Here is a 54,965-nt window from a genome sequence, read left to right on the forward strand (position 1 = left end):
CGCACGGCACCGCGGCGCCGGGGGCGACCCAGGAGGCGGGCTGGCACGGCGAGTTCGCGGGCGACCCGTTCGCGGGCGACACGCACGCGCACGCCCCGCACCCCGGCCCCGAGGACGGCGCGGCCCACACCGAGGCCCCCGCCGACGGCCGGGACGCCGCCGAGGCCCCCGCCGGGACGGCGCCGGACGACACCGAGCCGGTGTCCGCCGCACCCGTGACCGCCGAGCCCGAGCCGTCCGCGGAACCGGCGGTCGCCGAGCCCGGGTCCGTCGAACCGGCGGTCGCGGAGCCCGGGCCCGCCGAGGCGGTGGCCGAGCCCGAACCGGCCGCGGCCGAGGGCGAGTTCACGGCCGCCGCTGAGGCCGCCGGGGCGCCCGCCCCCGCCGAGACCCCGCAGGACGCTCCCGAGGCCGCTGACGCCCCCGTGGAGCCCCTTCCCGACCCCGGTCCCGCCGAGGCCGAGCCCCCCGGACCGGCCGCCGAGCAGTTCCCGAGCCACAGCGAGCATCCGCTCGCCTCCTACGTGCTCCACGTCAACGGCGCCGACCGTCCCGTCACCGACGTGTGGATCGGCGAGTCGCTGCTCTACGTCCTGCGGGAGCGGCTCGGCCTCGCCGGGGCCAAGGACGGCTGCTCGCAGGGCGAGTGCGGGGCCTGCTCGGTCCAGGTCGACGGGCGGCTCGTCGCCTCCTGCCTGGTGCCCGCCGCCACCGCCGCGGGCAGCGAGGTCCGCACCGTCGAGGGCCTGGCCACCGACGGCCGGCCCTCCGACGTCCAGCGGGCGCTCGCCGAGTGCGGGGCGGTGCAGTGCGGCTTCTGCGTACCCGGGCTCGCGATGACCGTGCACGACCTCCTCGAGGGCAACCACTCCCCGACCGACCAGGAGACCCGCCAGGCGATCTCCGGCAACCTCTGCCGCTGCTCCGGCTACCGGGGGGTCCTCGACGCGGTCCGTGAGGTCGTCGCGGCGCGCGAGGCCGCCGAGGCGGCGGGGGCGGCGGAGGACGGTGGCCCCGACGACGCCCACCAGGACCCGGCCCGCATCCCGCACCAGGCGGGACCACACGGCACCACCGGCAGCGGGAGCGTCAACGGAAGCGGTAGCGGAAGGGCATCGGCATGACCGGAATCGCGGACGGCGCGGGCGCCGTCACCGCCACCCCCGCCGCCGGTACGCCCGTCCAGCCCCCGGCCGGGATGGGCCTCGGCGTGTCCCTGCAGCCCGCCGACTCGGCGGCCAAGGCCTCGGGCACCTTCCCGTACGCGGCCGACCTGTGGGCCGAGGGGCTGCTGTGGGCCGCCGTGCTGCGCTCCCCGCACCCGCACGCCCGCATCGTCTCCATCGACACCGCGCAGGCGGCCGAGATGCCGGGCGTACGGGCCGTGGTGACCCATGCCGACGTGCCCGGCGACGCCTCCCACGGCCGCCGGGTCGCCGACCGCCCGGTCTTCGCGAAGGACCTGGTCCGCCACCACGGCGAGCCGATCGCCGCGGTCGCCGCCGACCACCCCGACACGGCCCGGCTGGCGGCCGCCGCCATCGCCGTCGAGTACGAGGTGCTGGAGCCGGTCACCGACCCCGAGCAGGCGTTCTCCGCCGAGCCGCTGCACCCCGACGGCAATCTGGTCCGCCATATCCCGCTGTCCTTCGGTGACCCCGAGGTGGTCGGCGAGGTCATCGTCGAGGGGCTGTACCGCATCGGCCGCCAGGACCCGGCGCCCATCGGCGCCGAGGCCGGTCTGGCGGTGCCGCGCCCCGACGGCGGCGTGGAGATCTACACCGCCTCCACCGATCCGCACGCCGACCGGGACCTGGCCGCCGCCTGCTTCGGCCTGGAGCCGGAGCGGGTGAAGGTCGTCGTCACCGGTGTGCCGGGCGCCATGGGCGAGCGCGAGGACCCGGGGATGCAACTGCCGCTCGGGCTGCTGGCGCTGCGCACCGGCCATCCGGTGAAGCTCGCCGCGACCCGCGAGGAGTCCTTCCTCGGCCACGCCCACCGCCACCCCACCCTGCTGCGCTACCGCCACCACGCGGACGCCCAGGGCAAGCTGGTCAAGGTCGAGGCGCAGATCCTGCTGGACGCCGGCGCCTACGCGGACTCCTCGGCGGACACGCTGGCCGCCGCCGTCTCCTTCGCCTGCGGCCCCTACGTCGTCCCGCACGCCTTCATCGAGGGCTGGGCGGTGCGCACCAACAACCCGCCCTCCGGCCATGTCCGGGGCGAGGGCGCGATGCAGGTATGCGCCGCGTACGAGGGCCAGATGGACAAGCTGGCGGCCAAGCTCGGACTCGACCCCGCCGAGATCCGGATGCGCAATGTGATGGCGACCGGCGATCTGCTGCCCACCGGACAGACCGTCACCTGCCCGGCCCCGGTCGCCGAACTGCTGCAGGCCGTAAGGGACGCCCCGCTGCCCCCGCTCCCCGAGGACGATCCCGAGGAGGAGTGGCTGCTGCCCGGCGGCCTGGAGGGCGCGGGCGACCCGGCCGCGGTGCGGCGCGGGGTCGGCTACGCGCTGGGCATGGTCCATATGCTCGGTGCCGAGGGGGCCGACGAGGTCTCCACCGCGACCGTCAAGGTCACCGGCCCGGTGGCCACCGTGATCTGCGCGGCCGTGGAGACCGGGCAGGGCTTCACCACCCTGGCCCGCCAGATCGTCCAGGACGTCCTCGGCATCGAGGAGGTCCACGTGGCGCCCATCGACACCGACCAGCCCCCGGCCGGGCCCGCCTCGCGCGGCCGCCACACCTGGGTCTCGGGGGGTGCGGTCGAGCGCGCCGCGAAGATGGTCCGCACCCAGCTGTTGCAGCCCCTCGCGCACAAGTTCGGCATGTCGACCGAGCTGCTCACCATCGCCGACGGCAAGATCACCTCGTATGACGGGGTGCTCAGCACCACCGTCGAGGAGGCGCTGGAGGGCAAGGAGCTGTGGGCCACCGCCCAGTGCCGTCCGCACCCCACCGAGCCGCTGGACGAGACCGGCCAGGGGGACGCCTTCGTCGGGCTCGCCTACTGCGCGGTGCGTGCCGTGGTGGACGTGGACATCGAGATCGGCGCGGTGCGGGTGGTCGACATGACGGTGGCCCAGGACGTGGGCCGGGTGCTCAACCCGCGTCAGCTCAGGGCCCGTATCGAGGCGGGCATCGCCCAGGGCATCGGCGCGGCGCTCACCGAGAACCTGCGCACCTCGCGCGGTGTGGTCCGGCACCCCGACCTGACCGGCTACGCCCTGCCGACCGCCCTGGACGTGCCCGACATCCGCATCGTCAAACTGGTCGAGGAACGGGACGTGGTGGCCCCGTTCGGCGCCAAGGCGGCCAGCGCGGTGCCGGTGGTCACCTCTCCGGCGGCGGTGGCGGCGGCGGTCCGCGCGGCCACCGGCCGCCCGGTCAACCGCCTGCCGATCCGCCCCCAGGCGGCGGTCGTCAACCGCGCCTAGGTCTGTCGCCGAGGGAGTGTCCGGCCGCGAGCGGCGTCCGGCGCGGGGGCACCTCCCGCACCTCCCGGCGGTAGCCGGGGGAGCGCCGCACGGCGGAGCGCCGCTCTCGTGCGGGGCGTACTGGGTGTTCGTGGGTGATGTGGCAATGCGGCGAGGTGCCGTGCCCGTGCGCCCGCCGCGCTCGTGCGGGGCGTACTGGGTGTACGTGGGCGGTGTGGCAGCGCGGCGAGGTGCCGTGCCCGTGCGCCCGCCGCGCTCGTGCGGGGCGTACTGGGTGTACGTGGGCGGTGTGGCAGCGCGGCGAGGTGCCGTGCCGGGCCCGGGAGCGGGGCGCTCCCCGTTGACGACAGGCCCTGCTCCACCGGCGGGCGGACCCGGGGCCGTGCCGACCGCGGGCCGCCACCGGGGCCGACCGCGGCAGCCACCGGGGCCGCCACCGGGGCCGGGCGGGGTGGCCCCGAGAGGTCCCGCCCGGCCCCGCCGCGTCGTCAGGCGTCGGCCTCGTCGAGCGCCGCCGCCACGACCGGGCCGATGTGGGCCACGTGCTCCTGGCGCATCATGTGGTGGTGCTGTGCGCGCACGTGGTGGACCCGCACCGTGCCGTCCAGATACGGCTGCCACGATTCGGGGGTGTGCGCCGGACGCGGGAAGCCGGGGGTCTCGTACTCCGCCGCGAACAGCAGCAGATCGCCGGTGAACCGGTCCGGGCGGAACTTCTTCGTCAGCTCGATGTCGCTGCGCATGATGTCCAGCAGCGGGAACGTGACCTGGCCCGCGAGCAGCCGCGCGGGCAGACCGGACTCGCGGACGAGGTCGGCCGCCAGTTCATCGGCGTCCCGCTCCGGCAGCCCGGCGGTCTCGCCGGGCACCTCCCGCTCCCCGGCCCACGGGATGATGATGTCGCCGCCCCGCAGGCTCTCCAGCAGCATGCCCAGCCATTCGCGCTTGCTGTAGTCGGGCAGCCCGAACTCCCACTGGTTGTCGGGATAGGCGTCGAGGATCGACAGCACGCCGACCCGCTCGCCCGCGCCCTGCAGCTGGGTCGCCATCGCGTACGCCACCAGACCGCCGAAGGACCAGCCGAGGAGGTGGTACGGGCCCTCGGGCTGGACCGCGCGGATCTGCCGCAGATAGTCGGCGGCCATTTCCTCCACGCTGGCGGGCAGGATCTCGTCCTCCTGGAGCCCGCGCGACTGGAGGGCGTAGACCGGGCGTTCGGGGTGGAGGTGGCGCAGCAGACCGGTGTAGAGCCAGCCGAGGCCGCCGCCGGGGTGGACGCAGAACAGCGGGGTGAGCCGCCCCTGGGCGCGCAGCGGCAGCAGCGGGTCCAGGCCGTGCTCCACCGCACGGTCCCCGGCCGCCCGGTCCTCGTCGAGGCGCTCGGCGAGCCGGGCGACGGTCGACGCCTCGAAGAGGGTACGGACCTCCAGGGAAACGCCGAGCGCGGCGCGGACCTTGGAGACGAGCTGGGCCGCGAGCATCGAGTGGCCGCCGAGTTCGAAGAAGCCGTCGTCGATGCCGACCGTGGACAGGCCGAGCACCTCGGCGAACAGCCCGCACAGGGCCCGCTCGCGTGCGGTGCGCGGTGCGCGCGAGGCGGCGGCGCCGGTGAGGTCGGGGGCGGGCAGGGCCCGGCGGTTGACCTTGCCGGTCTCGGTGAGCGGCAGGTCGTCCAGGATCACGGCGGCGGCCGGGACCATGTGGTCGGGCAGCCGGCGGGCCACCGCGCGGCGGACTCCGGCGGAATCCAGGGCCTCGCCGCCGTCGGCGCCCCGCGCGTCGTCCGGGACGACGTAGGCGACGAGCTGCTTGTCCCCGGGCCGGGTCTCGCGTGCGACGACCACCGCCCGTTCCACGCCGGGGAGCGACCGCACCGCCTCCTCGACCTCGCCCAGCTCGATCCGGAAGCCACGGATCTTGACCTGGTCGTCGGCGCGGCCGAGGTACTCCAGCTCTCCGTCGGCGGTCCACCGGGCCAGGTCGCCGGTGCGGTACATCCGGTCGCCGGGGGCGCCGAACGGGTCGGCGACGAATCGTTCCGCCGTCAGGCCCGGACGGTTCAGGTAGCCGCGGGCGAGGCCGGGCCCCGACACGTACATCTCACCGGTGGTCCCCGGCACGGCCGGGCGCAGCGCCCCGTCCAGCACATGGACCCGCAGGTCCGGGATGCCGGTGCCGACGACGCTCCCGGGCAGGGTCGCGGCGGCCTCGCGGTCCAGCGCGCGGTAGGTGACGTGCACGGTGGTCTCGGTGATCCCGTACATGTTGACCAGGACCGGGGCGGTGTCGGGGTGCCGCTCGTACCAGTCCTCCAGGCGCCGCAGGTCCAGCGCCTCGCCGCCGAAGACGACGGCGCGCAGGGCGGTGAGCCGCGCTCCGGTCCCGGGGTCCTCCCGGTCCGCGTGGATCAGCTGCTGGAAGGCGGAGGGGGTCTGGCTGAGCACGGTGACCCGCTCGTCCGCCAGGAGGCGCAGGAACGCGTCGGGGGAGCGGCTGATCGCGTGCGGGACGACCACCAGACGGCCACCGTGCAGCAGCGGGCCCCAGATCTCCCAGACCGAGAAGTCGAAGGCGTAGGAGTGGAACATGGTCCACACGTCGTCGGCGCGGAACCGGAACCAGCCGTCGGTGGCGCCGAAGAGCCGGATCACGCACCGGTGGGTGACGACGACGCCCTTGGGGGTGCCGGTGGAGCCGGAGGTGAAGATGGTGTAGGCGGGGTGCTCGGGGGACAGGGGCGCGGTGCGCCGCTCGTCGGTGGGGTCGTCCTCGGGCTGTCCGGCGAGGGCGGCGAGAGTGTCCGGATCGTCCAGCAGCAGCCGGGCGGGCGCCGTGCGCGCCAGGGTCCCGGCCAGGTCGCGGGTGGTGATGACGGCGGCGGGACCGGCCTGCTGGAGCATCAGCTCCAGGCGCTCACGCGGGTAGCCGGGGTCCAGGGGGAGGTATCCGGCCCCGGACTTGAGCACGGCGAGCACGGCGACGATCAGGTCGGCCGACCGGGGGAGGGCGAGGGCGACGAGCCGTTCGGGGCCCGCGCCCCGGGCTATCAGCAGATGCGCCAGGCGGTTCGCGGAGCGGTTCAGCTCGGCGTAGGTGAGGGAGGTCTCGCCGTCGCTCACCGCCACCGCCGAGGGGGTGCGGGCGGCCTGGGCGGCGAACAGGTCGGGGAGGGTGGCGGCCGGGAGGTCCGGGGCCACGGGCGTGCGCGGGGCCGCGCCCCCGTACGCACGCCTGTCCCCGGCCCCGTTCTCGGCCGCGTTCCCGGCCCTGTTCTCAGCCCCGTACGCGCTCCCGTTCCCCGCCCCGTACGTGCTCCCGTTCCCTGCCCCGTACGCGCTCCCGTTCGCGGTCCCCTCCGTGCTCCGGTGGCCGCTCCAGGCCAGCACCCGCGCCCGTTCCTCGGCGGTCAGCAGCTCGATGCCGCCGACCGTGCGCTCGGGGTCCGAGGCGTCGGCGAACGCGTGCACCAGTCCCAGGAAGCGGGCCCGGTGGGCGGCCAGGTCCTCGTCGCTGTAGAGGTCCGCGTTGGCGTTGAGGTCGATGCGGATGCCCGTGCCGTCGGACCGGTCGTAGGCCATGATCGACAGGTCCTCGACCAGCCCGTTCGAGATGTTGTGGGCGGTGACGCGATGTCCGGCGAAGTCGAAATCGTATTCGAAGGACATGATGTTGACGTGGGGCCCCAGGAAACTGTTGCCCCCATCGGGGAGATGCAGATCCCGCACCATGTCGATACGGCGGTAGCGCTGATGCCGCAGCGCCTTCCGCATCTCCTTCGAAGCCTGCCGGATGAGATCCCGCACCCGCATATGCGGACTGACGTCGAGACGCAGCGGGGCGACATTGGCGAACATGCCGGGGTGCGCCCGCATCGCGGCGTCGGTACGGGCCGATACCGGGAGGGTGAGGATGATGTCCCGCTTCCCGGTCATCCGGTGCAGATAAGCCGCGGTCGCCGCGATCATCAGGGCGGACCAGTGGGTGCCCGCCTTTCGCGCGGCAGCGCGCAGCCCGGTCGCTTCCTCCTCCGTCAGATACGCGGTCTCACGCCGGAAGTCGCGCAGATTCTTGCTTGGACGTCCGGAAAGCCGAGCTGGTTCCGGGCAATCCCCGAACCGCTGCATCCAATACTCTCTGTCCCTGGTGAAATCTTCCGACGCGCGGTATTTCTCATCCCATTCGAGCATCTCCCGCAAAGAGCCGCGCCCGATTCCCGGCGCCGCCTCGCACGGATCCCGGTCGGCCCCCGACGCGTACGCCGTGTAGAGCTCCGCCACCCGCCGGGCGGTGAGCGCCGCCCCCGCGGCGTCCGTCACGATGTGGTGCGGTGCCTGGTACCAGGCGAACCGCTCCGGACCCAGGCGGAACAGGGCGAAGGCGAACAGCGGGGCGCGGGTGAGATCGGTCGGCCGGGTCATCTCCTCCCGCATCCACCGCTCGGCCGCCCCCCGGGGGTCCGCCTCGCCGCTGACGTCGAAAAACGGCAACTCCCATGCGGTAACCGGCTCCAGAACCTGCCACGGCACCCCGCCGTCCTCACCGAAACGCGTGTTGTACGGCTCGGTTTCGGCGACTGCCCGGCGGAGCGCCGATTCGAACAGCTCCCGATCGATCGGGCCATGGATTTCCAGGTACTCGCCCACCCGGAAGCGGGTGCTCTCCGGTGTCATTTGCTGGCCGAGCCAGATTTCACTCTGACTGGTCGACAGCGGGAGGCGGATACCCCTGGCATCGGACTGCAAGATTCCCCCATATGGGACAGGAAAGGTGGTCGAAACAAAAATGCCTGGCTGCCGCGGAGGGATGGTCGCAGGCGCCACTTCGACTTTAAGAGAGGAACCGCGCGGGGTGGCGGGCGTACCAGGGCAGTTGGCGCGATCTTAACTGGTGGCCCGGAAATCTTCACAAGTTGCGGAGGATTCGAAACCGTTTGGTGGCGACTCGGTGGCGACCGCGTGAAAGAGTCATTCCGGCGCGCCCGATAAACGAACTCTGTCGCTTTTCCGGTAGTGATTTCAGTGATCCGGGTCCGAGCATGCGCCTCACGCCGCCGCGTGTCCAGAGGGCGTCCGGGGGTTCACCGGAGGGCGTCCGGGGGTTCACCGGGCCGCAAACGCGACGCGCGGGCGCCGAAGGAGGCGCCCGCGCGGGGTGTGTGGAGGCCGTGGCGGGAATCGAACCCACGTAACTCGATTTGCAGTCGAGCCCCTGAACCACTCGGGCACACGGCCGGTGTCGTGCTGTGTCCTCGACGATAGGGCGGGGGCGGGGCGGGGACAACGGATCGGCGGTGGCCGCCATACGACTGACACACCGCGTTCATGGTCGCCGGGCGCGCCCGCCCGCGCCGCCCGGCGGCACCGCCCGCGACCGGGGTGCCGCGCCCCGGTTCACGGTTGGGCGGGGTGGTGCGCCAGGAAGTCCTCGACCGCCGGACGGAAGAGGTCCGGCTCGTCGACCCACGGGTAGTGGCCCGCCCCGCGCAGCGGTCGCACCCGCCCGTCCGGGAAGGACTCGGCGACCAGCTCACCGGCCCGCATCCCGGTCACCGCGTCCCGGTCGCCGGTGATCACCAGCACCGGGCACGGCACCTCGCGCAGCCGGGCCAGCACCGCGCGCCGCCCCGCCTCGTCGACGCCCTGCCAGAAACCGGCCCGCGCCACCGGCCCCAGCTGCTCGCCCTCGCTCTCGGCGTGGGCCCGCTGGGGCTCGTCCCAGCGGCCGTACGCCATGGGGGCGGCCCGCAGCAGCAGCCGGCGCACCTCGGCGGGGTCGGTGGTGTCGGGGAGCAGCCGCACCGCCGCGTACGCATCCTGCCACCAGGGTTCGCCGGAGCGGGATTCGAAGATCTCCCAGGCGTCCTCGGGGAGTTCGCCCTGGAGCCGGGCGCCGGGGCAGACCAGGATCAGCAGGCTGAGCCGCTCGGGGTGGGCGGCCGCGTACGCCTGGGCGGTCGCGGCGGCCGCGTCATGGGCGAGCAGCGCGAAGCGGTCGAGGCCCAGATGGCGGCGGAGCGCCTCGAGGTCCTCGGCGAGTCCCGGGAAGGCGTAGCCGGAGGCGTCGGCGGCGGGCGGGGAGTCCCCGGTGCCGCGGCTGTCGGGGATGACGAGCGTGTGACGGGCGTTCAGCCCGCCGAGGTCGCCCAGGTACGCGGCGTCCCGCCCCGGCCCGCCCGCCAGGCAGATCAGCGGCGGTCCCGCGGAGCCGTCCCGGGCCGGAAGGACGCGGTAGGCCAGCTCGGTTTCGTCGTACGAGGTGTAGTGCGGCATGGGGTCAGCTTGCCCCAGCATCGCCGCCCCGACCGTGCTTGACCGTGTGGCGTCATGCACCGGACCGGGCGGGGCGTGCGGGCACGTCGGGACGGGTGATGCCGAAGCGCTGCTTGGGGTGATCTTGGGCTGCCCCAAATCGTGCTTATGGATGTCGTTCTATGATGCGAGTGTGTTCGATTCCCGGCACATCAAGACGTTCCACGAGGTGGTCCGCTCCGGCTCCTACTCCGGGGCCGCCCGCGCCCTCGGCTACACCCAGCCGGCCATCACCCAGCAGATGAAGGCGCTGGAGCGGGCCGTCGGCAGTCCGCTGTTCATCCGGGTCGGCCGGGGGATGCGGCTCACCGAGGCGGGGGAGACCCTGGCCCGCCACGCCGACACCATCCTGACGAGCATCTCCACCGCCCAGCAGCAGATGAACGCCATCACCCGGCTGCGTTCGGGCCGGGTGCGGGTCTGTGCCTTCCCCAGCGCCAACGCGACCCTCATCCCCGAGGCCATGGCCCGGCTCGCCGCCACCCATCCGGGGGTGCGGGTGGAGCTGCTGGAGGGCGAACCGCCGGAGTCGCTGGGGCGGGTGGTGCGCGGGGAGTGCGACATCACCCTCGCCTTCACCTATCCCGGGCTGCGCGAGGAGACCCCCGCCGAGCTGGTGGAGATCCCGCTGCTGGAGGACCAGCTGACGGTGTTGCTGCCGACCGGGCATCCGCTGGCCAGGCGGCGGGCGGTCAAGCTGGCCGAGCTGAGCGAGGAACGCTGGATCGCGGGGTGCCTGCGGTGCCGCGCCAACTTCCTGCACGAATGCGCCGAGCAGGGCTTCGCCCCGGACATCGCCTTCACCACCGACGACAACCTGGTGGTGCAGAGCATGGTCGCGGCGGGGCTCGGCGTGGCGATGATGCCGGGGCTGGTGCTCTCGTTCCTGTGCCACCAGAAGGTCACCGGGCGCGCCCTGGACCCCGCCTCGCGCCGCCATGTCTCGGCGTACGTGCTGCGCGAACACCTGGAGATCCCCGCCACCGCGCGGGTGCTGGAGGAGCTGAGGACGGTGGCCGGGAACCGGGTCGGCTGCTGAGCGGCTCGGGCAGCGAGATGCTGACCGACTCGGTGCGGATGCTGAGCGCCTTGCTGCGGAGGTTGAGCCCCTTGGCGCGGATGCTGACCGCCTGATGGGGATGCTGGGCGAGTCGGTGCGGTTGCTGGGGGGACCGGTGCGGTTGCTGAGCGGATTGGTTTGGACGCTGGGCGAGCCGGTGCGGTTGCTGGGCGAGTCGGTGCGGTTGCTGAGCGAGTCGGTGCGGTTGCTGAGCGAGCCGGGTCGGACGCTGAGCGGATCGGTGCGGATGCTGGGCCCGGGCGCCGCTCAGCCATAAGCGGGGCTTGGGGACCGCTCAACAACCTGTCGTTGGACGTGATGGAGTGGGCGGCAGGACCCTGCGGCTATGACCACCCCGACCGCGTATCCGTCCTCCCGCCTCCTCACCGCACGCCTCAGCGCGTTCGTCGACGATGTCCGCGAGGCCGTCGGACGGGGGCTGGCGCCCGATGTGACCGCCTATCTGGTGGGCGAACGGCTCGCGCCCCACCTCGGCGCCGCCGATCTGCTCACCCCCGAGCAGCGCGAGGGCGATCCCGACCACTACCGCCAGCACATCCTGCACGCCGAACCCGACGGCAGCTTCTCGATCGTCGCCCTGGTGTGGCTGCCCGGCCAGCGCACGGCGATCCATGACCATGTGTCCTGGTGTGTGACCGGGGTCCACGAGGGCGAGGAGCACGAGCGCCGCTACCGCCTCGTCCCGGACGGGCCGGGCTCGCGGCTGATCGCGGTGGAGGACGTGGTCAACCCGCGCGGTGCGGTGTGCGGGTTCGCGCCGCCCGGAGATATCCACAGGGTGTGGAACGCCTGCGGGACAAAGGCGATCTCCCTCCACATCTACGGCGCGGACATCGCCCGCCTGGGCAGCAGCGTCCGGCGGGTCTACGAGCTGCCGACGGCGGACGGCCGGTGACGCTGACCGCGGCGCGCGGGCGGGCGAGGCAAGCGAGGAAGTCGAGACAGGCGAGGCAGGCGACCGGTTGGCGGCCACCCGCCACGGCGTACGGGCTGGGGCTGGCCGCGGCCGGGGTCGCGGCGGCCTGGACCGTCCACCGGCTGTTCCCCGCCGTGCCCCTGCTGACCGCCGCCGTGGTGCTGGGCATCGTCGCCGCACACCTGCCGGGGGCGCGCGGACTCGTTCGGGGCGTCTGCCGCGCCGGGCTCTCCTTCGCCGGGAAGCGGCTGATGCGCCTGGGCATCGTGCTGCTCGGGCTCAAGCTCAGCCTGGACGACGTGCTGGGCCTCGGCTGGGCCACCGTGGCGATGGTCCTGGGCGTGGTCGCGGCCACCTTCTGCGGCACCTGGTGGCTCGGCCGCCGGATGGGGCTGTGCGGTGACCAGCCGCTGCTCATCGCCACGGGCTACTCGATCTGCGGGGCGTCCGCGATCGGCGCGGTGAGCGAGGTGTCGGACAGCGACGAACGCGACGTGGCCACCTCCGTCGCGCTGGTGACGCTGTGCGGCACGCTCGCGATAGCCGTCCTGCCGCTGCTCCAGCACCCCTTGGGGCTCGACGACGCGGCGTTCGGCCGGTGGGTGGGGGCGAGCGTGCATGACGTGGGCCAGGTCGTGGCGACCGCGCAGACCGCCGGGCCGACCGCGCTGGGCGACGCGGTGCTGGTCAAGCTGGTACGGGTGGCCCTGCTCGCCCCGCTGGTCGCGGCGCTCGCGACCGCCGTTAGGGTGCGGGCCAAAGGGACGCGGGCCACGGGGACGGAGGCCGACGGATCAGAGGCCGAAGGGGCGCGGGCCACGGAGCCCAGGGCTGAGGGGACGCGGGCCACGGAGCCCCGGGTCGTGGGGGCGCGGGCCGAGGGGGCGCGGGCCACGGAGCCCCGGGCCGTGGGGGCGCGGGCCGAGGGGGCGACGCGGCGGCGGCCCCCGCTGGTGCCGCTGTTCGTCCTCGGCTTTCTCGCGATGACCGCCCTGCGCAGTACGGGGATCCTGGCCACCGCCGCGCTCGACGCCGCCGCCACGGCCCAGGAACTCCTCCTCGCCGCCGCGCTCTTCGGCCTCGGCAGCGCCGTCCACCTCCCCTCCCTCTCCCGCACCGGGGCCCGGGTCGCCGCGCTGGGGCTGTGCGCATGGGTGGTGATCGCGGGCGCCTCGTACGGCGGCGTTCTGCTCACCACGTAGTGGTTCAGGGCACGGGGGCCCGGGGCGTGGGGGCCTCGCGGCGCGGGGTCTTGTGGCGTGGGGCTGTAGGTTGCCCGGTCTTACGAGGCGGGGTTGCGCGGGGCGGATCTTGTGGTGCGGGGGCGCAGGGGGGCTCGCGGCGCGGGGTGTCGCGGCGCGAGGTTGTGGGTTGCGGGATTCTCCGGCACAGAGCTGTAGGTTGCCGGGCCTTGCGGCGCGTTGTACGCCGCCGGGTCTTGCGGTGCGGGCCGCGCGCCGCCGGGCCATATGTCGCCAGGGCTTGCGGTGCGGGGCTGTACGTTGCGCAGCCGCCGGGCCGTACGCCGCCGGGTCTCGCGGTGCGGCGCCGCACCCCGCGAAGCCGCACCCCGCGGCGTCGCGCCCCGCGAAGTCGCACGCCGCACCCCGCGAAGCCGCACCCCGCGCCCCCGCGTCGGACAGCCTTACGCGGCCGGGCCCCACGGCACGGGCCGCCCGCCGCCCGCCGCATGCCGTACGCCGCACGCCGCACGCCGCGCACGAGACGGGCCCCTGGGCGTGCCTAGGGCCAACGGCCGAGCGCGGTTCCGCCCCGCGACAGGTGTGAACCCGATGGACGCCTCTTACCCTGTCGCCATGACCGCTCTCGACCCCCGTGACGCCGACGCCGCCGTCACGGACACCCCGGCGACGTCCCCCGCGCCCCCCGACGACGACACCGTCCTGGGGCGCCGCTATCGCGCCCTCACCCTCGGCATCGTCACCGTCGTCTCCCTCATCGCCTTCGAGGCGAGCGCGGTCAACACCGCGATGCCGGTCGCGGCCCGCGCGCTGGACGGGGTCGAGCTCTACGCGTACGCCTTCTCCGCCTACTTCACCGCGAGCCTGTTCGCGATGGCGCTGTCGGGGGAGTGGTGTGACCGCAAGGGGCCGTCGGCACCGCTGTTCACCGGGATCGCGGCGTTCGGCGCCGGGCTGCTGGTGTCCGGTTCCGCGCAGCGGATGTGGCTGTTCGTGGGCGGGCGCGCGGTGCAGGGCATCGGTGGCGGGCTGGTGATCGTCGCGCTGTACGTCGTGGTCGGCCGCGCCTATCCGCGGCGGCTGCAACCCGCCGTCCTGGCCTCCTTCTCCGCCGCCTGGGTGCTGCCGGTCATCGTCGGCCCGCTCGCGGCCGGGACCGTCACCGAACAGGTGGGCTGGCGCTGGGTGTTCCTGGCCATACCGGTGCTGGTGCTGCCGCCGCTCGTGGTGATGCTCCCCGCGCTGCGCGCGCTGCCCCCGGGCGAGCGTTCCGCGGGCATGGACCGCCGCCGCATCCTGCTGGCGCTCGCCGTCGCGGCCGGCGCCGGGCTGCTCCAGTACGCGGGCCAGGACCTCACCTGGCTCTCCCTCGTCCCGGCCGCCGCCGGGCTGGCCCTGCTCGTCCCGTGCGTCCTGCGGCTGCTCCCCGAGGGCACCTTCCGCGCCGCCCGCGGGCTGCCGTCGGTGATCCTGCTGCGCGGGGTGGCGGCGGGCGCCTTCCTGGGGGCGGAGAGCTTCGTCCCGCTGATGCTGGTGACCCAGCGCGGCCTGTCCGCGACCGCCGCCGGTCTCTCCCTCACCGGCGGCGGGCTCACCTGGGCCCTGGGCTCCTGGACCCAGAGCCGCCCCCGCCTGGAGCCGCACCGCGAACGGCTGATGGGCCTCGGCATGCTGCTCATCGCCGTGTCCATCGCCGCGGTGCCCCTGGTCCTCGCCGACTCCGTCCCGGTCTGGAGCGTGGCCGTGGCCTGGGTGCTCGGCGGCTACGGGATGGGGCTGACCATCTCCAGCGCGAGCGTGCTGCTGCTGAAGCTCTCCCGCCCGGAGGACGCGGGCAGCAACTCCGCCTCCCTCCAGGTCTCGGACGCGCTCGGCAACATCACCCTGGTCGGCCTCAGCGGTGTCCTCTTCGTCGCCTTCGGCGGCGGCTCGATCACCGAGACCGGCGCCACGGCCTCCCACCACCCGGCCGCCTTCGGCGCGGTCTACGCGGCGATGGCGGCGATGGCGCTGGTGGGGGCGTGGGTGACGACGCGGTTGCGGTCCGACATCCGTTAGCACCACGTGGTACCACCCGGTACCATCGCCTCATGGCAGCGCTGAATCTACGCTTCACGGACGAGGAACTCGACGCCTTGCGCAAGCGCGCGGAGGCGGAGGGCCGGAGCATGCAGTCGTTCGCCCACGACGCGGTGATCGCTGCGATCAACGAGCACTCCCGGCTGTTCGACGAGGCCGCCGCCCATGTATTGCGGGTGAGTGAAGAGCTCAACCGGAGGCTCGCCTGATGCACTACCTCACCCTCCCCGAGCTGCTGAACCTCGCCGAACGCCTCGGGGAGAGCGACGTGCGCGACTACGGGCTGCTGGAGTCCGCTCTGGCCCGTCCGCAGGCGAGCGTGTTCGGCCAGGACGCCTACCCGGACGTGTGGCAGAAGGCGGCGGCGTTGATGGAGTCGCTGGCTCGCAACCACGCGCTGGTGGACGGCAACAAGCGGCTCTCCTGGTACGCGACCTGGGTGTTCCTCCACATCAACGGGCACCCATTGAACGCGGCCTTCGACGTCGACGAGGCCGAGCGCTTCGTGCTGAGCGTCTGCCAGGGCGAACTGGACGTGCCGAAGATCGCGGAAGGGCTGACCCGGTTCACCAACGGAATGTGAGTCTGATCCCACCCTCGGGTGGTACCCGTCCGTACCCCCGAAGCGTGAGGACGGCACCGGTAGGCTGACGCGGTTCCCGATCGACCTCGCCGAGCAGCCCGACGGAGACCGTGAGTACTACTGCCGCCTCCACCAGCCATCACCTCTCGCCCGCCTTCCCCGGGCGGGCCCCCTGGGGTACCGCGAGCAAGCTGCGCGCCTGGCAGCAGGGCGCGTTGGACAAGTACATCCAGGAGCAGCCGCGGGACTTCCTCGCGGTCGCGACCCCCGGCGCCGGGAAGACCACCTTCGCGTTGACCCTCGCCTCCTGGCTGCTGCACCACCACGTCGTCCAGCAGGTGACGGTGGTCGCGCCGACCGAGCACCTGAAGAAGCAGTGGGCGGAGGCCGCCGCCCGGGTCGGCATCAAGCTGGACCCGGAGTACAGCGCGGGTCCGCTGGGCCGGGAGTACCACGGCGTCGCCGTGACCTACGCGGGCGTCGGTGTCCGGCCCATGCTGCACCGCAACCGGATCGAGCAGCGCAAGACGCTCGTCATCCTCGACGAGATCCACCACGCTGGTGACTCCCGCTCCTGGGGCGAGGCGTGTCTGGAGGCGTTCGAACCGGCGACCCGGCGGCTCGCGCTCACCGGCACCCCGTTCCGCTCCGACACCAACCCCATCCCCTTCGTCACCTACGAAGAGGGCAACGACGGCATCCGGCGCTCCTCCGCCGACTACACCTACGGCTACGGCAACGCGCTCGCCGACGGTGTGGTGCGCCCCGTCATCTTCCTCTCCTACAGCGGCAACATGCGCTGGCGCACCAAGGCGGGCGACGAGATCGCGGCGCGGCTCGGCGAGCCGATGACCAAGGACGCCGTCTCCCAGGCGTGGCGCACCGCGCTCGATCCGCGCGGCGACTGGATGCCGAACGTGCTGCGCGCCGCCGACCAGCGGCTGACCGAGGTCCGCAAGGGCATCCCGGACGCCGGCGCCCTGGTCATCGCCTCCGACCAGGACTCCGCCCGTGCCTACGCCAAGCTGATCCGCGAGATCACCGGCACCAAGGCGACGCTGGTCCTCTCCGACGAGGCCGCGGCCTCCCAGCGGATCGAGGACTTCAGCCACTCCGACGACCGCTGGATGGTCGCGGTCCGCATGGTGTCGGAGGGGGTGGACGTGCCCCGGCTGGCGGTCGGGGTGTACGCGACCACCATCTCCACACCGCTCTTCTTCGCCCAGGCCGTGGGCCGTTTCGTACGGTCGAGGCGGCGCGGCGAGACCGCGTCCGTCTTCCTGCCCACCATCCCGATGCTGCTCGGCTTCGCCAATGAGATGGAGGTCGAGCGCGACCACGTCCTGGACAAGCCGAAGAAGGACGGCGAGGAGGAGAACCCGTACGCGGAGGAGGAGAAACTCCTCGAGGAGGCCGAGAAGCAGCAGGACGAGGACACCGGCGAACAGGACCAGCTGCCCTTCGAAGCGCTGGAGTCGGACGCGGTCTTCGACCGGGTGCTGTACGACGGCGCCGAGTTCGGTATGCAGGCGCATCCGGGCAGCGACGAGGAGCAGGACTACCTCGGCATCCCGGGGCTCCTCGAACCCGATCAGGTGCAGATGCTGCTCCAGCGGCGGCAGGCCAAGCAGATCGCGCACAGCCGCAAGAAGCCGGACGCGGAGGCGGATCTGCTGGAGCTCCCGGCGGAGCGGCGGCCGGTGGTCACCCACAAGGAGCTGCTGGAGCTGCGCAAACAGCTCAATTCGCTGGTCGGCGCGTACGTCCACCAGAGCGGTAAACCGCATGGCGTGATCCACACCGAGCTGCGCCGGGTCTGCGGCGGGCCGCCGAGCGCGGAGGCGACGGCGGGGCAGATCCGCGAGCGGATCAAAAAGGTCCAGGAGTGGGCGACGCGGATGCGCTGAACCGGGCGCGCCGAACCGCGCACGCCGAGGACGGGAACCGGGCACGCCGAACCGGGCACGCCGAGGACGGGAAGCGGGCGCGGGGCGATCGGCCCCGCGCAACCCCCTTTCGAAAACTTCATCAACCGGTCGCATGCCCGTGCCCCGAAACGGGGCGAAACCGGGTGATTCGGGATGCCCTGCCGCGGTTCCCGTTGGCAGCTCCGCTCGGATTCTGGACGGACCCTTCCGCAAAACGGACCGGCTCGCTAGCGTTCGGGCACGCACACGCCCCGTGGCAGCGCCGCCGCGGAGCGCAGCCGGTGCGTAACCACCGCGACCGGCGGCCTCTTCGCGCGCCGTCGTCGGGACCGGCGGGCACCTCACGAAGAGCCGCCACTCATCACCGAGGAGGGGGCGTCGTGACCGCGGAGACCTCTCAGACGCTCGACCGGGGACTGCGCGTCCTCAAACTGCTCGCCGACACCGACCACGGGCTGACCGTGACCGAGCTGTCCAACAAGCTCGGCGTCAACCGCACCGTGGTCTACCGGCTGCTGGCCACCCTCGAGCAGCACTCCCTCGTCCGCCGGGACATCGGCGGACGGGCGCGCGTCGGGCTCGGGGTGCTGCAACTCGGCCGCCAGGTGCATCCGCTGGTACGGGAGGCGGCGCTGCCCGCGCTGCGCTCCCTCGCCGAGGACGTCGGCGCGACCGCCCACCTCACCCTGGTCGACGGCACCGAGGCCCTCGCCGTCGCGGTCGTCGAGCCGACCTGGACCGACTACCACGTCGCCTACCGGGCCGGTTTCCGGCATCCGCTCGACCGGGGCGCCGCCGGCCGCGCGATCCTCGCCGCCCGCGCCGGTCGCCCCGACGACCCCGGGTACGCCCTCACCCACGGCGAACTGGAGGCGGGCGCGAGCGGCGCGGCCGCCCCGCTCGTCGGGGTGACGGGGATCGAGGGCAGCGTCGGCGTCGTGATGCTCTGCGACGCGGTGCCGGAGCGGGTCGGCCCGCGGGTGGTCGACGCGGCCCGGGAGGTCGCGGACGCCCTGCGCTGAGCGCACGCCGCGGAAGCGGGGCACCCGGGGCGTGTGGCGTGTGGCGTGTGGCGCGGGGCGTGTGGCGCGGGGCGCCCGCACGGTCAGGGTGAGGCGCGTTCGGGGCACGGTGGCGGGCCCCGGGCGTGGCGCCCCGGGGGACGGGGGACGGCGCCCCGGGGGACCGGGGGACCGGGGGACCGGGGTATGGGGCCCTCGGGTATGGCGCCCCGTGGGGCCGGGGTGGCGCCTCGTGCGTCCCGGCGGTCAACTAGATTCGCACCATGCCTGCCGTCTCCCCCCGCGCCCGCCTCCTCGCGCTCTGCTCCGCGCCCGTGCTCGCCCTGCTCGCGGTGGCCGCCTTCGCGCCGCTGCCGTTCACCGTGGCCCAGCCCGGTTCGACCGTGAACGTCCTCGGCGCCGACCGGGGCAAGCAGGTGATCAGCGTTTCGGGGGCCGGTACCCGCAAGACCACCGGACAGCTGCGGATGACGACGATCGTGGCGACCGGCCCGGACGCCACCGTGCGGCTGAAGGACGTGATCAGCGGCTGGTTCGCCACCGACCGCGCCGTCATGCCGCGCGACTCGGTCTACGTCGGCGGCACCACCAAGGAGATCGAGCGGCACAACATCAAGGAGATGGAGAAGTCCCAGTCCTCGGCCACCAGCGCCGCGCTCGGCTACCTCCACCGCTCCCCGCGCGACGTCAAGGTCACCTTGCGCCTCGCCGACATCGGCGGTCCGAGCGCCGGGCTGCTTTTCTCCCTCGGCATCGTCGACAAACTGGACGGCGACGGCCGCGGCGGCGATCTCACCGGCGGCCGGACGATCGCGGGCACCGGCACCATCGACGCCAAGGGCAAGGTCGGGGCCGTGGGCGGGGTCCCGTTGAAGACGCAGGCCGCCAAGCGGGACGGCGCCACGGTCTTCCTGGTGCCGAAGGCCGAATGCGCGGACGCCACGGCCGAACTGCCCAAGGGGCTGCGGCTGATCCCCGTCACCACCCTCAAGGGTGCGGTGTCGGCTCTGCGGGCGCTGCGGTCGGGCGGATCGGTCCCGCACTGCTGAGCGGCGCCGCCGCGCCCTTGTCCGGCGTCACTCCCTTGCCTACTGCCGCCCTCGTCCATACCGCGCCAGGCGGGGAAGACCAGCGGGCTGAGCGCGGTGAGGAAGTAGACCCCGCGCGTCACCAGGAAGGCGGCGGTCAGCCCCATCCCCTCCACCAGGAGACGATCACCAGCAGGGTCGCGCAGAAGGACACGGACCCGGCCTTGGCCGCGCTGCCCGTGGTCTCCAGGACGAACCACGGGACGGGATCAGGTGAGGGAATTGCCCGCGATGGAGACGGTGTTCGCGGCGAGGACGAGTAAGAGCGGTCTTCGGTCACCGCCGTCCGCCCGGCGCTCTCTGTCTCCGGCGTCGTCGGAACCCACGTCAGTGGTCGAAACGGGCGGTCAGACCCGACTGCGGCAGCCGCGGAGTGGCCAGCCGCAGCCCGACCTCCACCAGCGTCCAGCCGAGCCGGGTCCGCAGCACCCGGGCGCGGGCGGGGCGGCTGCGGCGGTGGGGCGCCCGGTGCGCCCGATACGCTGGGTGTGCCCGGTGTGCCTCATCTGCCTCGTCGCGCAGGCGCTCGGCGCGTATGCGATGGAGCAACAGGTGGATGTCGTCGCCGTGCATGTGTGTGGTCCCCCCAGGGATCGGTCAGTCTTCGTCGCGCGGGAAGGCGTGCAGATGCACGCGGTACGGGGCGGAACCCTCGGTGTCCGGATCCACCGCCTTCTCGCGATAGCTCTCGATCAGTTCGTGAACCTTGTCGCGCATTTCGCGGGCGAGTTCTGGAGTGAGCCGCAGGTGGAAGTCGCTCATGTCCCAGGCGCCCCGCCAATCCTCGGACCAGCCGTGCAGGGTGCCCAGCCAGGTGGACATCTGCTCGGTGTGCAGGGTGGCCACTTCGTGCAGCACGGCGCTCGCCGCCCCCCGTACGGCCGGGTCGGGGTCGGCCAGGAAACGGTCGGAGCCCATCCGGTGACCCCTGTGCACCGCCTTCCACCACCGCTCCCGCCCCTTGCCCCGCTCCGGGTCGTCCTCGACGAAGCCATGGGTGGCCAGCTGCCGCAGGTGGTAGCTGGTGGCACCGCTCGACTCGCCCAATCGGGCGGCCAGTTGGGACGCGGTGGCCGGTCCGTACTCGCGCAACGCGCCGAGCAGGCGCATCCGCAGCGGATGCGCGAGTCCGCGCAGGGAGCGTGGGTCGAGCACCCGGACATCGTCGGACGCAGGCTGTTCGTTTTCTGCCATGGGCGGCAGCCTAAGCATGCAAAGAAATACTTGCAATACTTTCTTTGCAGCGGAATCTTTGGATCCGGTAGCTCCGGTAGCTCCGGTAGCTCCGGTGGCTCCGGTATCTCCGGTAGCTCCGGTGGCTCCGGTAGCTCCTAGCTCCGGTGGCTCCGGTTTCAGCGGCTCTTCCGGATCCGCGTGCTCAGTCCCGCGCCGCCTGCCGCACCAGCGGGATGATCCGCAGGGGGACCGCGTTCTCCATCACGATCGTCGTCGAGGCCCGGACGATCCCCTCGAACCCCACGACCAGGTCGATCACCCGCTGCAGATCGGCGTTGGAGCGGGCGACCAGTCGGCAGAGCATGTCGCCGTGGCCGGTGGTGGTGTGCAGCTCCAGCACCTCGGGGACGGTCGTCAGATGCGCCCGTACGTCCTGCCCCTGCCCCTGCTTGATCTCCAGCGTCGCGAACGCGGTGACCGGATAGCCGAGGGCCGCCGGGTCCACGTCGGGGCCGAAACCCCGGATCACCCCCTGCGCCCGCAGCCGGTCCAGCCGCGCCTGCGCCGTGCCGCGGGCGACGCCGAGGCGGCGCGACGCCTCCAGCACCCCGATCCGCGGCTCCTCGGCGAGCAGCTCGATCAGGCGGGCGTCGAGTCCGTCGATTCCCATGAGGTCTCCCTCTCCGCTGTGACGGTGGTCACTCTGCACAGAATGTGCTGCTGGACCAGCAAACAGCTATACAGGATGTCCAGCAGTTTCGGGAACTATTGCGCACCTTGAGTCGTGGCGGGACGCTTCGAAGTATGACTGAGACGACAGAGATGCTGCAGCAGGGGGACGCACGGCACGCCGACCCGTTCCCCGTGAAGGGGATGGACGCGGTCGTCTTCGCCGTCGGCAACGCCAAGCAGGCCGCGCACTACTACGCCACCGCGTTCGGCATGACGCTCGTCGCCTACTCCGGCCCGGAGAACGGCAGCCGGGAGACGGCCAGTTACGTCCTCGTCTCGGGCGGCGCCCGCTTCGTGTTCACCTCCGTGATCAAACCGGTGAGCGCCTGGGGCCGCTTCCTGTCCGAGCACGTCGCGGAGCACGGCGACGGGGTGATCGACCTTGCGGTGGAGGTGCCGGACGCGCGGGCCGCGTACGCGTACGCCGTCGAGCACGGCGCCACCGGGATCGAGGAGCCGCACGAGGTCAAGGACGAGCACGGCACGGTGGTGCTCGCCTCCATCCGCACCTACGGCGACACCCGTCACACCCTCGTCGAGCGCACCGGCTACGACGGCCCGTACCTGCCCGGCTACGCCGAGGCCGAGCCGATCGTCGAGCCGCCGGCGCGCAGGAACTTCCAGGCGATCGACCACTGCGTCGGCAATGTGGAGCTCGGCCGGATGGACGAGTGGGTGCGCTTCTACAACGAGGTCATGGGCTTCACCAACATGAAGGAGTTCGTGGGCGACGACATCGCCACCGAGTACTCCGCGCTGATGTCGAAGGTGGTGGCGGACGGCACCCGCAAGGTGAAGTTCCCGCTCAACGAGCCCGCCGTCGGCAAGAAGAAGTCGCAGATCGACGAGTACCTGGAGTTCTACGGCGGCCCCGGCGTCCAGCACATCGCGCTCGCCACCAACGACATCGTCGCCACGGTGCGGGCGATGCGCGCGGCCGGGGTGCGGTTCCTGGACACCCCGGACTCGTACTACGACACGCTGGGGGAGTGGGTCGGCGACACCCGCGTCCCGCTGGAGACCCTCCGTGAGCTGAAGATCCTCGCCGACCGGGACGAGGACGGCTATCTGCTCCAGATCTTCACCAAGCCGGTCCAGGACCGGCCGACCGTCTTCTTCGAACTCATCGAGCGGCACGGCTCGATGGGCTTCGGCAAGGGCAACTTCAAGGCGCTGTTCGAGGCGATCGAGCGCGAGCAGGCCAAACGCGGCAACCTCTGAACACGAGCGGTGGGCGGGCCCTGGGGCCCGCCCATTCGCCGTACCGCGCCCGCCGCTCCGCCGCTCCGCCGCGCTGCCTCTTCGCCCCTGCCCCCGTCCGGCCCTCGGGGGCGCAATGCGCCGCTCCTACCAGAAAAAGCGAACACCCGAATGGGAGCGCTTTCCCACCGTCTACACTCACGGCGATCCGTCCACTCCAACACGGCGTGTTCGTATGGGGAGTTGTTGAGTATCAATGCACACGGAAAAGTACGCCGCGGGCCGTCTGACCAGGCGTAGGTTCACCCTCGGCGGAGGAGGCGCCGCGGCCGGCGCGCTGGGCGCCTTCGCCGCCCGCGCGGGGGCCGCCACCGTGGCCGGGGGCCGGTTCGATCTGTCGGTGCCCTCCGCCCAGCTGATCCGCGAGAAGACCCCGCACAACTCCACCGTGCTGCAGTCGTTCGCGTTCGACGACGTCAACGGGCACATCTACACCGTTCAGCTGATGCAGGGCGGTATCCAGCTCAGCGGGGAATCCGCCCCCGTTTCCGGCGCCGACCGCGCCGCCCACGGCGATCTGTGCGTCACCAAGCTGTCCCTCGCCGGCGTCGAGCTGGGCTCCATGTACCTCCTGGGGTTCGGGCACGGCGTCGCCATGGGCTGTGAGCCGATCGGCGCCACCGCCTGTCTGTGGACCGAGTCGGACGCCAACCCCGACTCCGGCTACGGCCGCGCCATCAGCCGGTTCAGGTTCGCGGACGGCGCGGTGCTCTCCTCCGCGTCGTCCTCGCTGGTCAAGCACCGCCCTGTGGCGGGCTCCACCAGCAACCAGCCCGCCGTCGACATGCTCAACCGCCGGCTGCTGCTGCGCTACCGCCTCGGCGGCGAGGTCCGCTACCGGCTGATGAGCCTGTCCGGGGTCAGCGCGGGCGACTACACCGCGGTGTACGACGACATACCCCAGACCGGCGTCGAGGACGGCGAGGTCTTCCAGGGCTTCACGGTCCTCGGCGACTACCTGTACCAGCTGACCGGCACCGCCTACACCGACGAGGACGGCGCCAACCCGCCCTCCGGCCACGGCAACACCTACGTCTCCTGCGTCGATCTGCGCACCGGCGAACTCGTCCAGCGCTCCCGCACCGAGGCCGCCTACTCGCTCGGCTACCGCGAGCCCGAGGGCATGGCCGTCCAGCTGTCCAGCCCCCGCCGACTGTGCATGGGCTTCGCCTCGGGCGCCGCCGGAGACCGTAAGGCCAGCATCTACTACAAGGCGCAGTGACCCTGGGCAGGGCGCGGTGCGCCTCGGCAGGGCGTGGTGCCCGTGGGCAGGGCGTGGTGCGCCTGGGCAGGGCGTGGTGTCCCTGGGCAGGGCGCGGTGCGCTTGGGCAGGGGGAGCAGTAACCCCGGGCAGGTGGCAGTAACCCGGGTAGGGCGCGGTGACCCCGGGTGCCCAGCCACGGCGCGGGGACCCCGAACACCCAGCTACGGAGCGGTGACCCGGGCACCCGGGCCGGTTGCCCGGTCGCGGTGATCCGGGCACCCGGGGGTGGGTCGCCCCGGGCACCCGGGGTGGGTCGCAGTGACCCGGGCAGCCGGGGTGGGTTGTGGTGACCCGGGCACCCGGACAGCGCGGATGGTCCCTGGGCACCCCGGTGCCCAGGGCATCCCGGCGCCCCTGGGGCACCCCGGTACTCCCTGGGCACCTTGGTGCCCAGTGCATCCCGGTGCTCCCGGGCCATCCCGGCGCCCCCCAGGGGACCCGCCACCCCCGAAGCACCCCGGCGCCCCGGGCCTCCGGCCCCCTGCGCCTCCGGCCCCCGGCACCCCACGCCCCCGGCACCCCAGGCCCCCGACACCCCGGGCACGGCTCTGCCGCTCCGCGGCTCCCGCGGGGGCGTGGCACTCATCGCCCGCAACCCGTCCGCGTCGGTGATCTTCCCCGCGCGCTCCCCGGGTGCGAGTCTGGATCCATGACGGACCTCATCGAGCTGCTGCGGGAGGGCCTCCCCGCGGAGGCGGTGCTGACCGACCCGGACGTGACCGGGGCCTACGCACACGACATGGCGAGCTTCTGCGAGGCGGGGGCGCCCGCCGTGGTCGTCCTCCCGCGCACCGTCGAGCAGGTGCAGCACGTCTGCCGCACCGCCACCGCGCTGCGCGTCCCGGTCGTGCCCCAGGGGGCGCGCACCGGTTTGTCGGGCGCGGCCAACGCGTCCGACGGCTGCATCGTGCTGTCCCTGGTCAAGATGGACCGGGTCCTGGAGATCAACCCGGTCGACCGGATCGCGGTCGTCGAACCGGGCGTGATCAACGCCGCCCTCTCCCGCGCGGTGATGGAGAAGGGGCTGTACTACCCGCCGGACCCCTCCAGCTGGGAGCAGTGCACCATCGGGGGCAACATCGGCACCGCGTCCGGCGGGCTGTGCTGCGTGAAGTACGGCGTCACCGCCGAATACGTCCTCGGGCTCGATGTCGTCCTCGCCGACGGACGGCTGCTGAAGACTGGCCGCCGCACCGCCAAGGGCGTCGCGGGCTACGACCTGACCCGGCTCTTCGTCGGCTCCGAGGGAAGCCTCGGCATCGTGGTCGGCGCGGTCCTGGCCCTCAAGCCCGCCCCGCCCGAACATCTGGTCCTGGCCGCCGAGTTCCCCTCCACCGCGTCCGCCTGCGACGCGATCTGCCGGATCATGGAGCGCGGCCACACCCCCTCGCTGCTGGAGCTGATGGACCGCACGAGCGTCCGCGCGGTCAACGCGATGGGGAACATGGGCCTCCCGGAGTCCACCGAGGCCCTGCTGATGGCGGCCTTCGACACCCCGGACCCGGCATCCGACCTCGCCGCCGTCGCCGAGCTGTGCACGGCGGCCGGTGCCACGGAGGTGGTCCCGGCCGAGGACGCCGCCGAGTCCGACCTGCTGCTCCAGGCCCGCCGGATGACGCTTCCGGCGCTGGAGGCGGTCAAGGGCGTCACCATGATCGACGACGTCTGTGTGCCCCGCTCCCGGCTCGCCGAGATGATCGACGGCACGGCCGCGATCGCCGCGAAGTACGGCCTCACCATCGGCGTCGTCGCCCACGCCGGGGACGGCAACACCCATCCCACGGTCTGTTTCGACGCCGGTGACCCCGACGAGTCCCGCCGGGCCGGGAGTCCTTCGACGAGATCATGGCTCTGGGCCTGGAGCTGGGCGGCACCATCACCGGTGAACACGGCGTCGGCGTCCTGAAGCGGGAGTGGCTGGCGCGTGAACTGGGCCCGGTGGGGGTGGAGTTGCAGCGCGGTATCAAGCAGGTCTTCGATCCGCTGGGCCTGCTCAACCCCGGCAAGCTGTTCTGACGGCGGCCCTGGCAGGTCCCCGCCTCGGGGCAAGCCCTCCGTGCGACCTCGCCCGCCTCTTCACTGATCTTGAGTGCGCGCAGCAGGCGGGCGACCTCGGGCGCGGCCGCGCCCGCTGCGTCGAGCCGCTCGACGAGTCGGGCGACGGTGCCCCATGCGGTGTCTTTCATGCGCGCCCAGCTGTGGTGTGGGGGAGGCTCCATCGGGTTCCGTCGGGGATGTGCCAGACGTAAGCGCTTCCGTCCGCTTCACGGGCGTACCCGAACCGGTCCTGCGACGGGCGGCCGACGTCGTTCCACCAACGCCAAGCCGACTCGGCCTGCTCCCAGAGTTCGGCGTCACCGCCGTAGCTGACGGTGCCGGTGTTCTCGCCGGTCAGGGGTGCGCGGGCCCAAGATCCGTCGGGCTGCTGAATCTGGATGGCCATGGTGCCTGTGGTGTCGTCGAGGTGGTACACGAATTCCGCCTCGGGCAGGTGGAAGGCGAGCAACAGGCGGAAGGGGTAGTGACCGCGGATGTTCTCGGCGGTGACCACCGTGGGTCGGGTTTCTGCTTCCGGTGCCCGTTCAGGTCGCGGGGGCGGGGCGTAGGTGCGTGCGTCGGTGCGGGCTGCCATGAAGCGGCCGGCGGTGGTGGTGAAGTGGCCGAGGGCGCGCTGTTGCTCGTCGACGGCGAGGCGGACGAGGCCACCCTCGATGCCGAGGGCGACGTCGACGACAAGAATGGTTCCGGGCTTGCTCTGGTCGATCCACGCTTGAGGGATGGCGGGCACGGAACAGGTGGCGATGATCCGGTCGAACGTGTCCCCGGTGGGGTAGCCCCGCGTACCGTCGCCCGCGATGACTTGTGGGGTGCATCCGGCGTCGGTGAGGCGCTGCTGTGCGGCCTCGACGAGGACGGGGTCGACGTCGATGGAGTGCACGAGGTGTTCCCCGAGGCGTGCGCACAATAGGGCGGCGTTGTAGCCGGTGCCGGTGCCGATTTCGAGAATCCGGTGTCCATCTTCGGCGTTGAGGTCTTCGAGCATGCCGGCCATGAGGCTTGGCAGAGTGCTGGACGAGGTCGGGACGCCGGTCCATGCCGTCTCGTCGACCTGCTCGGCGGTGGCCGGGTCAAGGGCGGTCACGAGGGTCTGGTCGCGGTAGACGGCGGCGAGGGCGTCCTCGGCGGTGGTGGCGCGGTGCTCGCGCCAGACGGTGATGCCTTTGTCGTTGGTCTCCTGCTCGAACCACTGGGGGACGAACACATGGCGGGGGACATTCGCGAACGCTTCTGCCCAGGGGCGGGTGCGGATGGCGCCGGCCTGAGTGAGTTCGTCGGCGAGGGCCGTCATGTAGGGGCGGGCCTGGTCGAGGGCTGCGGCGTTCATCGGGAGACTCCTTGCAGTTCGTCGGCGATGGCCTGGGCGATGGGCAGGCCGGTTGCGTGCTCGATCCAGTCCCACTGCCCGCACGGATTCGCTTCCAGGTAAGTCCACACCCCGTCGGGGCTGACGACGAAGTCGAAGGCCGCGAACCGGAGGTCAAGGCGATCCATGTAGCGTCGTACGCCCTCGACGACGTTGGGTGGGGCTGTGCCGATCCGGTACGTGAGCGAGCGGTAATCGCTGCGCCAGTCCGTATGTGCGGCGTCGCTGCCCGCGTGGACTTCGGCGGCGAACAGCCGGTCGCCGACGACCGTGAGCCGCACCTCGTACGCCTTGTCGACCCACGCTTGGAACAGGTGCGCGGTGGTGTCGATGCCGCGCAGGTCGGCGAGGTCGTCCTCGGTGACACGACGGGTGTACACGGCCTTGAACTGGTCGTCTTCGATGAACACAGGCGTGGCCACCGGCTTGCAGACGATCGGACCGGTTACGTCGCCGACGAACGCGCGGACGGCATCGCGGCTGTTGGTGATGAGCGTGGGCGGAACGGTCAAGCCGCAGGTTCGAGCGGTGGCGAGCTGAAGCGGCTTGTACTCGGCGCGGGACATGGCGGCGGGGTGGGAGACCCATCGGCAGTCGAGGGCGGTGATGATGCCGCCGAGTCCGGCGCGGGCCTGCGCGGCGGCGAACCGGTGCTCGGGTTTCGACATGGTCGCGGGCAGGCTGAACGGGTTCGGGGCGCGGTAGTAGACGGCGGAGACATCGGCGAGGCTGACGGCGCGGTGAGCGGTGGTGAGTCCGCCGGACCACCCTCGTCGAGCGTCGATACGCCCGGCGAGGGTGACCTCTTGCGGGAACTCGGCGGTGTCCATGCGGAACACCTCCGCTCCACCGTCCGTGAGTGCCTTAACGACGCGGTCGGTCGGCCAGTCGTCGCGCGCTGCGATCACGAGAACGGTGGGCATGAGGGCATCAGTCCTTCGCGCCCTCGTCGAGCGGCGGGGGGTTCTTCACATTGCCGTCGGGAACCGTGGGGTTGTGGGTTTGCATGTAGGGGAGCGGGCCGTCGTACAAGCCCCGGGACATCTGTAACTCGTTGTCGTAGACGGCCGGCGGCTTCACGATCGCCTGCGTGGCGTCGGGAACGCGGGCGAAACGGAGAATCCATGGGCGCGTGTACGGTCCGCTCGGCGGTGCGCTGCTGTACGGGATGCGCCCACCCTCGGGCGCGAGCGGAAAGGCTTCTCTCACATCAGCGGTGGCTGTTGTCATTCCGCATTCCTTCCTGTGACAGGTCGGCCGCGCCCCGATGGCGTGGCCTCGGTGGTCGTGCGGTGCGAATCGCCCCGTTCCCGGAGGCGGGCACGGGCAAGGCACGGGCGTTCGCCGTTGGCGCATGCGCCGACGCTGCGGCCGGGTAGCCTCGTTCAAGCCGTCGAGCAGCATCACGGGGCCGCCTTCATTTCGGCCCAGCAGCGCTTACGGTTCGGCCGCCGTGCGGGGCCCAACAGGTCGTAGCCCCACCGGTCGGCAAGAACGTCGACCAGGATCAGGCCCCGCCCGTCGGTGTCGTCGCCGCCGGGGGCGCGCAGCATCGGCACCCGGGACGGGTCCATGTCCACGATCGCCAGGTACAGCCGGTCATGCGCCGGGCGGTCCACGATCACGCGCAGGCTGTGCCCCCGGGCGTGGTTCACGGCGTTGGTGACGAGTTCGGACATCGCCAGCGCGGCGGTTTCCGCCGTCTCATCGCCGAGGCCCCACGCGGCGCACGCCGTGCGGACCAGGCCGCGCGCCACGGACGCCGTCTCTTTTGTGCGCGGGTGGGTCTCGCTGTAGCCCTGGCATCCCGTCGCGCGGGCTCTGCTTGCCGTCATCGTCATGGATCACGCCTTGGTCAGGGGGCGGGGGAAAAACCGCGCCGGTCCTTCTTGGGGCTGGGGGTGAAGAAACCGGTGCGACTGTCAACCGGCCGCCCGATCTCGATCACCGAACGGCCGGTAATCACTCAACTCCAGCGCGTGCATCGGGGTAAGGGAGCAGAGTGGAGGCACGGTTGAACTGGTTGAACACAGCTCGGGGGTGGGAATGGCACGACGACTGCGCACGCCGAACAGGGCTCTCGCGGGCCTGATGCAGACGGAGGGGATCGGAAACGCGCAGCTGGCGCGGCGCACAAACGCCGTCGGAAAGGAACTCGGGGTCACGCTGCATTACGACAAGTCGAGCGTGTCGCAGTGGCTCGCCGGCAGTACGCCGAAGCCGCAGGCACGGCCCGCGATCCTCGAAGCGCTCTCCCGACTCGCCGGGCGGCCGGTAACGTCCGCCGAAGTCGGCTGGGGGGACGGTCCGGCCGAAGAGCGCGATGTTGTTTCGGGAGTGATGGCGCTGAGCCGAGCGGATATGGACCCGTCCCGCCGCAGCGTGCTGACTGCGGCTATGTACGCGGCCACGCTGGTGGTCCCCACATACGACGAGCTGGCCGGAGAACCGGACCAGCGGGTGAAGGGCACCAGCGCGGGGCGCATTCTTCGTATCGGTATGAGCGACGTTGAGACCGTGACCAGGATGACCGACAAGGTCGCCGAGATCCTGGATGAGCTCGGAGCTGGTCACGCTCGGCCGATGGCGGCGGCGTTCATCACCAACACCATCGGCACCTATCTGCACGCTGACGCCTCGGACAAGGTGCGTAAGGCCATGCTCGCGGCCGTCTCGGACTTCGTGTACCTCACGGGCTGGATGGCGATGTACGAGATGAAGCAAGGGCTCGGGCAGAAGTACTACCTGCGCGCGCTCGACCTCGCGGCGAGCGGCGAGGACCACATCACCTACTGCCGGACCCTGCGAGGCATGTCCTTGCAGGCGTCCCACCTCGGCTACGGACCGAAGGCCCTGGAACTCGCGGACGCGGCGGCGGAGGCCGCACCCGCATCCGGGCCGCGTCTGGTGGCGTTCCTGCGTGGGCAGCAGGCCGCCGCGGCGGCGATGACCGGCGACCGGAAAACCGCTGTGACGCGCTTGCGTGAGACGGAGGCCGCCCTGGCTCAGGCGGACAACCGGCGGGATGCCGTGGGTGGGTACGACGAAGCCGCCTTCCACTTCCACGAGGCGCACGTCAGGTGGTCACTCAAGGACGGGCCGGGCAGCATCAAGGCCCTGCGCCGCTCCAACGCCGCCCGCAGCCTCCAAGAACGTCAGGGGCGAGTGCACTGCCTTGGGGTGATCGCTCAACGGCAGATGGCCATGCGGCACGTCGAGGCAGCCTGTGCCACCTGGAACGAGTTTCTCGACGAGCACCAGATGATCAGCTCTGCGCGGGGGGATGAGCACATGAGAAACCTGCGCACCGGCCTCAAGCCGTATGCGTCGCTGCCGGTTGTGCGCAGCGTCACCGAACGGGCGCGCGAAGTCGCCCATCTGAAGGCAGCTTGAAATAAAGATCTGAGACGGTGAGGCCGTCCGGACCCGGGGGGTGGTCCGGACGGCCTCGGCTCAGAAGCGGATCACGCCGTCGGTACGGGGGGCACACCGTCGGCGCGGGATGTCGATCACGCCCTGAGCGCTGGGTGTCGCCCACGTCCGCCGTGAGCGAAGCGAGGTCGATCGCGCCTCCGGAGAGGCGAGGTCGACGATCGCGCCTCCGGGGTGGCGAGGGCGATCACGCCGTGAGCGACGCGACGTCGGGCACGGCGTGAGCGACACGACGTTGGCCACACCGTGACCGACACACGTTGGTCAGCCCGTGAGCGACGCGATGTCGATCACGAAGCGGTACCGCACATCGCTGCTCACGACCCGGTCGTAGGCTTCGTTGATCTGGTCGCCGTTGATCAGCTCGATCTCCGCGCCCAGACCGTGCTCGGCGCAGAAGTCCAGCATCTCCTGGGTCTCCCGGATGCCGCCGATCTTCGACCCGGCCATCGACTTGCGGCCCATGATCAGCGAGAACTGGCTGAAGGCGCTGGGGTTCTCCGGCGCGCCCACGTGCACCAGCGTGCCGTCCCGCTTCAGCAGCGACAGGTAGCCGTCCAGCGGGAGGTTCGCCGAGGTCGTGTTGACGATCAGGTCGAACGTGCCGGCCAGCTCGGTGAAGGTGGACTCGTCGCTGGTGGCGTAGAAGTGGTCGGCGCCCAGTCGCAGCCCGTCGTCCTTCTTGCGGAGCGTCTGGCTCAGCACGGTCACCTCGGCGCCCATCGCGTGGGCGATCTTCACGCCCATGTGGCCGAGGCCGCCGAGGCCGATGATGGCGACCTTCTTGCCGGGGCCGGCGTTCCAGTGGGCCAGCGGGGAGTAGAGGGTGATCCCGGCGCACAGCAGCGGGGCCGCGACGTCCAGCGATATCCCCTCGGGGATGCGCAGCGCGTAGTTCTCGTCGACCACGATGTGGGTGCTGTAGCCGCCGTAGGTGGGGGCGCCGTCGTACTCCTTGCCGTTGTACGTCGGCACCTCGCCCTTGAGGCAGTACTGCTCCTCACCGGCGAGGCAGTTCTCGCACTCGCGGCAGGAGTCGACGAAGCAGCCCACGCCGACCCGGTCGCCCACGGCGTACTTGGTCACACCGGAGCCGACCTCGGCCACCACACCGGCGATCTCGTGGCCGGGCACCATCGGGAAGAGGGCAGTGCCCCACTCCTCGCGGACCTGGTGGATGTCGGAGTGACAGATGCCGGCGTAGGCGATCTCGATGAGGATGTCGTGCTCGCGCAGTGCGCGGCGCTCGATCGTGGTCTTCTCCAGCGGGGCCTTCGGAGCGGGGGCTGCGTAGGCGGTGACGCTGGTGGTCATATCAGGTATCTCCATGAGAGGAACGAGAGGAACGAGAGGAATGTGAAGTACGGGGGGACGGGTGGGAGGAGGGGGAATCGTCACGGGACGCCGCCCCCGATGGACGCGCCGGTGAAGGGGACGCGGAGGGACCGGGACTCGCGGACGGAGCAGCGGTCCAGCTGGCCAGCAGCCGCAGCGCCTCCTCCGAGGGCGACCCCGGCTCGACCGTGTAGATGCACAGCGCCTGGTCCGGATCGCCGGGCACGGTCACGTTCTCGTAGGCCAGTGTCATGTCCCCCACCACGGGATGGTGGTAGAGCTTGACGCCGTGGGTCTTCTCCCGCACGTTGTGGTCCGCCCACCACTTGCGGAACTCCTGGCTCTTGATGGTCAGCTCGCCCACCAGCTCGGTCAGCCGGGGATCGTCGGGATGACGCCCGGCCTCCAGCCGGAGGGAGGCCACCATCTCCGCCGCGACCGTCTCCCACTCCGGCCACAGCTCACGGGCCGCCTCGTCGAGGAACATGAAACGGGCCATGTTCCGCTCGTGGTACGGGAGCGCCTCGAAGTCGATGATCAGCGCCCGGGCCAGCCGGTTGGCGGCCAGGACATCGCCCCTGCGCCCGAGCACGAAGGCCGGGGAGACCCCGTCGAGCGTCCGCAGCAGCGCGTGCACCCCGGGCCGCACCCGCTGGGGGCGGGGCGGCCGGCGGCGCACCGTACGGCGCGGGCGCGGCCGGGCCAGCTCGAAGAGGTACGCGCGTTCGGTGTCGTCCAGCTGCAGCGCACGGGCCACGGCGTCCAGTACCGCCTCCGACACATTGAGGTGGCGGCCCTGTTCCAGACGCGTGTAGTAGTCCGTGCTCACCCCGGCCAGCTGCGCCAACTCCTCGCGGCGCAGCCCCGGCACCCGGCGCGGGCTGTCATTGCTCACGCTCACGCCCGCCTCCCCAGGGCTCAGCCGTGCCCTGCGGGTCCGCAGGAACTCACTGAGCTCGGTGTTGCGGTCCATGGGTTCCAGTATTGGCAACGGAAGCGCCACCCGAGCGTGCCAAAGTAGGTCTGCTGGACCTAGGCCGGGCGGGGCCAGGCGGGCCGTCGCCGCTCGTATGCTTCGTGGCGCTCGCACGGGAGAGTAGCGGCGGGAAGCTGTGGACGCCGCTCGTGGGCGGGTCCGATAGACCGTGACAGCGCGCTCCGGGTCGCACTGCGGCTCCTGCGACCGCTCGGCACGCCAAGCCTCGGGCTGGTGCCGCGTCAGCCAGGGGTCGTCCCGCTCGCCGCCCTGGCACGCACGCTCGCCGCGTTGGCCGAAAGCCCGAGGAGGCCCACGGCGAGGGCTTCCGGCCGCCGTGCGATCGCACGCACCAGGACGCCTCGCTACCGGGCAAAACCCGATGAACGCGGCATTAGTCGCGGATTCCGTAGCGATCGAGGAACATGGCGATTCCCTCTTCGACGACCACGTCGAACGGCGGCATGTTCATGACGTCCGGCCCGATCGCCATGACCTGCGGCCAGATGATGAATTCCTGGACGAGTCCCAGGAATTGGTGTGCCGCCAGGCCCGGGGACGGGCAGTTGATCTTCCCTGTCTCGTGCAGACGCCGCAGGCAGTCGGTGAGTGCCTTGGTCAACGGCTCCTTGCCGACCCGGTAGAACTCCTCGGCGATCCACGGGCTCCGGCGGGACTCGGCGATCACCAGCCGCGTGAAGGCGACCTGATCCGTGTCCTCGATGAAGGTCAGAAGGATCTCGGAGAACTGGCGCAGGAATCCGGCCGGGTCGCCGCCGCTCCCCAGGCTCTGATCGAGGCGCGTCGACAGATCTCCGAGCGGCAGGCTGGACCAGTGGTGCTCCATCACGGCACGGAAGACCGCTTCCTTGCTCCCGAACTGGTTGTAGACCGTCTGCCGGGCGACCTCGGCCTGTGTGGCGACCCGTTCGAGGTTCACGCCGTCGTAGCCGTCCCGGAGGAAGAGTGCCTTCGCCGCCGCGAGGATCTTCAGTCGGTTGCGGGAGCGGCCCTTGCCTTGCCGGGCGGGCTGGGAGGGCGCGGGGTCCACCGTCAAGCACCTCTTTCTGTACTGGACGCACCAGTCTAGTGCGGCGACGTGTTGCTCCGGGACCTGTCGAAGCTCTTGCCAACAGCCCAACCTGGACTCTACTGTCCAGTCTAACTTCCCGGGAGGAGAATATGCGGTTCGGCCTAGAAGGAGAAGAATGCGATCTTTCTCAGGGGTGCCCGACTCCTCCGTCGCGGCACGGCTCGACCGGCTGCCGATCACCAGGCTCCACAAGCGCTTCGCCGGCGTCATGGCGCTGGGCAACTTCTTCGAGATCTACGAGCTGTTCCTCGCCGGAGTGCTGGCGACCACACTGAAGACGACCTTCGCCCTGGGCGGCTTCGAGCTGTCGCTTGTTCTGGCCTCGGCGTTCGTCGGAGCCTTCGTCGGAGCCGTGGTGATCGGGCGGCTCGCGGACCGTGTCGGACGGCGGACCGCCTACATGGTCACGCTGACCCTGTACTCCGCGGCCACGCTCGCCTGCGCCCTGGCCCCGGACCTGTGGACGCTCGTGATCTTCCGCTTCGTGGCCGGCATCGGCCTGGGTGGGGAGTTGCCGGTGACGGACTCGTTCCTGGGGGACATCCTCCCGCCGGCCCGGCGCGGCTACTACGTGGCATGGGCGTTCACGGGTGCCTACCTCGCCGTCCCCGCCGTGGGCTTCCTGGGCCTGGTGCTGGTGGACGGCGCTCCGCTCGGTGTCGCGGGATGGCGCTGGATGTTCGCCATCGGGTCGCTCGGAGCCCTGCTGACGTTCCTGGTGCGCAGAGGTCTGCCCGAGTCACCCCGCTGGCTGGAGTCGGTCGGACGCACGGCGGAGGCCGACGCCGTCACCAGCCGCTTCGAGAAGGCCGCCGAGGCCGAAGGATGGACATCTCCCGCGGTCTCCGACGAGTCCGAGCGGCGGGACGTCGCGGCAGAACCGGTGCCCGTCCGCGCCATCTTCCGCCGCCCCCTCGCCCGGCGCACGGTGATCATGGCGATCCTCTGGATCCTTGCGCCCGTCGGCTTCTACGGTTTCGGCAACCTCGCCACGCTCGTCCTCGCCGACAAGGGATTCGACCTCGGGACGTCGCTGACCTATCTGACCTTCTCGTTCATCGGCTATCCGCTCGGCTCCTATCTGTCCATGCTCATCATGGAGAGGGCAGAGCGGAAGTGGATCCTGTCCGCGTCGCTGGTGGGTATGGCGGTGTTCGGGCTCGTATACGGGAACGCCCGCTCGGCGGCCGCGATCATCGCCTCGGGTTTCTGCTTCACCGTGGTGGCCAACGTCATGTCGAATTCCGGCCACATCTACCAGCTGGAACAGTTCCCCACGAGTGTGCGCACCACCGCCACCGGCTGGCTGTACTCACTGAGCCGGCTCTCGACAGCGGCGGCCCCCTTCTACCTGGTCCCCCTCCTGGACGCCTACGGAGCGGCGGTCGCCTTCACCGTCGTCGCCGCGGCGATGCTGCTGGCGGCCGTCTCGATCGTCTTCGGCGTGCGGACCACGGGGCTGGGGCTGGAATCCATCTCGGCTCCGGTCCGCGCCGCCGTCGCCGAGCCGGACGCCCCCGCAGGGGCCACATCCCCCGCCAGGCCCGCCACATCCCCCGCCAGGTCCGCCGCGTCCCCCGCCGGGTCCGCCGTCCCCGTCATTCCCGAAAACACGCACTGACCTCCGTCGGCCCGCCGGCCCACCACCAGGAAAGGAACACCCCAGATGCCAGAGATCCTCTGGAACCGCATGACAGCTCGCGCCCTCAAGGAACTGGCAGCCCAGGACGCACCGGTGCTGCTCCCCGTGGGCTCCACCGAGCAGCACGGTCCGCACCTGCCCACCGGTGTCGATGATTTCCTCAGCGCGGAGGCATGCCGACGGGCAGCCGGGGTCATGGTCGCCCAGGGCAGGCCGGTGGTCGTCGCCCCGTCCCTCTGGTGCGGGCTGGCGGACCATCACGTCGCGTTCGGCGGCACCTTCACCCTCACCCTGGCGACGTACCACGCGCTTTTGCGCGATGTGTGCCGCTCCATCCTCATGGCCGGTTTCAGCAAGATCCTGATCGTCAACGGCCACGGGGGCAATATCACGGCCCTGAACGCCATCAGCGGTGAAATCTCCCGGGAACTGTCCGCTCCCATCGCCGTCACCAGCTACTTCATGGCCGGGCAGGAGCGGATCGCGGAGATCCTCGAGGACCAGGACACACTGATGCACGCCTGCGAGGGCGAGACATCCATGGCGATGGCGATCGCGCCGGACCTGGTCGACGAGGGACGGCTCGCCGAGGCGGTCGGCCCGGAGATCGCGCTGCAGTCGGACCCGAGCGAAGCGATCCACGTACCACGGCCGTTCCACACGGTCACGTCGTCGGGGGTGGCGGGTGACGCGCGGAGGGCGTCCGCGGAGAAGGGCGAAGCCATTTTGGACGCCTGCGCCGAGGCCATCGCCGAATGGCTGATGAAATGACCCTGGGCCCGGCGGACACATCCGCTGGGCTGACCGTGGTGTACGCAGGTACGCGGGTACGGGGTACGCCCGCCCGCTCGGACGCGGGACGAGCACGGGACGGGCACGAGCGGGAGGCACCTCCCGGCACGGCGGGGACGGAGCGAGGGAAGGGGCATCGACATGACGCAGGCGCCGAAGCAGGACGGCTATGCGGCTGAGTACCGGCGCAGCCTGGAGGATCCGGAAGGCTTCTGGCTGGACGCCGCCCGCGCCATCGACTGGGACGTCGCGCCGACCCGGGCCCTCGACGACTCGCGGGCCCCGCTGTACCGGTGGTTCCCGGACGGGCGGTTGAACACCTGCCACAACGCTCTGGACCGCCACGTCGACGCCGGGCGCGGCGAGCAACTCGCGCTGGTGTACGACAGTCCGGTCACCGGCCGCAAGTCGGCGTTCACCTACCGGGAGTTGCGGGACGAGGTCGCGCTGTTCGCCGGAGTGCTGGCCGGACTCGGCGTGACCGAGGGCGACCGCGTCGTGATCTACATGCCGATGATTCCCGAGGCGGTCGTCGCCATGCTGGCCTGCGCCCGCATCGGCGCCGTCCACTCGGTCGTCTTCGGGGGATTCGCCGCGCATGAGCTGGCCGTGCGCGTCGACGACGCCCGCCCCAAGGTCGTCATCGCCGCCTCGTGCGGTATCGAGCCGACCCGCGTCGTGCCGTACAAGCCGCTCCTGGACGAGGCCCTCGCCCTGGCCGAACACCAGCCGGAGCACTGTGTCATCCGCCAGCGGCCGCAGTGCCCGGCGGACATGAGCGGCCGTGACCTCGACTGGGACCAGGCCATGGCGACCGCCGAGCCGGTCGGCTGCCGCCCAGTGGCCGCCACCGACCCGCTGTACATCCTCTACACCTCCGGCACCACCGGCCGGCCCAAGGGCGTGGTGCGCGACAACGGCGGCCACGCGGTCGCGCTGCGCTGGTCCCTGGAGAACGTGTACGACACCCATCCCGGTGAAGTCTTCTGGGCGGCCTCGGACGTCGGCTGGGTCGTCGGCCACTCCTACATCGTCTACGCTCCGCTGCTCACCGGCTGCACCACCGTGCTCTACGAGGGGAAGCCCGTCGGCACTCCGGACGCCGGTGCGCTGTGGCGGGTGATCGCCGAGCACCGTGTGACGGCGCTGTTCACCGCACCGACGGCGATCCGCGCGGTGAAGAAGGAGGACCCGCGCGGAGCGCTTCTGCACGCCCACGACATCGGATCGCTGCGCCACCTGTTCCTGGCCGGCGAGCGGCTGGATCCGGAGACCTACCGCTGGGCCACCGACCTGCTCGGCGTTCCGGTGGTCGACAACTGGTGGCAGACCGAGACCGGCTGGCCGATCGTCGCCAACCCCATGGGGCTGGAGCCGCACCCGCTCAAGGCCGGTTCGCCCACCGTGCCCATGCCCGGCTACGACGTGCGCATCCTCGACACGACGGGCCGCGACGTGCCGCCGGGCGCCGACGGCGCGGTGGCGATCCGGCTGCCGCTGCCGCCCGGCACGCTGCTCACCGTGTGGCAGGACGACGCACGATATGTGCGCTCGTACTTGTCCACCTACAGCGGCTACTACCTCACCGGCGACGGCGGACGCAAGGACGAGGACGGATACGTCTACGTCATGGGCCGCATCGACGACGTGATCAACGTGGCCGGGCACCGGCTGTCCACCGGCGCGATGGAGGAGGTGCTCGCCGCCCACCCGGATGTCGCCGAGTGCGCCGTCGTCGGCGTCACCGACCCGCTCAAGGGACAGGTGCCGCGCGGTCTCGTCGTGCTCAAGGGGGGCCTCGACCGCGATCCGCGGGCGATCGCCACGGAACTCGTCGCCGCGGTCCGGGAGAGGATCGGCCCCGTGGCGGCGCTGCGCCGGGTCGACGTGGTCGCGGCGCTGCCCAAGACGCGTTCGGGCAAGATCCTGCGTCGCACCATGCGCGACATCGCCGACGGCCGAAACCCCGAACTGCCCTCCACCATCGACGACCCGGCGGTGATCGAGGCGCTGCGACCGGTACTCCGCGACGACCCCCAGCACCTATGAGGGACTGGCGGACGAGCGACCCGAGGAGTGGGAGCGGACGCCGTACGCCATCGTGTTCGGGTCTTGGCCGTGGTCGTCGGCGTGCCAGCGTTGTGGATCAGCATGCGGTTCTCGAGGGGCCTGGCCACTCGAGGTACCGGTCGCGGACAAGATCCGCCGGATGGGCCACAGGCGGAACGGCTGAGCGGTACGCGCGCTCTGGCCGGTCGCGTGGATCGACCGCGAAGGCGGCATGGAGCTGTCGCTGTTCGAGCGACGGCTGTCCGCGCCGGCCCGCAGCCGGACAGAGGCTCTGGCGGTCCCGCGGAGCAGGACCCCATCGACGCTGCCGTCAGGGCGGGTGATCCCCTCCTTCTTGTTCTTCTTGCAGGCGCTGGTGTCGCCGGCCCTGCACAGCTTGGCGAACTCGGCTCACCCAAGGGCCTGGCACCTGGCCTCGATGTCCTCGGTCTGTCGTTCGATGGCGGTCTTCCTCCTGGACGCCTCCTTCCGGGCCCGTCGGTCTTCGTTAATGTCATGCCTGGAGAGACGTAGGTATCCGCCCGGTCGCTGTGGTACGTACTGCGCGTAACCCGCAGAGAGGTCGAGGGTGGTCGTGCGGCCTCGCTCGCGTAGCCGCGTGATCACTGGGTCGTCGATACCGGATACGGCGGACAGGTCAAGCGTGTTGGCCGTGAAGGGAGTAGGGGACATGGCGACGCCTCCTAGCAGCGGGGGTCCGGCAGAAATGCCCGGGGTCGGGTACTACCCCGATCCGTCCATCCCTGGGTACATCCGGTACTGGAACGGCGCGGCCTGGGTGCCCGGCACCAGCCGTCCCGCCCCGGCCGAGGGCGAGGCCATGCCCGCGCCGCCGCCCGGGATCACCCACACCCAGGTGATCAGCCCGGCGCCGGACCAGACGGGCCCGATGTTCCTGGACGAGGAGCCGGCGCCGCCCGCCGCCGAGGAGACCGGCAGCGCACTGCCCGAGCTGCGCCGCAGCGCCGAGATGGACGTCCGGGGCGCGGGCGGGCCGCCCGAGGCGGCCGGGGGGCTGGCGGCCCAGCCGGTGCCGCCCGGCGGGGTCCCGGCGTCCGTCGACTGGAACGATCCCCAGCGGCTGCACGGCAGCCGCCCCGGGTCCGGGTCGGCATGGCAGGCCGACGCCTCCCGGCAGAGCGGGTTCGGCGGGGACCAGGACCGCCGGGTCTCCTGGGGCGCCGAGACGGACACCCCCGGCGGCGCCCAGGCCGAGGCGGGGCAGCGGCCCGGGGTGCCCGATCCGCGGCGGGCGGACCCCGGTGCGGGCGGCGGTCGCGACGAGGGCACATTGACCATGCGCGCGGACGGGAGCGCGGGGACGGGGGACCGTTCGACGCAGGCCCTGCCGCCCGTGCGCCAGACCCCGGAGCTGCCCCCGGCGGAGGGCGGGGAGACGTCCGACCCGGCGGGCGACGGGACGATGACGATCCGCGCGGTGGGGAGCGGCGGCGCGGCACCCACGAAGGGCCGGGGCCAGGGGCAGGACCAGGGCCAGGGCGGGGGCCAGGCGTCCGGCCGGGACGACGGGACGCTCACGATCCGGGCGGTCGGCCGCGGCGGCTCGCGCAAGGGCGCCGAGGCGGCGCCTCCGGCCCAGCCCCCGCAGCACCCGCAGCCCCAGCGATCCCAGCAGTCTCCGCAGCCTCCGCAGGCACCTCAGCCTCAGCCTCATCAGCAGCCGCACCAGCCGCAGCAGCCCTTCGGCGGGATTCCCGCCCAGAGCGGTGGCCCGGTCTGGCAGCGGCAGGGGCACCAACTCGCCCCGCAGCCCGGCCCCCAGGGCGTGCCGCAGGCCACCCCGCACGGGGCGCCGCCGGGCGGGCCCGAGAGCGTCATCCCCTGGAAGCCGCCCGTCGACAACCCCTTCCTCCAGGCCGCCCAGGCCCTGGGCCGGCCCGCCTCGCTCGGCCGCCGCCTCGCCGCCCGGCTGATCGACACGGTCGTCCTGCTCGGTCTCGTCGGCGCGGTCGCGTTCCCGCTGTGGGGCAAGGCGAGCGACCACATCGACGAGAAGGTCGAGACGGCCAAGCAGAGCGGCGAGACCGTCACCGTCTACCTCCTGGACGGCACGACCGGCGGCTATCTCGGCATCGTCCTCGGTCTGCTGCTCGTCCTCGGCGTCGTCCTGGAGGCGCTGCCGACCGCCAAATGGGGCCTCACCCTGGGCAAGAAGCTGTGCGGCGTGCGGGTGCTGGACATCGAGGAGCACGACAGCCCGTCCTTCGGCGCCGCGCTGCGCCGCTGGCTGGTCTACTCGGTGCTGGGGGTGCTCGTCATCGGTGTGGTGAACGTGGTCTGGTGCCTGTTCGACCGCCCGTGGCGGCAGTGCTGGCACGACAAGGTGGCGCGCACCTTCGTCGCGACGGCCGACTGACCCGCCGCTCGCGACGGCCGCCTCGCTCGCCGCTCGTGACGGCCGCCTGATCCGCCGCTCGTGACGGCCGCCTGGCCGCCGCCCTGTCCGCCTCAGCCGCCTTGCCCCGCCCCATCGCCCGTCCACGTCCGGTTCGCCCCGTCCGTCCCGCCCGCCCCAACGCCTGACCGCCGCCCCGTTCGCCTCAGCCGTCCCGCCTACTCAACGCCCGTCCACGTCCCGTCCGCCTCAGCCGCCCCTCCCGCCCCAACGCCCGTCCACGTCCCGTTCGCCCCACTCCCCTCCCGCCCCGACGCCCCTCCCGTCCGCTTCAGCCGTACCGCCCACCCCGGCTGAGGCGGATGGACGATCCCGGTCGCCCGAACGGGGCGCGCCGGATGCGGCGGCACCGGCTCCGGGGTCGACTCGGGCCATGAGCACCGACCAGCCGCCCCCCGGCCCCGACGCGCCCCGGGACCGGGACAGCAGCGACCCGTCCGCCGAACATCCGCGTGCGAACGGCTCCCCGTACGGCGAGCGCGCCGCCGGGACCGATCCGTACGCCGGGATGCCCCCGCTCGGGCACCTCGGCCGCCGTCTGATCGCGCGGATCATCGACGCGCTGCTCATCGGCATCCCGGTCGGACTGGTCATGAGCGTGGTCGTCGGCGGCTACGACCCGGTCGACGGCAATGTCCGCTCGACCACGGTCACGCTCGTCTACGTCCTGGTCTACTTCCTGTACGAGGGGCTGATGCTGACCCGGGACGGCCAGACCGTCGGCAAGAAGGCGATGAGGATCCGGGTCGCCATACTGGCGAACGGCCAGCCACCGGTCGGCCAGGCCGGCTGGGTGCGCGCCGCGGTGTACGCGCTGCCGGAGATCGTGCCCTGCTGCGGCTTCCTCTTCTGGCTGATCAATGTGTTGTGGTGCACCTGGGACCGGCCGTACCGGCAGTGTCTGCACGACAAGGCGGCCAAGACCGTCGTGGTCTCGGCCGTGCCCTGAGCTGCCGGGACGCCACCCTGAGGTTCCGGCCCGCCGGGCGCGCTGGTGTAATCGGGGCATGACCCCCGACCCGCTGCCCCCGCCCCCGCACGCGTTTCCGCCCGGGATGGCACCGCTGGCCACTCCCGGTCAGCGCTTCGCCGCCCGGCTCCTCGACACGCTCGTCCTCGGTGCGATCTGGACGGTGGCGCTCACGGCGACCGGCGCGCTCCAGTACACGATGGACCACCCGGGCGAGCAGCACATGGGGAAGGTGTTCCTCGCGCTCATCATCACGATGGCGGTCTACTTCGGCTACGAGGGCGTCATGCTGGCCCGCAGCGGGCAGACGCTCGGCAAGAAGGCCCTGCGCATCCGGGTGGCGATGCTCTCCGACGGGGATGTGCCGGCCGGTCAGGGCTGGGTGCGCGCCGCGGTCTATGTCCTGCCCGGGATGCTGGTCCCGCTGCTCGTCGGCACGGTCTTCTGGCTGGTCAACTCGGCCTCACTGCTGTGGGACAAGCCGTTCCAGCGCTGTCTGCACGACAAGGCCGCGCGGACCGTCGTGGTGTCAGCCCTGCACTGAGTCGGCGTGGGCGCGGGTGCGGGTCCGCGCCGGGCCGGCCGGTCCGGACCCCGCCAGCGGGCGGTTGGTGCGGACGGTGCGGCTGGGGCGGGAGACCCGAGCCACCGGCACGGTGACGGCGACGAGGAGCCCGAGGGCCAGCCCGACCACGGTGACCACGGCCACGCCGAGCCCCGAGCGGGTCTGGGACAGCAGCAGCATGGCGAAGGTCGACAGGACGACGGTGGCCGAACCGTAGGCGAGCTGTGCAGGAGTCGGACGCGGCATGGCGGGATCCGTCCTCAAGGGATATGCGGGGGGCATGAGTCAGGCTGATGTGCACCGTCAACATGACTCTACGGTGCTGAATGCCCGAGGGGAACGGAAGTAAGCGTGACCTCACCTACCGTGCCGTTGCACGGGGGGCGCACGGAATCACCGGATGTTCCAACCGGCTCGCACGGCGCGCCCATTGACGTCCGGTAAGCGGAACGCCGGGTTCGCAGAACGTACTTGTCCCATCAGCCCAAGTCAAGGTCTGTCTTTTCCCCTGCCACTCCGGTCAAATGTCCGGCACCGGTGTGGAAAGGGGAGGACTGAGCGAGTGAACAGCCAACGGAGGACGGTCAGATCGGCCGCCATAGCCACAGTGGTGGCCGCGCTCGGCGCGGCGGCGCTCTCGACCGGCATGGCACAGGCGGACGCACCGTCTACGCGTGTTGAGCGCCATGACCCGGCGCCCGCGAAGACGGATGTCGACCACGATCTCGAGGGTCCGTACAGCAAACAGCAGGAAGCGCAGCGCCAGGAGGCACTGCGTCAGGTCATCTCCGGGGACGCCAAGGCGACCACGCGCGGTGCGTCGAAGGTGGTGAAGCTCGGCAAGGGCAAGTACGTCGAGCTGGCCCGCGAGAAGACCGACAAGATCTTCACCATCCTGGTCGAGTTCGGCGACAAGGTGGACGACACCACCATGTACGACCCGGACGGGGACGGCCCCGAACCGCCGGTGAAGAAGTACGGCGGCGACCCGGGCCCGGCGCACAACACCATCGCCGAGCCGGACCGCGCCGACGACAACAGCACGGCCTGGCAGAAGGACTACAACCGCGAGCACTTCCAGGACCTCTACTTCTCCACGGACAAGAAGAAGGAGTCCCTGAAGAAGTACTACGAGAAGCAGTCCTCGGGCCGCTACTCCGTGGACGGCGAGGTCTCCGACTGGGTCAAGGTCGACTGGAACGAGGCCCGCTACGGCTCCAACTACTGCGGCGACACCAACTGCGCCAACGCCTGGGACCTGATCCGTGACGGCGTCAACCAGTGGGCCAAGGACCAGAAGGCGGCCGGCCGCACCGACGCGCAGATCAAGGCGGACCTGGCCCAGTACGACCAGTGGGACCGCTACGACTACGACGGCGACGGCGACTTCAACGAGCCCGACGGCTACATCGACCACTTCCAGATCGTCCACGCCGGTGAGGACGAGTCCGCGGGGGGCGGGGCCCAGGGCGAGGACGCCATCTGGGCGCACCGCTGGTACGCGTACGGCACCGACGCGGGCCGGACCGGCCCGGCGGAGAACAAGTCGGGCGGTACGCAGATCGGCGACACCGGCATCTGGGTCGGCGACTACACCATGCAGCCGGAGAACGGCGGCCTCGGCGTCTTCGCCCATGAGTACGGCCACGACCTGGGCCTGCCGGACGAGTACGACACCACCGGTAAGGGGGAGTCGTCCGTCGCCTTCTGGTCGCTGATGTCCTCGGGCTCCTGGCTCGGCACCGGTAAGGACGCCATCGGCGATCTGCCGGGCGACATGAACGCCTGGGACAAGCTGCAACTGGGCTGGCTGAACTACGCCACGGCCAAGGCCGGCAAGAAGTCCACCCACGCCCTCGGGGTCGCCGAGTACAACACCAAGAACAAGCAGGCGCTGGTCGTCGAGCTGCCCGCCAAGGCCGTCACCACCGAGGTGGTCGCCCCAGCCGAGGGCTCCAAGCAGTGGTGGAGCGGGATGGGCGACGACCTGAAGAACACCCTGACCCGGTCCGTGGACCTCACCGGCAAGTCCAAGGCCGTCCTGGACCTCCAGGGCTGGTGGGACATCGAGGAGAACTACGACTACCTCTACACCGAGGTCTCCACGGACGGCGGCGCCAACTGGACGCCCGTCGACGGCACCGCGGACGGCACGGCCATTCCGCGCGACGCCGGCGACAAGCCCGCGCTGACCGGCACCTCGGGGGCGTACAAGAAGCTCTCCTTCCCGCTGGACGCCTACGCGGGCAAGAAGATCGAGCTGCGCTTCCGCTACCAGACCGACGGCGGGGTGGCGCAGAAGGGCTTCGCCGCCGACGCGATCACCCTGACCGCGGACGGCGCCCCGGTCCTCAGCGACGGCGCCGAGGGCGATGACAACGGCTGGACCGCGAACGGCTTCTCGCGCATCGGGGCGTCCTTCAGCAAGGACTACCCGCAGTACTACATCGCCGAGAACCGCCAGTACGTGTCGTACGACACAACCCTGAAGACCGGTCCGTACAACTTCGGCTGGACGTCCAGCCGGCCCGACTGGGTCGAGCACTACCCGTACCAGAACGGCCTGCTGATCTGGCAGTGGGACACCTCGCAGCCGGACAACAACGTCGGCGTCCACCCGGGCAGCGGCCTGATCCTGCCGATCGACGCGCACCCCACCCCGGAGAGGTGGGCGGACGGCACGCTGATGCGCAACCGGGTCCAGGCGTACGACTCGCCCTTCAGCTGGTTCCCGTCGGACGGCTTCACGCTGCACAAGGACGGTACGGGCGCGAAGGTGAAGCCGAAGCCGGGCATTCCGGTCTTCGATGACCACAAGGGAACGTACTGGGACAAGAGCAATCCGACCGGCAGTGTGAAGGTTGCTGACACCAACACCCGGATCAAGATCCTCAAGGAGCTTCCGGGTGGCTCGACCATGACCGTCCAGGTCGGACCGTCCGCCTCCTAGATCCACACCATCTGCGTCTTCGCAGGTCACGGCGGTAGCGGCCGTCGCCCCCTAGCGGGCGGCGGCCGTTCGCGTTTAGATGCCCCTAGACCTTCTTGTTGACACGACGTCTCACGGGGGACATGACCCGCAATGGCCGATGGAGGATTCACCAAGCTGCCGGGCGGCAGCGTGGTGGTCGCACTGACGCTGCCCCGCCCGCTGGGCGAGGGCGGCGTCCGCGTCCTGGTACACGCCGCGAACCGCCAGCGAGCCCTGACCAGGCTCCGCAATCTCGGGCTCCGCGCCGTCTATCTGCGCGGCAACACCGCGCCGCCGACACCCGACGAGGTGACGGCGGTGCTGCACCACCCCGACGGGCTGGTCTGGCGCACCGCGCCGGACCGCGGAGGGGAGCTCTGGCACCCGATCGCCGCCCTTCTCAGACCGGCGGCCCCGGCGCCGTCCTAGCGCCCCGGGCCCGAGGGCGGGCCCGGGGGCCCGAGGGCGGGCCCGGGGCCCGAAGGGACGCTCTCGGCGGCCTGGGGCCCCGGGACCCCGAGAGCGCCTGGAAGGCGCTCAGAGCCGCCGCTGAGCCCTCCGGGCGGTGGGCTATGGCTAAGCCCAAGCCCTCGGGGGTGGGCTCGCCGCTGTGCCGCCCGGTTCTGGCGCCTCCGGCGGTCTCGGGGGTGGGCTCGCCGCCGTACTGCTCAGTCCTGGCGCCTCCGGTGCCCTCGGTATGCCGGGCTCGCCGCTGTGCCGCCCGGTCCCGGCCTTCCGGCGGTCTCGGTATGCCGGGTTCGCCGCTGTGCCCGGTTCTGGCGCCTCGTCCGGCGTCTTCGGGTGCCGGGCTCGCCGCCGTACTGCCCGGTTCCGGCTCCTTCGGTGCTTTCGGGGGTGGGCTCGCCGGGGTCGCCCGGTCCCGGCCCCTCGTCCGGCGTCCTCGGGTCCCGGGCTCGCCGCCGTACTGCCCGGTTCCGGCGCCTCCGGCGCCCCGTCTCAGACGACCGGCTTGCCGCTGAGCTCCACGCCGGCCGCCCGCAGCTCCTCCAGGGCGCGCTCCGTCGTGCCCGCGGCGACACCCGCGGTCAGGTCCAGCAGGACGTGTGTCGCGAACCCCTCGCGGCGCGCGTCCAGCGCCGTGGCGCGCACGCAGTGGTCGGTGGCGATGCCCACCACGTCCACCTCGGTGACCTCCCGCTCGCGCAGCCACTGGGCGAGCGGGACGCCGTGCTCGTCGACGCCCTCGAAACCGCTGTAGGCCGCCGCGTAGGCGCCCTTGTCGAAGACCGCCTCGATCGCGCCGGAGGCGACGGCGGGCGCGAAGTTCGGGTGGAACCCGACGCCCTCGGTGCCCGCGACGCAGTGCGCCGGCCAGCTGTGCTCGTAGTCCGGGCGGTCCGAGAAGTGATCGCCCGGGTCGATGTGGTGATCACGGGTGGCGACGATGTGGCGGTAACCGGGCGTCGCCTCCCCGATCAGATCGGTGATCGCGGCGGCGACGTCCGCGCCACCCGTCACCGCGAGGCTTCCGCCCTCGCAGAAGTCGTTCTGGATGTCGACGACGATCAGTGCCCGGTGCATGGCGCGCGCCTTCCGGTACGGACAGGACCGGGAAACGACTCGGCCCGAAGCGGATGTTGTGGTATCGGTTGCGGTTGTCACCGAGGGTAGACACTCGGGGCTGTCCGCGGCAGTGGGCATCGGCGCGTTTCCTTCAGGTACGCCTCATGCCCCGCGCCCGGGGCGGATCCGCCGCGGGACCGTCTCTTACCAGCCTTATGTCAGCCTTATACCGGCTTTACCGGCTTTACCGGCTTATGCCGACCTTATATCGGCCCTGGGCCGGTCTCATGCCCCTCGTGCCGACAGGTACTCGGTGGGGATGACCGCCTCCCCGCGCGAGAGCTGGGTCGCGGACAGCGGCAGCCCGGCGCGGGCCGCCGTGTGCCGGTCCCGTGCCGCGTCCAGCGGTTCCCGGCCCACGATCTCGCCGCCGCGCACCAGCTCCACCAGCAGCTGATGACCGGCCAGCTCCCGGGAGACCTCACCGGTGCCGATCACCTCGGCCTCGGCCACCCCGTGTTCGTCCACCCGGCGCGCGGCCCATTTGCGGCCGCCCAGTGAGGACTTCGCGCCCATGGACTTCTTGGCCACCGGCAGCAGCGGCGCGTCCCTGTCGTCCGAACCGGCCCGCGCGACCAGCTTGTAGACCATCGAGCAGGTGGGGTGACCACTGCCGGTGACCAGCTGGGTGCCGACGCCGTAGGCGTCCACGGGGGCCGCGGCCAGCGAGGCGATCGCGTACTCGTCGAGGTCGCTGGTCACCACGATCTTGGTGCCCTTGGCGCCCAGTTCGTCGAGCTGCTGGCGCACCCGGTGGGCGAGCAGCAGCAGGTCCCCGGAGTCGATCCGTACGGCGCCCAGGTCCTGGCCGGCCACCTCCACGGCGGTGCGCACCGCCTCGGCGACGTCATAGGTGTCCACGAGCAGGGTGGTGTCGCTGCCGTGTGCCCGCACCTGCGCGGTGAAGGCGTCCCGCTCGCTGTCGTGCAGCAGGGTGAAGGCGTGGGCGCTGGTGCCCACGGTGGGGATGTTGTAGCGGAATCCGGCCGCGAGGTCGGAGGTGGTGGCGAAGCCCCCGACGTAGGCGGCGCGGGCGGCGGCGACGGCGGCCAGTTCATGGGTGCGGCGGGCGCCCATCTCGATCAGCGGCCGGTCGCCGGCGGCGATGGACATCCGGGACGCGGCGGCGGCCACCGCGGAGTCGTGGTTGAGGATGGAGAGGATGACCGTCTCCAGCAGCACCGCCTCGGCGAAGGTGCCCTCCACCCGCATGATCGGCGAGCCGGGGAAGTACACCTCGCCCTCGGGGTAGCCCCAGATGTCGCCGCGGAAGCGGTAGTCGGCGAGCCAGGCGAGGGTCGATTCGTCCACGATCCGCTGCTGGGAGAGGAAGTCCAGGACGCCGCCGTCGAAGCGGAAGTTCTCGACGGCGTCCAGCACCCGCCCGGTGCCCGCCACGACGCCGTAGCGGCGGCCCTCGGGGAGGCGCCTGGTGAAGACCTCGAAGACCGAGCGGCGGTCGGCGGTGCCCGCCCGCAGCGCGGCCTGCAGCATGGTGAGTTCGTACCGGTCGGTGAAGAGTGCGGTCGACGGCACGTCCACCGGCAGTCCCAAGTCCGCAGTGTCCATGGTTGACGATGCTACCTCCCGTACTCGTCAGAGTGACGAGATCTGGGTGCCGGTTTATGCGACGGCCTGTGCCGGGTGGCAGCATGGGAGGTGTGAGCGTCGCGCCCGTGGAGATCGAACGTCCCGAAACCCGTGGGGCACCGTCGTCGGTGCCCGAACCCGACGTTCCCTGGGTGACGGTGGTGCACAACGACCCCGTCAATCTCATGAGCTATGTGACCTACGTCTTCCAGAGCTATTTCGGCTATTCCAAGGACAAGGCGCACCGCTTGATGCTCGACGTTCACCACAAGGGCCGCGCGATCGTCTCGAGCGGCACCCGCGAGGAGATGGAGCGCGACGTGCAGGCGATGCACGGTTACGGCCTGTGGGCGACCCTCCAGCAGGAGCGCTGATGTCGGGACGCTTCGAGCCGCTGCCCGGCGGCGGCGCCGCCGTCGCCCTGGACGATGTCGAGATCTCCATCCTGCGCAGCCTGGCCCTGCAGCTCGCCGAGCTGATCGGCCCGGGGGACCAGCCCGCCGGGGGCGATGACCCCCTGGCCGCGCTCTTCGCCGAGGGCCCCAGCGCACCGCCGTCCGATCCGGCGCTGGCCCGGCTGTTCCCGGACGCCTACTGCCCCCCGGACCAGGAGCTGGGGCCGCGGGAGGAGAAGGCGGCGCGCGAGGCGTCCGCGGAGTTCCGCCGCTTCACCGAGAACGACCTGCGGGCGCGCAAGCGCGACGACGCCCTGGCGATGGTGCGCGACCTGGACTCGCTGGCCGCCGGAGCGCCCGGCGCGGCCCCGGCCGTGCTGGAGCTGGAGCCGGAGAAGTCCCGGCAGTGGCTGGGCGCCCTGAACGACCTGCGGCTGGCGATCGGGACCCGGCTGGAGGTCACCGACGAGGACGACGGCGGTGAGCTGCTGCGGCTGCCGGACTCCGATCCGCGCAAGCCGATGGTGATGGCGTACTTCTGGCTCGGCGGGCTCCAGGAGACCCTCGTCGAAACGCTCATGCCCGGATGACCGCCCGCCGCAATTACTGAGTGTTCGTTTAGAGGATGCTCAACTCCGGATAACGATCGCATCACCGCGGTCATTGTCTTTGTTGCGGCGTACTACTTTTGTCCCCTTCTTCCTGTGGTGTGTGTCACGCGGCGCTGTCTGGATCAGTTGTGCGGACGTGATAAATCTTCACGATCGCCAGCCAGCCGCCACAGGGAGAAAGGCGCACCGACATGACCTCAGCGGCTCCTGATAAGGGCTATGAGCCAGCGGCTCCGGAAGAGGGCTATGAGCGCGGCCTGGGCAGTCGCCAGGTACAGATGATCGCCATCGGTGGCGCCATCGGTGTCGGCCTCTTCATGGGGGCCGGGGCGAACATCGCCAAGGCCGGCCCCAGCATCATCCTGATGTACGCCCTCGCGGGCGTGGTCATCTTCTTCATCATGCGAGCGCTCGGTGAGCTGCTCCTGTACCGGCGGTCCACGGGCTCCTTCGCGGAGTACATCCGGGAGTTCCTGGGCCCGTTCTTCGGCTACGCGACCGGCTGGACCTACTGGCTGCTGTGGGTGGTGACCGGTATGGCCGAGCTGACGGCCGCCGCCATCTACATCAACTTCTGGTTCCCCTCGATCCCGCAGTGGGTCAGCGCCCTGGTCTTCCTGGTGCTGCTCTTCGGGGTCAACCTGATCTCGGTCAAGGTCTTCGGCGAGGTCGAGTTCTGGTTCTCGATGGTCAAGGTCACCGCGATCATCGGCATGATCGTGATCGGTCTCGGCGTGCTCACCCTCGGCTTCTCCGACGCCGGTGACACCGCCGCGGTGTCCAACCTCTGGTCGCACGGCGGGTTCTTCCCCAACGGCATCGGCGACAGCCTGATGACCCTCCAGGGCGTGATGTTCGCCTACATCGCCGTCGAGCTCGTCGGCGTCACCGCGAGCGAGTCCGAGGACCCGGAGCGGACCCTGCCCAAGGCGATCAACACGCTGCCGTGGCGCATCATCATCTTCTATGTGGGTGCGCTGCTGGTGCTGCTGGCGGTCGTGAAGTGGACCGAGTTCTCGGCCGGCGAGAGCCCCTTCGTGCACGGCTTCTCCAAGATCGGCATCCCGTTCGCCGCCGGTATCGTCAACTTCGTCGTGCTGACCGCGGCCCTGTCCTCCTGTAACTCCGGCATGTACTCCACCGGCCGGATGCTGCGCGACCTGGCGACCAGCGGCGAGGGCCCGAGGATCTTCGCCCGGCTCAACATCCGCAAGTCGCCGGCCATCGGCATCACCTTCTCCGTCCTCCTCATGGGCATCGGCGTGGTCCTCAACTACGTCGTCCCCGAGAAGGCGTTCACCTACGTCACCTCGGTGGCCACGGCCGCGGGCATCTGGTCCTGGCTGATGATCCTGTTCGCCCACATCCAGTACCGCCGCGCGTTCCGCGCCGGCCGGCTGCCCGCCTCCAGCTTCCCGGCCCCCGGCGGCTCGTTCTTCAGCTGGGTGGCGGTGGTCTTCCTGCTGATCGTGACCTGCATGGTCGCCTACGACAAGGACGCCCGGGTCTCCCTGTACGTCGGCGCCGGGTGGGCCGTCTGCCTGGTGATCGGCTGGTACGTCCTCAAGGCCCGCGGCGGGGCCCAGCCGCTCGGTGCGAGCGGCACGGCGGAGCCGGAGCGCGTGAGCAAGTAATCCGTATCGCCCATCGGGCGCCGCGTCTCAGCAGGCGGGCTCCGGACCGATGTCCGGAGCCCGCCTGTCCGTCTCCCCCACCCTCGGCCGGGGCCCCCGGACTCCGCCCGGGAGGGTCCCCCCGCGCGCCGCCCGTTTCCTCTTTCCTATGGTGTGGTCATGCTGACCATCACCCAGGAGCTCCACGACCGGATCGTCGCGCACGCCCGCGCCGACCACCCCGACGAGGCATGCGGCGTGATCGCGGGCCCGGCCGGAAGCGGCCGCCCCGAGCGGTTCATCCCGATGCTGAACGCCGCCCGCTCGCCCACCTTCTACGAGTTCGACTCGGGTGACCTGCTCAAGCTCTACCGCGAGATGGACGACCGGGACGAGGAGCCGGTGGTCATCTACCACTCGCACACCGCCACCGAGGCGTACCCCTCCCGCACCGACATCTCCTACGCCAACGAGCCCGGCGCCCACTACGTCCTGGTCTCCACGGCCGAGTGCGGCAATGACGAGGGACCCGTGCAGTTCCGGTCCTTCCGGATCGTGGACGGGGAGGTCACCGAGGAGGAGGTCACGGTCGTCGAGGGCTACTGACGGCGGTCCACACCCGTTCGTCTCGCATGCTGTTCGCTACCGATCCGTATCACGAGACAATCTTCCGGGGGGCCGCTCGGGAATCGATACGATGAGTCCATGGTTTTCGATGGTGTGAGCGACAAGACGCCGGGCATGCTGCTCGTGGCGCGGCTCCACATCGACCTGTGCCGGCTCGCCAGCGCGATGTGTCCGCCCGCCGCCGCGGCCGCCTGACCCCGCTCGGCGCCACCGCGGCGCGCCGGTGGACGGCGCCCGCGCGCACCCCACCACCCCGTGACCGCACCCCGGACCATCCGGGACCCGCCGTCTTCCACCCCGTCCTCCGACAGGAGCTTAAGAATGGCCATCGAGGTCCGCATCCCGACCATCCTCCGCACCTACACCGACGGCCAGAAGGCGGTCGAGGGCAGCGGGACCACGCTCGCCGAGCTCTTCGCCGACCTCGAGACCCGGCACGCCGGGATCCAGGAGCGGCTGGTCGACGGCGGCGAGCTGCGCCGCTTCGTCAACGTCTACCTGAACGACGAGGACGTCCGCTTCCTCGACGGCATCTCCACCAAGCTCTCGGACGGCGACAACGTGACCATCCTCCCCGCTGTCGCCGGTGGAATGCGCTGATGCGGTACGACAGCCCGCTGGCCGCGGTCGGCAACACGCCGCTCGTCCGGCTGCCGCGGCTCTCACCCTCCTCCGAGGTACGGATCTGGGCGAAGCTGGAGGACCGCAACCCCACCGGCTCGGTCAAGGACCGCCCCGCGCTCCACATGATCGAACAGGCCGAGAAGGACGGCCGGTTGACCCCCGGCCGCACCATCCTCGAGCCCACCTCGGGGAACACCGGCATCTCACTGGCGATGGCGGCCAAGCTCAAGGGCTACCGCATCGTCTGCGTGATGCCGGAGAACACCAGCGAGGAGCGGCGCCAGCTGCTCGCCATGTGGGGCGCGGAGATCATCTCCTCGCCCGCCGCCGGCGGCTCCAACACGGCCGTCCGGGTGGCCAAGGAGCTGGCGGAGCAGCACCCGGACTGGGTGATGCTGTACCAGTACGGAAACCCGGACAACGCCGGTGCCCACTACGCCACCACCGGCCCCGAGATCCTCGCCGACCTGCCCTCCATCACCCACTTCGTGGCCGGTCTGGGCACCACCGGCACCCTGATGGGCGTCGGCCGCTTCCTGCGCGAGAACAAGCCGGACGTCCAGATCGTCGCCGCCGAGCCGCGCTATGACGACGTCGTCTACGGACTGCGCAACCTCGACGAGGGCTTCGTCCCCGAGCTGTACGACGAGTCCGTCCTGACCACCCGCTTCTCCGTCGGCTCCGAGGACGCGGTGACCCGCACCCGGGAACTCCTCGCCCAGGAGGGCATTTTCGCGGGCGTCTCGACCGGGGCCGCGCTGCACGCCGCCCTCGGCGTCGCCGGTAAGGCGGTCAAGGCCGGGCAGAGCGCCGATGTGGTCTTCATCGTCGCCGACGGCGGCTGGAAGTACCTCTCCACCGGCGTCTACACGGCGGCCACCACCGAGGAGGCGATCGAGACGCTGCACGGCCAGCTCTGGGCGTAGCGCCGCGTCAGCCAGGGTTCGCCCCGCTCGCCGCCCTGGCACGCACGCTCGCCGCGTTGGCCGAAAGCCCGAGTAGGCCCGCCCCCAGACTCCGTCCGGGAGGTGCCCCCGCGAGGGCTTCCGGCCGCCTTGCGATCGCACGCACCAGGACGCCTCGCTACCGGGCAAACCCTGACTGACGCGGCACTGGCGCCCGGGCCGAACGGCCGGCGGGGGCGTGGCCGGGCGCCGCCCGGCTCCGTCCTGGTGATTCCGCCCACAACGCGCACCTGTGGAGGAGCTGCCTGGGCTTTCGCGCCTTACGCTCGTGGGCACCGCATGACCCCCCGCACCCGCCCATGGCCTTCGGCATGGGGACCCCCCAAGGAGGTTCCTGCTTCATGAAGCTCACCGTCGTCGGATGCTCAGGGTCGTTCCCGTCCGCGGAATCGGCCTGCTCGAGCTACCTCGTAGAGGCCGACGGCTTCCGGCTGCTCCTCGACATGGGCAATGGCGCCCTTGGCGAGTTGCAGCGCCACTGCGGTCTCTACGACCTCGACGCCGTGCTGCTCTCCCATCTCCACCCCGATCACTGCATCGACATGTGCGGGTACTTCGTCGCGCGCTACTACCGGCACGACGGAGGCCGCGCCGAGGCGATTCCGGTCTACGGCCCCGAGGACACCGAGCGGCGGCTGGTCCAGGCGTACGACGACGTGCCCGATGAGAAGTCGATGCGGGAGGTCTTCGACTTCCGCACGCTGACGCCCGGCAGCTTCCGGATCGGCCCCTTCGCGATCCGCGCCGAGCGGGTCTGCCATCCGGTGGAGGCGTTCGGCTTCCGGATCGAGCACGAGGGCCGCTCGCTGGTGTACTCGGGCGACACGGGCCCCTGTGAGGCCCTGGTGGACCTGGCCCGGGGCGGGGACCTCTTCCTGTGCGAGGCGGCCTTCACGTACGGCAAGGAGGACATCCCGGAGCTGCACCTCAACGGCCGTCAGGCGGGTGAACACGCGCTGCGGGCGGGGGTCGGGACCCTGGTGCTCACCCACATCCCGCCGTGGACGGACCCCCAGATCAACCAGCGCGACGCCCAGCGGGTCTTCGGCGGCCCGGTGGAGCTGGCCAAGGCGGGCGCGGTCTACGAGATCTAGGGCGGTCCAGGGGAGCCAGGGCGGTCCACGAGGCCGGTCCACGAGGCCCAGGGCGGACCACGAGACCCAGGTACGGCGGGGCCGACCGACGACGT

Annotated in this window: 46 protein-coding genes, 1 tRNA gene and 2 pseudogenes; 32 read left to right on the forward strand and 17 right to left on the reverse strand. The window is 71.5% G+C overall.

Annotated elements, in window-relative coordinates; all coding sequences use genetic code 11:
- Both AXW62_RS10880 and AXW62_RS10885 read left to right on the forward strand, forming a co-directional pair.
- Nucleotides 1-1,124: (2Fe-2S)-binding protein (locus AXW62_RS10880; protein WP_252368567.1), on the forward strand; the 1,124-nt coding region annotated here is incomplete at its 5' end.
- Complete coding sequence (locus tag AXW62_RS10885; RefSeq protein WP_060944321.1) at nt 1,121-3,442, forward strand: xanthine dehydrogenase family protein molybdopterin-binding subunit; 2,322 nt, start codon at nt 1,121-1,123, stop codon at nt 3,440-3,442. The genes AXW62_RS10880 and AXW62_RS10885, both read left to right, overlap by 4 nt.
- Nucleotides 3,443-3,930: 488 nt before the next feature.
- Here the strand turns inward: AXW62_RS10885 and AXW62_RS46645 are convergent, their stop codons facing one another.
- From AXW62_RS46645 to AXW62_RS10900, 3 genes are all read right to left on the reverse strand, one after another.
- Nucleotides 3,931-8,184 carry a non-ribosomal peptide synthetase gene (locus tag AXW62_RS46645; protein ID WP_370682900.1) on the reverse strand — a complete coding sequence of 1,418 codons (4,254 nt, stop codon included), beginning with the start codon at nt 8,182-8,184 and terminating at the stop codon, nt 3,931-3,933.
- 414 nt (nt 8,185-8,598) lie between these two features.
- Nucleotides 8,599-8,673: transfer RNA gene (locus AXW62_RS10895), tRNA-Cys, on the reverse strand.
- Between the two features lie 159 nt (nt 8,674-8,832).
- Nucleotides 8,833-9,711 carry an alpha/beta fold hydrolase gene (locus tag AXW62_RS10900; protein ID WP_060944323.1) on the reverse strand — a complete coding sequence of 293 codons (879 nt, stop codon included), beginning with the start codon at nt 9,709-9,711 and terminating at the stop codon, nt 8,833-8,835.
- A 172-nt stretch (nt 9,712-9,883) separates the two neighbouring features.
- On the opposite strand from AXW62_RS10900, the gene AXW62_RS10905 reads away from it, so the two are divergent.
- The 10 genes from AXW62_RS10905 (at nt 9,884) to AXW62_RS10950 (ending at nt 19,610) form a co-directional block, all read left to right on the forward strand.
- On the forward strand, nt 9,884-10,789 hold the full coding sequence (locus tag AXW62_RS10905; RefSeq protein ID WP_060944324.1) for a LysR family transcriptional regulator: 906 nt from the start codon (nt 9,884-9,886) through the stop codon (nt 10,787-10,789).
- A gap of 94 nt (nt 10,790-10,883) precedes the next feature.
- Entirely contained in the window at nt 10,884-11,087 is a 204-nt protein-coding gene (locus AXW62_RS10910) for a hypothetical protein (RefSeq protein ID WP_060944325.1), read from the forward strand.
- A gap of 69 nt (nt 11,088-11,156) precedes the next feature.
- On the forward strand, nt 11,157-11,726 hold the full coding sequence (locus AXW62_RS10915) for a cysteine dioxygenase family protein (protein WP_060944326.1): 570 nt from the start codon (nt 11,157-11,159) through the stop codon (nt 11,724-11,726).
- A complete protein-coding gene (locus AXW62_RS10920) occupies nt 11,723-12,949 on the forward strand; it encodes a YeiH family protein (protein WP_370682901.1) in 1,227 nt (408 codons plus the stop codon). Before AXW62_RS10915 ends, AXW62_RS10920 begins: the two co-directional genes overlap by 4 nt.
- Before the next feature lie 615 nt (nt 12,950-13,564).
- A complete protein-coding gene (locus tag AXW62_RS10925; RefSeq protein ID WP_060944327.1) occupies nt 13,565-15,007 on the forward strand; it encodes an MFS transporter in 1,443 nt (480 codons plus the stop codon).
- Between the two features lie 32 nt (nt 15,008-15,039).
- Nucleotides 15,040-15,237: an Arc family DNA-binding protein gene (locus tag AXW62_RS10930; RefSeq protein ID WP_060944328.1), complete on the forward strand. Its 198-nt coding sequence runs from the start codon at nt 15,040-15,042 to the stop codon at nt 15,235-15,237.
- On the forward strand, nt 15,237-15,611 hold the full coding sequence (locus tag AXW62_RS10935; RefSeq protein ID WP_060944329.1) for a type II toxin-antitoxin system death-on-curing family toxin: 375 nt from the start codon (nt 15,237-15,239) through the stop codon (nt 15,609-15,611). Before AXW62_RS10930 ends, AXW62_RS10935 begins: the two co-directional genes overlap by 1 nt.
- Before the next feature lie 110 nt (nt 15,612-15,721).
- Nucleotides 15,722-17,518 carry a DEAD/DEAH box helicase gene (locus AXW62_RS10940; RefSeq protein ID WP_067080462.1) on the forward strand — a complete coding sequence of 599 codons (1,797 nt, stop codon included), beginning with the start codon at nt 15,722-15,724 and terminating at the stop codon, nt 17,516-17,518.
- Nucleotides 17,519-17,919: 401 nt separating this feature from the next.
- Nucleotides 17,920-18,561, forward strand: a complete 642-nt coding sequence (locus AXW62_RS10945; protein WP_030835907.1) for an IclR family transcriptional regulator — start codon at nt 17,920-17,922, stop codon at nt 18,559-18,561.
- Nucleotides 18,562-18,824: 263 nt separating this feature from the next.
- Entirely contained in the window at nt 18,825-19,610 is a 786-nt protein-coding gene (locus AXW62_RS10950; protein WP_060944330.1) for a S16 family serine protease, read from the forward strand.
- A gap of 157 nt (nt 19,611-19,767) precedes the next feature.
- Here AXW62_RS10950 and AXW62_RS45650 read toward each other — a convergent pair.
- From AXW62_RS45650 to AXW62_RS10965, 4 genes and pseudogenes are all read right to left on the reverse strand, one after another.
- Nucleotides 19,768-19,975, reverse strand: a pseudogene (locus AXW62_RS45650) (MFS transporter); the annotation flags it as partial.
- Nucleotide 19,976: 1 nt separating this feature from the next.
- Nucleotides 19,977-20,222 (reverse strand): hypothetical protein, encoded by a 246-nt coding sequence (locus AXW62_RS10955; protein ID WP_060944331.1) that lies wholly within the window; start codon nt 20,220-20,222, stop codon nt 19,977-19,979.
- A 24-nt stretch (nt 20,223-20,246) separates the two neighbouring features.
- Nucleotides 20,247-20,843, reverse strand: a complete 597-nt coding sequence (locus AXW62_RS10960; protein ID WP_252368568.1) for an ArsR/SmtB family transcription factor — start codon at nt 20,841-20,843, stop codon at nt 20,247-20,249.
- Between the two features lie 184 nt (nt 20,844-21,027).
- A complete protein-coding gene (locus AXW62_RS10965) occupies nt 21,028-21,495 on the reverse strand; it encodes an Lrp/AsnC family transcriptional regulator (protein ID WP_030835914.1) in 468 nt (155 codons plus the stop codon).
- A 134-nt stretch (nt 21,496-21,629) separates the two neighbouring features.
- Here AXW62_RS10965 and hppD point away from each other — a divergent pair, with 134 nt between their 5' ends.
- The 3 genes and pseudogenes from hppD (at nt 21,630) to AXW62_RS10980 (ending at nt 26,097) form a co-directional block, all read left to right on the forward strand.
- Nucleotides 21,630-22,778 carry a 4-hydroxyphenylpyruvate dioxygenase gene (gene hppD, locus AXW62_RS10970; RefSeq protein ID WP_030835917.1) on the forward strand — a complete coding sequence of 383 codons (1,149 nt, stop codon included), beginning with the start codon at nt 21,630-21,632 and terminating at the stop codon, nt 22,776-22,778.
- A 235-nt stretch (nt 22,779-23,013) separates the two neighbouring features.
- Nucleotides 23,014-24,039, forward strand: a complete 1,026-nt coding sequence (locus tag AXW62_RS10975) for a phage baseplate protein (RefSeq protein WP_060944333.1) — start codon at nt 23,014-23,016, stop codon at nt 24,037-24,039.
- A 691-nt stretch (nt 24,040-24,730) separates the two neighbouring features.
- Nucleotides 24,731-26,097, forward strand: a pseudogene (locus AXW62_RS10980) (FAD-binding oxidoreductase).
- Between the two features lie 166 nt (nt 26,098-26,263).
- Here AXW62_RS10980 and AXW62_RS10985 read toward each other — a convergent pair.
- The 4 genes from AXW62_RS10985 to AXW62_RS11000 all read right to left on the reverse strand — a co-directional run bounded on the left by AXW62_RS10985 (nt 26,264) and on the right by AXW62_RS11000 (nt 29,346).
- Nucleotides 26,264-27,466: a methyltransferase domain-containing protein gene (locus AXW62_RS10985; protein WP_060944334.1), complete on the reverse strand. Its 1,203-nt coding sequence runs from the start codon at nt 27,464-27,466 to the stop codon at nt 26,264-26,266.
- Complete coding sequence (gene tgmB / locus AXW62_RS10990; protein WP_060944335.1) at nt 27,463-28,428, reverse strand: ATP-grasp ribosomal peptide maturase; 966 nt, start codon at nt 28,426-28,428, stop codon at nt 27,463-27,465. Before tgmB ends, AXW62_RS10985 begins: the two co-directional genes overlap by 4 nt.
- Nucleotides 28,429-28,435: 7 nt before the next feature.
- Nucleotides 28,436-28,735, reverse strand: a complete 300-nt coding sequence (locus AXW62_RS10995; RefSeq protein WP_060944336.1) for a hypothetical protein — start codon at nt 28,733-28,735, stop codon at nt 28,436-28,438.
- Between the two features lie 173 nt (nt 28,736-28,908).
- Nucleotides 28,909-29,346, reverse strand: coding sequence for an ATP-binding protein (locus AXW62_RS11000; RefSeq protein ID WP_060944337.1), 438 nt, complete (start codon nt 29,344-29,346; stop codon nt 28,909-28,911).
- A gap of 205 nt (nt 29,347-29,551) precedes the next feature.
- Between AXW62_RS11000 and AXW62_RS11005 the strand changes: the two genes are divergently transcribed.
- Nucleotides 29,552-30,898, forward strand: a complete 1,347-nt coding sequence (locus AXW62_RS11005; RefSeq protein WP_060944338.1) for an NsdA family TPR-like regulatory protein — start codon at nt 29,552-29,554, stop codon at nt 30,896-30,898.
- A gap of 303 nt (nt 30,899-31,201) precedes the next feature.
- On the opposite strand, the gene AXW62_RS11010 is transcribed toward AXW62_RS11005, so the two are convergent.
- The 3 genes from AXW62_RS11010 to AXW62_RS11020 all read right to left on the reverse strand — a co-directional run bounded on the left by AXW62_RS11010 (nt 31,202) and on the right by AXW62_RS11020 (nt 34,299).
- Complete coding sequence (locus tag AXW62_RS11010) at nt 31,202-32,251, reverse strand: NAD(P)-dependent alcohol dehydrogenase (protein ID WP_060944339.1); 1,050 nt, start codon at nt 32,249-32,251, stop codon at nt 31,202-31,204.
- 1 nt (nt 32,252) lies between these two features.
- The gene (locus tag AXW62_RS11015; protein ID WP_079115566.1) at nt 32,253-33,245 is read right to left on the reverse strand and encodes a helix-turn-helix transcriptional regulator; all 993 of its coding nucleotides are present in this window, start codon (nt 33,243-33,245) and stop codon (nt 32,253-32,255) included.
- Between the two features lie 397 nt (nt 33,246-33,642).
- The gene (locus AXW62_RS11020) at nt 33,643-34,299 is read right to left on the reverse strand and encodes a TetR/AcrR family transcriptional regulator (protein WP_060944340.1); all 657 of its coding nucleotides are present in this window, start codon (nt 34,297-34,299) and stop codon (nt 33,643-33,645) included.
- A 157-nt stretch (nt 34,300-34,456) separates the two neighbouring features.
- Here AXW62_RS11020 and AXW62_RS11025 point away from each other — a divergent pair, with 157 nt between their 5' ends.
- The 6 genes from AXW62_RS11025 to AXW62_RS11055 all read left to right on the forward strand — a co-directional run bounded on the left by AXW62_RS11025 (nt 34,457) and on the right by AXW62_RS11055 (nt 42,775).
- Entirely contained in the window at nt 34,457-35,962 is a 1,506-nt protein-coding gene (locus AXW62_RS11025) for an MFS transporter (protein WP_079115567.1), read from the forward strand.
- A gap of 45 nt (nt 35,963-36,007) precedes the next feature.
- Complete coding sequence (locus tag AXW62_RS11030) at nt 36,008-36,754, forward strand: creatininase family protein (RefSeq protein WP_060944341.1); 747 nt, start codon at nt 36,008-36,010, stop codon at nt 36,752-36,754.
- Between the two features lie 162 nt (nt 36,755-36,916).
- Nucleotides 36,917-38,824, forward strand: coding sequence for a propionyl-CoA synthetase (locus AXW62_RS11035; protein WP_060944342.1), 1,908 nt, complete (start codon nt 36,917-36,919; stop codon nt 38,822-38,824).
- 691 nt (nt 38,825-39,515) lie between these two features.
- Entirely contained in the window at nt 39,516-41,222 is a 1,707-nt protein-coding gene (locus AXW62_RS11045; protein WP_063817562.1) for an RDD family protein, read from the forward strand.
- A gap of 412 nt (nt 41,223-41,634) precedes the next feature.
- Nucleotides 41,635-42,210 (forward strand): RDD family protein, encoded by a 576-nt coding sequence (locus tag AXW62_RS11050; RefSeq protein ID WP_060944345.1) that lies wholly within the window; start codon nt 41,635-41,637, stop codon nt 42,208-42,210.
- 58 nt (nt 42,211-42,268) lie between these two features.
- Nucleotides 42,269-42,775, forward strand: coding sequence for an RDD family protein (locus tag AXW62_RS11055; RefSeq protein WP_030839750.1), 507 nt, complete (start codon nt 42,269-42,271; stop codon nt 42,773-42,775).
- Here the strand turns inward: AXW62_RS11055 and AXW62_RS11060 are convergent.
- Entirely contained in the window at nt 42,761-43,042 is a 282-nt protein-coding gene (locus tag AXW62_RS11060; RefSeq protein ID WP_060944346.1) for a hypothetical protein, read from the reverse strand. The genes AXW62_RS11055 and AXW62_RS11060 overlap by 15 nt on opposite strands.
- Nucleotides 43,043-43,358: 316 nt before the next feature.
- Here AXW62_RS11060 and AXW62_RS11065 point away from each other — a divergent pair, with 316 nt between their 5' ends.
- Both AXW62_RS11065 and AXW62_RS11070 read left to right on the forward strand, forming a co-directional pair.
- A complete protein-coding gene (locus tag AXW62_RS11065; RefSeq protein WP_060944347.1) occupies nt 43,359-45,746 on the forward strand; it encodes an immune inhibitor A domain-containing protein in 2,388 nt (795 codons plus the stop codon).
- A 132-nt stretch (nt 45,747-45,878) separates the two neighbouring features.
- Nucleotides 45,879-46,196: a hypothetical protein gene (locus AXW62_RS11070; RefSeq protein ID WP_030839759.1), complete on the forward strand. Its 318-nt coding sequence runs from the start codon at nt 45,879-45,881 to the stop codon at nt 46,194-46,196.
- A gap of 528 nt (nt 46,197-46,724) precedes the next feature.
- Here AXW62_RS11070 and AXW62_RS11075 read toward each other — a convergent pair.
- Together AXW62_RS11075 and AXW62_RS11080 are read right to left on the reverse strand one after the other, a co-directional pair.
- A complete protein-coding gene (locus tag AXW62_RS11075; protein WP_060944348.1) occupies nt 46,725-47,309 on the reverse strand; it encodes an isochorismatase family protein in 585 nt (194 codons plus the stop codon).
- Between the two features lie 267 nt (nt 47,310-47,576).
- Complete coding sequence (locus AXW62_RS11080) at nt 47,577-48,920, reverse strand: nicotinate phosphoribosyltransferase (protein ID WP_060944349.1); 1,344 nt, start codon at nt 48,918-48,920, stop codon at nt 47,577-47,579.
- An 83-nt stretch (nt 48,921-49,003) separates the two neighbouring features.
- On the opposite strand from AXW62_RS11080, the gene clpS reads away from it, so the two are divergent.
- The 8 genes from clpS to AXW62_RS11115 all read left to right on the forward strand — a co-directional run bounded on the left by clpS (nt 49,004) and on the right by AXW62_RS11115 (nt 54,870).
- Nucleotides 49,004-49,315, forward strand: coding sequence for an ATP-dependent Clp protease adapter ClpS (gene clpS / locus AXW62_RS11085; protein ID WP_030839764.1), 312 nt, complete (start codon nt 49,004-49,006; stop codon nt 49,313-49,315).
- The gene (locus AXW62_RS11090; RefSeq protein WP_060944350.1) at nt 49,315-49,926 is read left to right on the forward strand and encodes a DUF2017 domain-containing protein; all 612 of its coding nucleotides are present in this window, start codon (nt 49,315-49,317) and stop codon (nt 49,924-49,926) included. The genes clpS and AXW62_RS11090 overlap by 1 nt, the downstream gene beginning before the upstream one ends.
- 212 nt (nt 49,927-50,138) lie before the next feature.
- Complete coding sequence (locus AXW62_RS11095) at nt 50,139-51,581, forward strand: amino acid permease (protein WP_060944351.1); 1,443 nt, start codon at nt 50,139-50,141, stop codon at nt 51,579-51,581.
- Between the two features lie 159 nt (nt 51,582-51,740).
- A complete protein-coding gene (locus AXW62_RS11100) occupies nt 51,741-52,166 on the forward strand; it encodes a M67 family metallopeptidase (protein ID WP_060944352.1) in 426 nt (141 codons plus the stop codon).
- A gap of 99 nt (nt 52,167-52,265) precedes the next feature.
- Nucleotides 52,266-52,382, forward strand: a complete 117-nt coding sequence (locus AXW62_RS47060; protein ID WP_338063507.1) for a putative leader peptide — start codon at nt 52,266-52,268, stop codon at nt 52,380-52,382.
- A 126-nt stretch (nt 52,383-52,508) separates the two neighbouring features.
- Nucleotides 52,509-52,787, forward strand: a complete 279-nt coding sequence (locus AXW62_RS11105; protein ID WP_030839772.1) for a MoaD/ThiS family protein — start codon at nt 52,509-52,511, stop codon at nt 52,785-52,787.
- Nucleotides 52,787-53,737, forward strand: a complete 951-nt coding sequence (locus tag AXW62_RS11110) for a PLP-dependent cysteine synthase family protein (RefSeq protein WP_030839775.1) — start codon at nt 52,787-52,789, stop codon at nt 53,735-53,737. Before AXW62_RS11105 ends, AXW62_RS11110 begins: the two co-directional genes overlap by 1 nt.
- 380 nt (nt 53,738-54,117) lie before the next feature.
- Nucleotides 54,118-54,870, forward strand: a complete 753-nt coding sequence (locus AXW62_RS11115; protein ID WP_060944353.1) for an MBL fold metallo-hydrolase — start codon at nt 54,118-54,120, stop codon at nt 54,868-54,870.
- Nucleotides 54,871-54,965: the final 95 nt, after the last annotated feature.

Origin of the sequence: Streptomyces hygroscopicus subsp. hygroscopicus (assembly GCF_001553455.1) — a bacterium.
Lineage (GTDB): Bacteria > Actinomycetota > Actinomycetes > Streptomycetales > Streptomycetaceae > Streptomyces > Streptomyces hygroscopicus.

Coding starts and splice junctions, on each gene's coding strand:
- AXW62_RS10885 (WP_060944321.1), top strand. CDS start 1,121: ATGACCGGAATCGCGGACGGCGCGGGCGCCGTCACCGCCACCCCCGCC.
- AXW62_RS10900 (WP_060944323.1), bottom strand. CDS start 9,711: ATGCCGCACTACACCTCGTACGACGAAACCGAGCTGGCCTACCGCGTC.
- AXW62_RS10910 (WP_060944325.1), top strand. CDS start 10,884: ATGGGGATGCTGGGCGAGTCGGTGCGGTTGCTGGGGGGACCGGTGCGG.
- AXW62_RS10915 (WP_060944326.1), top strand. CDS start 11,157: ATGACCACCCCGACCGCGTATCCGTCCTCCCGCCTCCTCACCGCACGC.
- AXW62_RS10925 (WP_060944327.1), top strand. CDS start 13,565: ATGACCGCTCTCGACCCCCGTGACGCCGACGCCGCCGTCACGGACACC.
- AXW62_RS10930 (WP_060944328.1), top strand. CDS start 15,040: ATGGCAGCGCTGAATCTACGCTTCACGGACGAGGAACTCGACGCCTTG.
- AXW62_RS10935 (WP_060944329.1), top strand. CDS start 15,237: ATGCACTACCTCACCCTCCCCGAGCTGCTGAACCTCGCCGAACGCCTC.
- AXW62_RS10950 (WP_060944330.1), top strand. CDS start 18,825: ATGCCTGCCGTCTCCCCCCGCGCCCGCCTCCTCGCGCTCTGCTCCGCG.
- AXW62_RS10955 (WP_060944331.1), bottom strand. CDS start 20,222: ATGCACGGCGACGACATCCACCTGTTGCTCCATCGCATACGCGCCGAG.
- AXW62_RS10960 (WP_252368568.1), bottom strand. CDS start 20,843: ATGGCAGAAAACGAACAGCCTGCGTCCGACGATGTCCGGGTGCTCGAC.
- AXW62_RS10965 (WP_030835914.1), bottom strand. CDS start 21,495: ATGGGAATCGACGGACTCGACGCCCGCCTGATCGAGCTGCTCGCCGAG.
- hppD (WP_030835917.1), top strand. CDS start 21,630: ATGACTGAGACGACAGAGATGCTGCAGCAGGGGGACGCACGGCACGCC.
- AXW62_RS10975 (WP_060944333.1), top strand. CDS start 23,014: ATGCACACGGAAAAGTACGCCGCGGGCCGTCTGACCAGGCGTAGGTTC.
- AXW62_RS10985 (WP_060944334.1), bottom strand. CDS start 27,466: ATGAACGCCGCAGCCCTCGACCAGGCCCGCCCCTACATGACGGCCCTC.
- tgmB (WP_060944335.1), bottom strand. CDS start 28,428: ATGCCCACCGTTCTCGTGATCGCAGCGCGCGACGACTGGCCGACCGAC.
- AXW62_RS10995 (WP_060944336.1), bottom strand. CDS start 28,735: ATGACAACAGCCACCGCTGATGTGAGAGAAGCCTTTCCGCTCGCGCCC.
- AXW62_RS11000 (WP_060944337.1), bottom strand. CDS start 29,346: ATGACGATGACGGCAAGCAGAGCCCGCGCGACGGGATGCCAGGGCTAC.
- AXW62_RS11005 (WP_060944338.1), top strand. CDS start 29,552: ATGGCACGACGACTGCGCACGCCGAACAGGGCTCTCGCGGGCCTGATG.
- AXW62_RS11010 (WP_060944339.1), bottom strand. CDS start 32,251: ATGACCACCAGCGTCACCGCCTACGCAGCCCCCGCTCCGAAGGCCCCG.
- AXW62_RS11015 (WP_079115566.1), bottom strand. CDS start 33,245: ATGGACCGCAACACCGAGCTCAGTGAGTTCCTGCGGACCCGCAGGGCA.
- AXW62_RS11025 (WP_079115567.1), top strand. CDS start 34,457: ATGCGATCTTTCTCAGGGGTGCCCGACTCCTCCGTCGCGGCACGGCTC.
- AXW62_RS11030 (WP_060944341.1), top strand. CDS start 36,008: ATGCCAGAGATCCTCTGGAACCGCATGACAGCTCGCGCCCTCAAGGAA.
- AXW62_RS11035 (WP_060944342.1), top strand. CDS start 36,917: ATGACGCAGGCGCCGAAGCAGGACGGCTATGCGGCTGAGTACCGGCGC.
- AXW62_RS11045 (WP_063817562.1), top strand. CDS start 39,516: ATGGCGACGCCTCCTAGCAGCGGGGGTCCGGCAGAAATGCCCGGGGTC.
- AXW62_RS11050 (WP_060944345.1), top strand. CDS start 41,635: ATGAGCACCGACCAGCCGCCCCCCGGCCCCGACGCGCCCCGGGACCGG.
- AXW62_RS11055 (WP_030839750.1), top strand. CDS start 42,269: ATGACCCCCGACCCGCTGCCCCCGCCCCCGCACGCGTTTCCGCCCGGG.
- AXW62_RS11060 (WP_060944346.1), bottom strand. CDS start 43,042: ATGCCGCGTCCGACTCCTGCACAGCTCGCCTACGGTTCGGCCACCGTC.
- AXW62_RS11070 (WP_030839759.1), top strand. CDS start 45,879: ATGGCCGATGGAGGATTCACCAAGCTGCCGGGCGGCAGCGTGGTGGTC.
- AXW62_RS11075 (WP_060944348.1), bottom strand. CDS start 47,309: ATGCACCGGGCACTGATCGTCGTCGACATCCAGAACGACTTCTGCGAG.
- AXW62_RS11080 (WP_060944349.1), bottom strand. CDS start 48,920: ATGGACACTGCGGACTTGGGACTGCCGGTGGACGTGCCGTCGACCGCA.
- clpS (WP_030839764.1), top strand. CDS start 49,004: ATGGGAGGTGTGAGCGTCGCGCCCGTGGAGATCGAACGTCCCGAAACC.
- AXW62_RS11090 (WP_060944350.1), top strand. CDS start 49,315: ATGTCGGGACGCTTCGAGCCGCTGCCCGGCGGCGGCGCCGCCGTCGCC.
- AXW62_RS11095 (WP_060944351.1), top strand. CDS start 50,139: ATGACCTCAGCGGCTCCTGATAAGGGCTATGAGCCAGCGGCTCCGGAA.
- AXW62_RS11100 (WP_060944352.1), top strand. CDS start 51,741: ATGCTGACCATCACCCAGGAGCTCCACGACCGGATCGTCGCGCACGCC.
- AXW62_RS47060 (WP_338063507.1), top strand. CDS start 52,266: ATGGTTTTCGATGGTGTGAGCGACAAGACGCCGGGCATGCTGCTCGTG.
- AXW62_RS11105 (WP_030839772.1), top strand. CDS start 52,509: ATGGCCATCGAGGTCCGCATCCCGACCATCCTCCGCACCTACACCGAC.
- AXW62_RS11110 (WP_030839775.1), top strand. CDS start 52,787: ATGCGGTACGACAGCCCGCTGGCCGCGGTCGGCAACACGCCGCTCGTC.
- AXW62_RS11115 (WP_060944353.1), top strand. CDS start 54,118: ATGAAGCTCACCGTCGTCGGATGCTCAGGGTCGTTCCCGTCCGCGGAA.